This window comes from Roseateles oligotrophus, assembly GCF_014204525.1.
Taxonomy (GTDB): domain Bacteria; phylum Pseudomonadota; class Gammaproteobacteria; order Burkholderiales; family Burkholderiaceae_C; genus Paucibacter_A; species Paucibacter_A oligotrophus_A.
The window spans coordinates 111,107-166,539 of sequence record NZ_JACHLP010000010.1; the positions used below are offsets into that span (position 1 = coordinate 111,107).

The window sequence follows — 55,433 nt, forward strand, 5'->3', positions numbered from 1 at the left end:
CGGTAGCCTTCCATCGCGGCCTGCAGGGCGCAGATGGGGTCGATCTCGGTCACCCAGACCTGCGCCGACAGCGCGCGCATGGCCTGGGCCGAGCCCTTGCCCACATCGCCATAGCCGGCGATGACGGCGATCTTGCCGGCAATCATCACGTCGGTGGCGCGCTTGATGCCGTCCACCAGGGACTCGCGGCAGCCGTAGAGGTTGTCGAACTTGCTCTTGGTGACCGAGTCGTTGACGTTGATGGCGCGGAACAGCAGCGTGCCCTTGGCCGACATTTCCTTCAGGCGGTGCACGCCGGTGGTGGTCTCTTCGGTGACGCCGATGATCTCGCGGCTCTTGCGCGTGTACCAGGTCGGGTCTTGCGCAACCTTGGCCTTGATGGCGGCGAACAGCACGCGCTCTTCCTCGCTGCCGGGATTGGCCAGCACGCCCAGATCCTTCTCGGCCTTCTGGCCCAGATGCATCAGCAGCGTGGCGTCGCCGCCGTCGTCCAGAATCATGTTCGGGCCTTCGCCCGCCGTGCCCTTGGCGCCGAAGTCGAAGATGCGGTGGGTGTAGTCCCAGTAGTCTTCCAGCGTCTCGCCCTTGTAGGCGAACACCGGCGTGCCGGCGGCCACCAGGGCGGCGGCGGCCTGGTCTTGCGTGGAGAAGATATTGCACGAGGCCCAGCGCACTTCGGCGCCCAGGGCTTGCAGGGTCTCGACCAGCACGCCGGTCTGGATGGTCATGTGCAGGGAGCCGGCGATGCGCGCGCCCTTCAGGGGCTGGCTGGCGGCGTACTCCTTGCGGATGGCCATCAGCGCGGGCATTTCGCACTCGGCGATATTGAGCTCTTTGCGGCCCCAGGCAGCAAGCGCCAGGTCGGCAATATGGAATTGGTCTTTGGACAGGGTGGTGGCAGTCATGGCGGGCGGGCTCCTTCAAGAGATGTTGAAGCCGCTGCAGCATGAGTGCGGGAGCCGTGCGGGCCGAGGTCTTGCTAAAGCCAAGCCTCACCGGGACGCGCGATCACCCACAAAAATACTGCAGCGGGTGAGCGCGGTTGCATGGAATGCGGCAGGGTAGAGCCGGATTCGATTCCGAGCCTGGCCTCATCCTTGTGCGGGATGGGGTTGCAACGCTCCTCGGAGTGCGTCGATTCTAGACGCAATGCGGCAGGCGATCCAGGGAACAGGGCAGGATTTGAGGACAATCCCAGGCATCATGCAAGCATTCTCACTCTGCCCCGCCGCCGATCTGGGCCGCATCCACGGCCTTCTGACCGATATCGACGACACCTTGACGCTTGACGGCGCCATCGCCCCGGCCGCGCTGCAAGCCCTGCGGGATCTGCAGGCCGCCGGCCTGCCCGTCATCGCCATCACCGGCCGGCCCGCGGGCTGGAGCGAGGCCTTTGCCCTCACATGGCCGGTGCGTGCCATCGTGGCGGAGAACGGCGCGGTGATGCTGCGGGCCGATGCCAGCAATGGCCAGCTGCGCCGCGAGTTCTGCCAGGACGCCGGCACCCGTGCCGTCAATTTTGAGCGTTTGCGCCACTGCGCGGCCGACATCCTGAAGCGCGTGCCCGGCAGCGTGCTGGCCACCGACAGCGCGGGCCGCCTGACCGATATCGCCATCGATCACAGCGAGCACGCCCATCTGGACGAGGCCCAGATCGCCGCCGTCTGCGCCTTGATGCGCGAACATGGCTTGCAGGCCACGGTCAGCTCCATCCACATCAATGGCTGGATCGGCGAGCACAGCAAATGGACGGCCGCCGCCTGGGCCGTGCCGGCCTTGCTGAACCGGCCCTTCGATGCGCGCGACTGGCTGTATGTGGGCGACTCCAGCAATGACCAGCAGATGTTCGCCAAGATCCCCCTGAGCGTGGGCGTGGCCAATATCGCCCGCTTTGTGCCTCAGCTGCAAAGCCTGCCCGCCTACGTGACCCAGGCCGAGCGCGGCGACGGTTTTGCCGAGGTGGCGCGGGCCGTGCTGGCGGCGCGGCGCTGACGACCCGTCTGCGCTACAGATTCGGCGGCAGGCGCCGATAGCCTCTGTGATCAAGTGGCTCTTTCGGGCCTGAGGAAGTGGCGCATGACGGAAACCACCCAACTGGAGGCCAAGGTATTGCTGCTGGAGCATGACCCGGCCCAGTACCAGGTCCTGAGCGATTTCTGCCTGGACAAAGGCCTGCTGGCCTTGCCGCGCTCATCGCATAACGCCCTGGTCACGCTGTCCCAGCACAAGGATCTGGGCGGCGTGCTGCTGGCCGAGGACCTGCCCTGCGAGGACGGCGACAGCCTGCACCTGGCCCGCGCCATCCACAAGCTGCGCCCCGAGTTGCCCATCTTTCTGCGCCGCACCAGCGGCCGTCTGCTGAGCGTCGAGGAGCAGGAAACCATACGCCATGCTTGGCAGACCGGCGAGATGGCTTCGCTGCACACGGCGGTGGAGCACAATATTTTCAGCCTGCGCTACCCGACCCGCCTGGTCATGGGCATCGTCGAGCTGACCTGCCAGGCCTTGCGCGCCATGTTCCCGAACGCCCAGGTGCTGTCGGAGTCGCCCTATGTGGTGCATGACCGCATCATTCACGGCGAGGTCTCCACCCTGATCGCCATCGAGAGCACCTGGTGTCGCGGCTACATGATGTTGCAGACCGAGGAGCGGGCCCTGCGCCAGGGCTTGATCCAGGGCTTCAGCTACGAGGGCATAGGCGGCGACCTGAACTTCCGCGAGCTCAACAATATGCTGGGCGAGACCACCAATCTGATCTGGGGCGCCTTCAAGAACCGCTACATCCCGCCGCAGGCCTTCACCAATCAGCAGACCCAGGTGCCCATCGTGATCAATCACGAGCACAAATACATTTCCTTCGGCTCGCAAGACCCGCAGCTCTGCATACGCTACCAGCTCTCGGACCCGGCGCGGCCGGGCCTGCCGCCCTTGATCGTGGTGCAGCGCTTCATCTTCAATCTGCACTGGTCGCCGGATGAGTTTGCGGAATTCGATGACAACCCGCCCGAGGTCAGCCCTACCGGCGAGCTTGAGCTGTTCTGATCCTGATATTCAGTTTTCGCGCTGGCGCGAGGAGTTTTTGATATGGCAAATGTTCTTGTGGTCGACGATTCGAGCACCATGCGCGAAATCGTCGCCAGTTTCCTGAGCAAGAACGGCTTCGAGGTCGCGGTGGCCAATGATGGCCGCGACGGGCTTTTTCAGCTGAGCAATGATCCGGGCATCCGCCTGGTGATCAGCGACGTCAATATGCCCAATATGGACGGCCTGGCCATGGCCAAGAAGATCCGCGAGGAGTTCAGCGACCGGGTGGTGCACATCATCATGCTGACCACCGAGGACAACCCCGCCATGCGCACCCGTGGCAAAGACATCGGCGTGACCGGCTGGATCGTCAAACCCTTCCGCGGCGAGGCGGTGTTAGGCCCGCTGCGCAAGCTGTGCGAGATCTCAGGCGCCGCCGGTTAGGCCTAAGAAGTAGGCCAGCCGCTCGCTCTCATTCTGCAGCGCGCTCTTGAACGCTGCCTCGCGCGGCGCCTGGCCGGCCTGGTAGCCGCATTGCAGCAGCAGTTGCTGGCCGCCCTCGTCGACCGAGGCATTGGCCCAGCCCTGCACCTCGCCGCGCCACAGCATGGGCAGGGCGTAATAGCCCAGGCGGCGTTTACTGGGCGGCGTGTAGGCCTCGAAGCGATAGGCCCAGCCCCAAAAAAGCTCGAAGCGCAGGCGGTCCCAGACGATGGGGTCGAAGGGCGCCAGCAGACGCAGCTCTTCGTCCAGCTGCCAGCGCTTGGCGCGCGGGTCTTCCCCCTCGGGCCAGTACCAGCGCAGGCCATTCACCTCGGCGCTGGGAAAGAGTTGCTGTGCATGGGCCAGCTACTTTTTGACCTCGGCCTGCAGCTGCGGGGCGCCGTAGCGCGTCATGCTGCATAACTGGCTGAGGCTGCGGGCCGGCAGCGGCGCGTACTTGGCCAGAATCAGGCGCAGCAGGTCCAGCGCCTTTTGCTGCGGGCTGCTGTGTTCGTCCTCGGTGTGCTGCACCGCCTCGTAGATGCGCTGCCCCTGTTCGCGGCGCTTGACGCGCAGCAGGCCGCGGTAGTGCATGGCGTCCAGCAGATGGGTGGTGGCATTGCTGCTGCCGCCCCAGGCATTGCGGGTCTGGCCGAGCTGGAACTGCGCTTGCACGGCCTTGGGGTGAACCGAGCCTTGCTCCCGCACAAAGGCCTGGATGGCGGCGGCCTGGGCGGCGGTCTTGGTATCCCAGCCGCGGCTGGCGATGCGGGGGTGTAGCAGGCGCAGATGCTCGCGGGGCACGAAGCCGTAATTGACGAAGCAGTCTTCTTCGATGTTCAGGCGGGCGTAGCGCCGTTCCAGATCGCCGGCGCGGTAGTCCTTGACGCGCTGCCTGAGGGTCAGGTCTTGCGCCCGTGCGGGTGCGCGTATCGGGTCGGCCTGCACAAAGCCCAGGCGTTGGATGGCGGCGGGCAGGGTGGTGGGCTTGAACAGGCTGCGCGCAATCGCGTAGCGGCGCAGCTCGTCCAGCGTTGCGTGGGGCTTGGCGCGCATGCCTGCTGTGCCGCCGCCGTTCAGGCCAGGGAGGCTGGGGGCAGGCGGCCGTTGCCGCGCTGCTCGCGCGTGTCCATCTGCATCTCGAAGCTGAAAAAGCAGTTGCGGCCGCGCGACTTGGCGGCGTACAAGGCCTCGTCCGCGCGCCTCAGCAAGCCCTCGGCTGAGCTCGTCTTGTCGGGCACGCAGGTGGTGATGCCGCCGGACAGGGTGAGGTGCTTGGCGATGCTGGAGCAGGGGTGGGGGATGGCCTTGAGCTCCAGCGTGCGCAGCAGGGCGCGGGCAAAGGTCATGGCGCCGGAGCGTGGCGTGCCCGGCAGGATCAGGGCGAATTCCTCGCCGCCGTAGCGGGCCGGGTAGTCGCGCGGGCGTCGGCACAGGCTGCGCAGCAACTGGCCTAGTTGCTGCAGGCAGGCGTCGCCCTCCACATGGCCCAGCGTGTCGTTATAGCCCTTGAAGAAATCGATATCGCACAGCACCAGGGTCAGCGGTGTCTGATCGCGTTGCGCGGACAGGATTTCCTGCTGCAGGCGCAGATCGAAGCCGCGCCGGTTGGGCAGGCCGGTGAGGGCGTCCTCGTGGCTGATGCGGGTCAGCTGCTCATTGGCCACGCGCAACTCGTCCGAGAGCTCGATCAGCCGGTTCTGCATGCGGCGCAGCCTTTGCATGGCGCGCAGCTTGGCTTGCAGAACCGTGCCGGAGACGGGCTTGACGAGGTAGTCGTCGCCGCCCGATTCGATGGCCTGCCAGAGGTTGTGGTCCTGGTCCAGGCTGGAGAGAAAGATGATGGGCGTCCAGCCCCCGGCCTCGGAGGCGCGCAGTTGGCTGGCCACCCAATAGCCGTCGTGGCCGGGCATTTCCACATCCAGCAGCACCAGGTCCGGCGCGTGCTGGCGGAACAGGGTGAGGGCGCTTTCGGCGGAGTCGGCTTGTTCCACCGCGTGGCCGGCCGCATGGAGCTGGGCCACCAGGACCTGCCGGGTCGCTTCCTGGTCGTCGACCAGCAGGATGCGCAGGGGCGGCAGGGCGATGGGTGTATTGGGCGGGAGCATGGGCACGGGAAATTCGTGGCGCACCGAAAGAAGTGTGCGGCGATTATCGTCCGCGGCGCTTGTTGCAAGCTCAGTAGAAGTGCGGCTAGAACCCCTCAGTTCGAGCCTTGGGCCGAGACATGAAAAAGGCCCGCGCGGGGCGGGCCTGGAGCGATGAATGGGGGGGGCGGCTTACAGCCCGGCCGCGGCGCGCAGTGCTGCAGCCTTGTCAGTCTTTTCCCAAGTGAACTCCGGCTCTTCGCGGCCGAAGTGGCCGTAGGCCGCCGTCTTGGAGTAGATGGGGCGCAGCAGGTCCAGCATCTGGATGATGCCCTTGGGGCGCAGGTCGAAATGCTCTTGCACCAGGGCCGAGAGCTTGTCGTCGCTGATGAGGCCCGTGCCCTCGGTGTAGACCGTCACATTCATCGGGCGGGCCACGCCGATGGCGTAGGCCACCTGGATCTGGCACTGGCGGGCCAGGCCGGCGGCGACGATGTTCTTGGCCACATAGCGGGCGGCGTAGGCGGCCGAGCGGTCCACCTTGCTGGGGTCCTTGCCCGAGAAGGCACCACCGCCGTGCGGGCAGGCGCCGCCATAGGTGTCCACAATGATCTTGCGGCCGGTCAGGCCGCAATCACCCTGCGGGCCGCCGATGACGAAGCGGCCGGTCGGATTGACCAAGTATTTGGTGTCCTGCAGCCATTCCTTGGGCAGCACGGGCTTGATGATCTCTTCGATCACGGCCTCGTAGAACTCGGGCTTCATCTTGTCGCCCAGGCTCATCTCGGGCGCGTGCTGGGTGGACAGCACCACGGTGTCGATGCTGTGCGGCTTGCCGTCCACATAGCGCATGGTGACCTGGCTCTTGGCGTCGGGACGCAGGAAGGGCAGGCGGCCGTCCTTGCGCAGCTGGGCCTGGCGCTCCACCAGACGGTGGGCGTAGTAGATGGGGGCGGGCATCAGCTCGGGCGTCTCGTCGCAGGCGTAGCCAAACATCAGGCCCTGGTCGCCGGCACCGATATTCAGGTGGTCGTCGGAGGCATGGTCCACGCCCTGGGCGATGTCATTGCTCTGCTTGTCGTAGGCGACCAGCACGGCGCAACCCTTGTAGTCGATGCCGTACTCGGTGTTGTCGTAACCGATGCGCTTGATGGTGTCGCGCGCCACCTGGATGTAGTCCACATGGGCGTTGGTGGTGATCTCACCGGCCAGCACGACCAGGCCTGTGTTGCACAAGGTCTCGGCCGCCACGCGGGAGCGTGGGTCTTGGGTGAAGATTGCGTCGAGAATGGCATCCGAGATCTGGTCGGCGACCTTGTCGGGATGGCCTTCGGAGACGGATTCAGACGTAAAGAGAAAATCGTTCGCCACTTTTTTACACTCCATATATGTACAACAGTTCATCGGCGTTGCCGTGCTGTCGGGAGAAGACGCGGCGAACGCTTTAGCAGCATTTGTTGAGCATCGCTGCCCGGCGCACTTCTGATCCAGGGATAAGGCCTAGAAAACAAGTCCGCATCGCCCCGCAAGTAGTTCATTAACTCGGCGATGTGACAATTATAGAAATATGTTGCTGCTGTTTCGTCTTCTATCCAAATTCCCCCTGCGTCTTTTGCATGCTTTTGGTGCGCTGGCCGGATGGCTGACCTATGCCGCCTCCAAAACCTACCGGCGGCGCTACCAGGCCAATGTGCGCATTGCGGGCATGGCCTGGCCCGAAGCCCGCGGTGGCATCGCGCATGCGGGGCGCATGATTCTGGAAACGCCCTGGCTGTGGATGCGCCCGCCCACCCAGCCCTTGGGCACAGCCCTGCGCTGGGACGGCGCGGAGCTGATCGAGGCCGCGCTGCAAAACGGCAAAGGCCTGGTGCTGCTGACCCCGCATCTGGGCTGCTTCGAGATCTGCGCCCAGGCCTATGCCGAGACTTTTGCCGAGACCCGGGTGCAGGGGCGGGCCCGCCTGTCGCCCATCACCGTCTTGTTCCGCCCGGCCCGCCAGGCCTGGCTGCGTGCGGTGGTCGATGCCTCGCGCGGCCGGCCCGGCCTGGCCACGGCGCCGGCCAATCTGGCCGGTGTGCGGCAGATGATCCGTGCCCTGCGCCAGGGTCACACCATAGGCTTGCTGCCCGACCAGGTGCCGCCCCAGGGTCTGGGCGTGTGGGCGCCCTTCTTCGGCCTGCCGGCCTATACCATGACCATGGCGGGCAAGCTCTTGCAGCAGACCGGGGCCGCGGCCCTGCTGATCTGGGGCGAGCGCCTGCCCAAGGGCCAGGGTTTTGTGGTGCATGTGCGACCGGCACCGCAGATTGCGCCCGAGCAGGCCCCAGAATCCGCTGCCGAAACGATTAACAAGGCCATGGAAGAAATGATCCGCCTCGCACCCGATCAATATCTTTGGGGCTATCACCGCTACAAGCAGCCGCGCGGGCTGGACATTGCGGCCGCCCCCGCCGAACACCAGGAAAAGGTTTGAGTCAGATGTTGTCGAAACTGGGTGCCTATTTGCTGATAGGCCTGCTGTGGCTGCTGCATTTTCTGCCGCTGGCGCTGTTGGCGGCCCTGGGCCGTGGTCTGGGCCGCCTGCTGTGGTTGCTGGCCGGGCGGCGCCGGCGCATCGCCCTGCGCAATCTGGAGTTGTGCTTTCCTGAAAAAGATGCCGCTGAGCGTGAGGGTTTGGCGCGCGAGCATTTCGGCTGGATGGGCCGCAGCCTGCTGGAGCGCGGCCTGATCTGGTTTGCCTCGCCCGCGCGTTTGCGCCGCATCCTGCATGTCAAGGGCGATATCACCCTGTCCGAGCGCGGCTCGGTGATGTGGTATCTGCCGCATTTCGCCGGCCTGGAATGGGTGGGGCCGGCCCTCATGCTGAATCAAAGCGCGCCGGGTGTGGACATCTACCAGAGCCAGAGCAATCCGGTGTTCGACAAATACCTGCTGATCGGCCGCCAGCGCTTTGGCAAGACCGCGTTTGTGGACCGCAGCGAGGGCTTCCGCCCGGTGATGCGCCTGATCAAGCAGGGCTATTCCTTCCTGAATGCGCCGGACCAGGACTTCGGCATCAAGGACTCGGCCTTTGTGCCCTTTTTCGGCATGCAGGCCTGCACCTTGCTGGCGCCCTCCAAGATCGCGCGCAGCCTGAGGCTGCCGGTCCAGCCCCTGGTGGTGACCATGTTGCCGGGCGGCCAGGGCTATGAGGTGGAGGCCTGCGAGCCGCCGGCGGGCTACCCCAGCGACGATGTGCTGGCCGACGCCCACACCATGAATGCCTGGCTGGAAGAGCGCATACGCCGCAACCCGGCCCAGTATCTGTGGGTGCACCGCCGCTTCAAGACCCGGCCCGAGGGCGAGGCCTCGGTGTATTGAGCCCGATAATCCAGCGATGCAACTCTCATTCACCAAAATGCAGGGCGCCGGCAATGACTTCGTCGTCATCGACGCCACGCGCCAGGCCCTGACTCTCAGCCCCGCCCAGCTCCGCGTGCTGGGCGACCGGCGCTTCGGCGTGGGCTGCGACCAGATCCTGGTGATAGCGCGCAGCAGCACGCCGGGCGTGGACTTCCGCTACCGCATCTTCAACGGCAGCACGGGCGCCGAGGTCGAGCATTGCGGCAATGGCTCGCGCTGCTTCGTCCGCTACGTGGTCGACAAGGGGCTGACGGATAAGCACAGCGTGCGGGTGGAGACGGTCAACGCGGTGCTGGAGTTGCATCTGCGCGAGGACGGCCGCGTCACTGTGGACATGGGCGCGCCGGTGTTCGAACTGGCCCGTGTGCCCTTCGACGCGCAAGGCCTGAGCCCGCGCGAGCTGAACGGCTTCGCGCTGTGGCCGCTGGCCGGCGCGGACTGCGAGGTGGCCGTGCTGTCCATGGGCAATCCGCATGCGGTGCAGATCGTGGACGGCGATGTGGACCTGGCGCCGGTGCTGCAGCGCGGCCCGCTGGTGGAGGCGCATGCGCGCTTCCCGCGCAAGGTGAATGCCGGTTTCATGCAGATTCTGTCGCGCGGCGAGGTCCGCCTGCGTGTGTTTGAACGCGATGCGGGCGAGACCCTGGCTTGCGGCACCGGCGCCTGTGCCGCCGTGGTGGCGGGCATACGCCTGGGCCTGCTGGACGAGAGCGTCGAGGTCCATGCCCGCGGTGGAGATTTGAAAATCGAGTGGGCCGGGCTCAGCCAGGGCCTGCAGGCCGCCGTGCTGATGACGGGCCCGGCGCAAACCGTGTTTGAAGGAGAGATCACGCTGTGACAAGCAAACCATTGACACCCGCTGCTGCGACCCAGGGCGTGACCGAGCAAGAGATCGCCGAATTCCTGCTGCACACCCCCGGCTTCTTCGAGCGCCACGCCGAGCTGCTGGCAAGCGTGCAGCTGAGCCACCCCCTGGGTCAGCGCGCCGTGTCCCTGCAGGAGCGCCAGGCCGAGATGCTGCGCGACAAGATCAAGGGCCTGGAGCAGAAGATCATGGAGATGATCCGCAACAGCCAGGAGAATGTGGCCATTGCCGAGCGCCTGCACCGCTGGACCAAACGCCTGATGCAGACGGTGCAGGCCGCCGAACTGCCCGAAACCCTGGTGCAGGAGCTGCGCCACCAGTTCATGATTCCGCAAGCCGGCCTGCGCCTCTGGGGCGTGGATGCGGCTTTCGCCGAGGCCGAGTTCGCCCAGCCGGTCAGCGCCGATGTGAAGAGCTTTGCCTCCAGCCTGTCCCAGCCTTATTGCGGCGTGAACTCGGGCTTCGAGGCGGCCGCCTGGTTGCGGAGTTCGGAAGGCGGCAGCGGCGGCGCGACCTCGCTGGCCCTGATCCCGCTGACCCTGGCCGAGGACGGCAAGCCCGGCCGCGCCTTTGGCCTGCTGGTGCTGGGCTCGCCCGACCCGACCCGCTACACGGCCGAGATGGGCACCGAGTTCCTGCTGCGCGTGGGCGATATCGCCAGCGCCGCGCTGGCGCGCCTGCTGGCGGCGCCTGGCCAGGCTGCCCATCGGGACGCAGGTGGCGCGGCCTGAGTCCGGCCGCGGGGCAGCAGGCGACGAAGAGGCCGCGCCTCCGCCGCCCCTGCTCCCGCTGCTGCGGGACTATCTGGCCCATGTCCAGGTGCAACGCCGCCTGGCGCCGCGTACCCAGGTGATTTACGAACAGGCGCTGCGGCGCTTGCAGGGCTTTGCCGAGGCCGGTGCCTTGCAGGACTTGTTGCAGCTGCGCCCCCACCATGCCCGCGGCCTCTTGCTGCGCATGCATGGCGAGCAAGACTTGGGGCCGCGCAGCATCGCCTTGCAGCTCTCGGTCTGGCGCGGCCTCTACCGCTGGCTGGGTGGCGAGCGCCTGGTGGAGCTCAACCCCTTTGAGGGCTTGCGGGCACCCAAGGCAGCCAAGCCCCTGCCCAAGGCTTTGGCGGTGGATGACGCGGTGCAGTTGGCGGAGTTCAAGGGCGGGGCGGCCGGGGTCGATCCGGCGCTGGAGGCCCTGGACCGCTGCATCGTCGAGCTGCTCTACGGCTGCGGCCTGCGGGTGGCCGAGCTGGAGGGCCTGGATCTGCGCGCCAGCGGCGCGGCGCTGGGTTGGATCGATGCGCAGGCCGCCGAGGCCCAGGTGCTGGGCAAGGGCAGCAAGCGGCGTTCGGTGCCGGTCGGCCGGGCCGCCTTGGCGGCCTTGCAAGACTGGCTGCCGCAGCGCGAGCGCCTGGCCAAGGCCGGGGAGCGGGCCTTGCTGGTGGGGCCGCGGGGCGGGCGCCTGTCCGCGGCTCAAATCCGCCAGCGATTGAAGTTACGGGCCCTGGCCGCCGGCATGCCCAGCCATGTGCATCCGCATATGCTGCGGCATTCCTTTGCCTCCCATCTGCTGCAGTCCAGTGGCGATCTGCGGGCGGTGCAGGAGCTGCTGGGCCATGCCCATATCGCCACCACCCAGGTCTACACCCAGCTGGACTACCAGCACCTGGCCAAGATTTACGACGCCGCGCATCCGCGCGCCAAGTCAAAGAAGACAGCTTGCAAAGATTGATATGCGTTTGAACAGAATCGGTTTCTCTGCCCTGGCCGCGGCCACCTTGCTGGCCATGGCGGGCACGGCCCAGGCCGCCGGCCCGGTCGATGTGGACAGTCCCGACCCCGCCAAGCCCGTGCGTTTCGCCCCCAGCCGCCCGGCGGCCGTGGAGATGAACTGGACCCCGCTAGGCCTGCCCAATGGCGCCAAGATCGCCATGCTGGGCGGCAGCTATCTGATGGCAGTGGACGAGGACTGGGGCTTCGGCCCCAGCGTCTACGGCTCGGCCAAGGGCGGCTATGGCGGCATCTTCACCGTCGGCCTGACGGCGCAGCGGCGCTGGCGCGTGGGCCAGCACACCCATCTGGCGGCCGGGCTTTATGCCGGCGCGGGCGGGGGGCTGAGCTCGGATCAGATCCGCTTCGGCGGCGGCCTGATGTTGCGGCCCGAGCTGTCCATCCGCACCGAGATGGGCGACTGGTATGCCGGTCTGGGCGTGGCCATGATCCGCTTCCCCAGCGGCAATGTCAGCGACACCAGCTACAGCCTGACCCTGGGCCGGGCCACCAGTTTCGCCAGCTTCTCGCCCAGCGATGCCGGCCGCCGCGGCCGCGCGGGTGCGCGCACCGGCCTGGGTTTTGACGAGATCATGCTTTACGGCGGCGTCGTCAAGCCGAGCAGCTCCACCGTCAACCGCAGCGGCGTGCCCAGCGGCAAGCGCATGGGCGCGGCCGGTGCCGATGTGCGTCAGTACATCGCAGACGGCAGCTGGTGGGGCGTGGAAGCCGCCGGGGCCGCCCAGGGCGGGGCCGATGGCTATATGGAGATCCTGGCCAATGCCGGCCAGGACTGGGGTCTGGGCACGCCCAATCTGCGTCTGGGTGGTCAGTTAGGCCTGGGCCTGGCCGGTGGCGGCAATGTGGACACCGGCAGCGGCTGGTTGTGGCGCGCCGGGCCGACGCTGCGCTGGGTCACGCCCTGGGGGCCGGCCCTGCGCCTGGAGGGCGGCTGGACGCAGGCCGTGCGCGGCCATTTCTCCGGCAGCTTTGTGCGCGTGGGCCTGGCCATGCCTTTGGACATCACCCCCTCCACCTCGGCGGCCTGGAGCGGCTTGGATGTGGACGAGGGTGTGGTGCGCGTCAGCCAGATCTTCGCCAGCCTGCAATACCTGCCGGACGTGAAGTTCAAGGACGGCAGCAGCGAGGCCATCACCCAGTACAACATGGTGATGACGCGTGAACTCGCGCCGCACTGGTATGGCGTGGCCCAGGCGGGCAGCGCGGCTGTCGGCCGGGCGGGGGCCTATTCCATCGGCCTGTTCGGCCTGGGCGCGCAGTCCTCGCCCCTCAAGCTGGGCGGCTCCGGCCAGCTGCGCTTCGGTGCCGAGGCCTTGGTGGGCGCGGCCGGCGGTGGCGGCGTGGTGGTGGGCGGCGGTGCCGTCGGCCAGGGCGAGCTGTGGGGCCAGTGGGAGGGCGAGCGCCTGCGCCTGCGCGCCGGCCTGGGCCAGTGGCGCAGCCTGCGCCACCCCGAGCAGCAGAGCAGCGGCCTGCTCAATCTCTCCATCGGCTATGCCTACGGCACCTTGGCTCGTTAATCATTCAAACAAGCAGTACCTATGAAAAAAATAGTCATACGCGCGGGCAAGGAACGCTCGCTGCAACGCCGCCACCCCTGGGTCTTCGAGGGTTCGGTGCAGCGCGGCGGGGCCGATGCCGGCGAGACCGTGCGGGTGGAATCGGCCGCCGGGGAGTTTCTCTGCTGGGGTGCTTTCAGCCCTAACTCCAATATCCGTGTGCGGGCCTGGAGTTTTGACGAGGCCCAGCGCATCGACGCCGCCTTTTTCGAGCAGCGCCTGCGGCGCGCCATCGCCATGCGCCAGCGCCTGCCGATCGCCTCCGACGCCCTGCGCCTGATTCACGGTGAGGCCGACGGCCTGCCCGGCCTGATCGTCGACCGCTACGGCGACACCTTGGTGGCGCAATTCCTGTCCGCCGGTGTGGAGCGCTGGAAGACCGTGCTGTGCGCCCAGCTGCTGGCCGCCACCGGCCTCGCGCGCTTGTACGAGCGCTCCGACGCCCAGGTGCGCGAGCTGGAGGGCCTGCCTCAGCAGACCGGCTGGTTGCAGGGCGAGGGCGCGACCGAGATCGTGATCAAGGAACATGAATGGCGACTCAGCCTGGACGTGGCCGAGGGCCACAAGACCGGCTACTACCTGGATCAGCGCGACAACCGCAAGAAGTTTGCCGACGCGGTGCGCCAGTACGGCAGCCAGCGCGTGCTGAACTGCTTCAGCTACACGGGTGGTTTCTCGGTGGCGGCCCTGGCCGGCGGCGCCAGCGAGGTGATCAGCGTGGACTCCTCGGCGCCCGCGCTGGCGCGTGCCCAGGCCCATGTGGCCTTGAACGGTTTTGAGGCCGCTCGCCACCGCAGCCTGGATGCCGATGTGAACGCCACGCTGCGCAACTTCCTGAAGGAAGGCCGGCAGTTCGATGCCATCGTGCTGGACCCGCCCAAGTTCGCGCCCACCGTCGCGCACGCCGAGCGGGCGGCGCGCGCCTATAAGGACATCAACCGCCTGGGCCTGCGCCTGCTGGCGCCGGGCGGCCTGCTGTTCACCTTCTCCTGCTCGGGCGGCATCAGCCCCGACCTCTTCCACAAGATCGTCGCGGGTGCGGGCATGGACGCCGAGGTGGACGGTTATGTGCTGGACCGCGTGGGCGCCAGCCCCGATCATCCGCAGACCATCAACTTCCCCGAGGGCGAGTACCTGAAGGGCTTGCTGATCCTCAAGGCCTAGCCGCCTGCCGCCCTCGGCCGGGCTGGCTCACCGATTGAGCTATCGGGCGAGGGGGCGGAATTTTTACATGGATTGGTAACGAGGCGTGTCAACGGATTCCCTTAAGGGAAATTGCTTCCCGGACATGAGGGGTGGCCCGGTCCGGCGGACTGAGACATATTCACGGGCTCGATGAAATTTGCCTCAGGAAACCCTCGCGTCAGACTCGCAAGTCCGATAGACGAGGCCGGGGCGGCGTCGGTGAATCCACTGTGCAAACAAACTGAGGGAGTGTTGGATGATTTCGAAATTCAAGCTGTTGAGCCTGGTGGCCGCGATGTCCGCATTGGCCGCGACCGGTGTTGCGCATGCCAAGGCCGATCTGGATCCGCTGACTGGCAATACCAGCGACGTTTCTAACTGGCGTTTCGCGCCCGGCCAAAGCTTTGGCGGTGTTGCCGGTGCTCTGGATGGCGTGGCCCGTCTGAGCTTCACCACCAGCGCCGGTGCCAATTACGCTTGCTCGGGCTCGCTGCTGGCCGGCGGCCAGTACGTGCTGACGGCCGCGCATTGCGCTGATGACTTCAGCCGCATGACGGTCGATTTCGGCTGGTACAACGGTACGGCGCAAGTCACCCGCAATGTCGCCGTGGGCAATGCCGTCATTCACAGCGGCTGGAACGGCACGCTGGACACCGGCGCCGACATCGCCATCCTGAAGCTGGACACGGCCGTGACCTCGATCAAGGGTTACAAGCTCAGCACCACCGTGGACGTGGGCAAGGAATACCTGATGGCCGGCTACGGCACGACCAGCGTGGGTAGCGCGGACACGCCGACCAACTGGAATGACTGGGCCTACGGCCACTACGCTTACAACGTCTTTGACGTGGACAGCAAGACCTTCAACAAGGCCATTGGTGACGCGATCCCGGGTTGGTACGACGAGGCTAACTACAAGCACGGTCTGACCTATATGTCGGACTTCGACAATCCCAATGGCGCGGCGAACAACAACACCCTGCAACGCCTGGCCGATGAGTCGGGCGCCACGACATGGAGCAGCAATAACGGCCTGGGCAATCGCGAAGGCCTGATCGCCGGCGGCGACTCCGGTGGCGGCGACTTCGTTCTGGTCAATGGCGAGTGGCTGCTGAGCGGCGTGCATTCTTGGGGCTGGCAAGCTTGCGCCACGTTTGGCCTGCCGAACTGCGACGTCAGCACCGAGAACGGCTCCAGCTACGGCGACCTGTCGGGCTCGACCGCGGTCTACTCGCACCTGGGTTTCATCAACTCGGTGACGGCTGTTCCCGAGCCGCAAACCTATGCCTTGATGGCGCTGGGTCTGTTCGCCGTGGGTGCCGTGGCACGCCGCCGCAAGGCCTGAATAGGGTCAGCTGAAAATTGAAAACAGGGCGGCCTTGGCCGCCCTTTTTCTTGGGCAGACGCCTGCGCCCATGGCGCCCCTCCGCCGGTCGGGCTAATGGGTTACACAAAGGGTGTGTGGCGCGAAGCAAGGTATTCCCTTAAGGGGTCTTACCTCCCCAAGGACGAGGGGTATGGGCCTTTAGTTGGCTGTGACATATTCACGCATCGGTGCCGGGGTTTGCCTTGCATTTTGCTGTCCGCACGAGGGGGAGCGATTCATGGGCAAAGCATCGATGCATGCACAGTGCTTTTTAAGCGAGGACGTCTTCTCATGAAATCTAACTTCAAGCTTTTGGGTCTGGTGGTTGCGATCTCGCTGGCAGGCGCGGCGCAGGCGCAAAGCCAGCTCAATCCGACGACGGGCAATACCAGCGCACCTTCCAACTGGCGTTTTGCGCCCGGCCAGGTGTTTGATGGCGTGGTCGGTGCCCTGGATGGCGTGGCTCGCCTGACCTTCACCACATCGGCCGGCACCTATGGCTGCTCCGGCTCCTTGCTGGCCGGCGGCCAGTATGTATTGACGGCCGGTCATTGCGCCGATGCCTTTAGCTCCATGACCGTGGAGTTCGGCGCTTTTGGTGGCGCCGCATTGCAGACCCGCACGGTGGCGACTTCCGATGTGATCTTGCATCCCCTGTGGCGGGGCTTCAGCAATTCGGCCGACGCGGGTTCCGATCTGGCGCTCTTGAAGTTGAGTGCGCCCGTCACGACGATCCAGGGCTATAAGCTCAGCACCACCAACGATGTGGGCAAGCAGTTTCTGATGGCCGGTTACGGGACCAGCGGGACGGCAACCTCGAGCGGCGGCCCGAACTGGAACGACGGCGCCTATGGCCACTATGGCTACAACACCGTCGACGTCGATAGCAAGACCTTCAACCGGGTGGTCAACGACTATGTCGCTGGCTGGGGCTATGACGCGAACTACTACACCGGCACGACCTATATGTCGGACTTCGACAGTGGTGCTGCGGCCAACAACACCTTGGGCCGTATCGCCGGGGCAACCGGCAACCAATGGGCCAGCGGCACCGGCCTGGGCACGAAGGAAGCGCTCATCGCCGGGGGCGATTCGGGCGGCGGCGACTTTGTCTTGGTCGACGGTGAGTACCGGCTCAGCGCCGTCCACTCCTGGGGCTGGCAGGGCAATGCCGCGAATGGCCAGGGTGCTTGCGACTTCTTGGGTTTGACGGGCTGCGACAACAGGATCAATAACAGCTCCAGCTATGGCGATTTGTCTGGCTCGACGGCTGTTTTCGACCAGGTGGCCTGGATCAACCGCGTGACCGCCGTGCCCGAACCCCAGACCTATGCCTTGATGGCACTGGGCCTGTTTGCCGTGGGCGCTGTGGCCCGCCGCCGCAAGGCCTGATGTAAGGCTTGGCGAGGCCTGGCAAAAATGGCGACCCTTGGGTCGCCATTTTTTCGTCCGTGATCAAGCCTTGGTCTTGAGTCCGTCCAGGTTCACGGCCGGTTCGAACTTGGCGCGGTGCACGCTGAAGAAGGCTTTGACATTGCGCACATTGGCGTCCTGGGTGAACAGGCGCTGCACCAAGGCGTGATAGGCCGGCATGTCTGGCACCTGCAGGATCAGCACAAAGTCCGGCCCCGGCGATACCCGGTAGCACTGCTGGACGGCGGCCTCGGCCAGGCATCTGGCCTCGAAGGCGGCCAGATGTTCGGCGCCTTGGCAGTCCAGGGTGATCTCGGCAATGGCGCTCAGGCTGGGGCCTAGCTTCTCGGGCGCCAGCAGGGCGAAGCGGCGCTCGATCACGCCGCTCTCCACCAGGCGCTTGACCCGGCGCAAGCAGGTGGCCGGCGACACATGGGCGGCGGCGGCCAGGTCCTGGTTGGACAGGGAGGCGTCGCGCTGCAACTGCTCAAGAATGCGCAGATCGGCGCTGTCAAAATTCACGGCAATGCTTGAATCATTCATATTTTGATTGTTCGTGAAATTATTCGTCTTGAAAGATGTGTTGCGATGAATTATTTCAAATGACATGAAATTTTGAAAGCATTAGTTCTGCTCTCCTGCCTACCATGCCAGGCATTCCAGTCCTTTACGAGAGAAATCAAGCATGTGTGGAATCGTCGGTGCCGTCAGCCAGCGCAATATCGTTCCTATCCTCATCGAAGGGCTCAAGCGCCTGGAGTACCGTGGTTATGACTCCTGCGGCGTGGCCGTGCATCAGGATGGCGGCCTCAAGCGCGCGCGCAGCACCTCGCGCGTGGCCGAGCTGACGGGCCTGGCGGCCGAGGACGGCATCGCCTCCGGCACCGGCATCGCCCACACCCGCTGGGCCACCCACGGCGCGCCGGCCGTGCACAACGCCCACCCGCATTTCTCGCAAGGCCCTAACGCTGCGGCCGATGGTGTCGGCCGCATTGCTCTGGTCCACAACGGCATCATCGAGAACCACGACGAACTGCGCGCCGAACTCAAGGCCAAGGGCTATCAATTCAGCAGCCAGACCGATACCGAAGTCATCGCCCACTTGGTCGACCACCTCTACAACGGCGACCTGCTGGAGGCCGTGCAGCAAGCCCTGCCGCGCCTCAAGGGCGCCTACGCCGTGGCCGTGTTCTGCCGCGACGAGCCGCACCGCGTGGTGGCCGCCCGCGAGGGCTCGCCCCTGGTGCTGGGTGTGGGCATGGATGCCGCCCAGGGCGAGCATTTCGTGGCCTCCGACGCCATGGCCCTGGCTGGCGTGACCGACCAGATCGTCTACCTGGAAGAGGGCGATGTGGTGGACCTGCAGCTGGGCCGTTACTGGATCAGCCATCTGCAGGCTGGCGCCGGTCGTTATGAAGCGGTGCAGCGCCCCGTGCGCACGGTACATGCCCACAGCGGCGCCGCTGAATTGGGCCCTTACCGCCATTACATGCAGAAGGAAATCTTCGAGCAGCCCGTGGCCATCGCCAACACGCTGGAAGGCGTGGTGGGCATCACGCCCGAGCTGTTTGGTGACGGCGCCTACCGCATCTTCAAGGAAGTGGATTCGGTGCTGATCCTGGCCTGCGGCACCAGTTATTACTCGGGCTCCACCGCCAAGTACTGGCTGGAGTCCATCGCCAAGATCCCCACCAGCGTGGAAATCGCCAGCGAATACCGCTACCGCGACAGCGTTCCCAATCCGCGCACCCTGGTCGTTACCATCAGCCAGAGCGGCGAAACGGCCGACACCCTGGCCGCCCTCAAGCACGCCCGCAGCCTGGGCATGAAGCACACGCTGACCGTCTGCAATGTGGCCACCAGCGCCATGGTGCGCGAATGCGAGCTGGCCTATATCACCCGCGCCGGCGCCGAAATCGGCGTGGCCTCCACCAAGGCCTTCACCACCCAGTTGGTCGGCCTGTTCATGCTCACCCTGGCCCTGGCGCAAACGCGCGGCCAGCTCAGCGAGGCGCAGGAAGCCGAACACCTCAAGGCCTTGCGCCACCTGCCCGTGGCCGTGCAAGCCGTGCTGGCGCTGGAGCCCCAGGTGATTGCCTGGAGCGAGGAGTTTGCCCGCAAGGAGAATGCGTTATTCCTGGGCCGCGGCCTGCACTACCCCATCGCCCTGGAAGGTGCTTTGAAGCTCAAGGAGATCAGCTACATCCACGCCGAGGCCTACCCCGCCGGCGAGCTGAAGCACGGCCCCCTGGCCTTGGTGACGGCCGAGATGCCCGTGGTCACCGTGGCCCCCAACGACACCTTGCTGGAAAAGCTCAAGAGCAATATGCAAGAAGTGCGCGCCCGCGGCGGCCAGCTCTACGTCTTTGCCGACGGCGACACGCAAATCGAAAGCGAACCCGGCCTGCACGTGATCCGCATGCCCGAGCACTACGGCTCCCTGAGCCCCATCCTGCACACCATCCCGCTGCAGCTGCTGGCCTATCACACCGCTTGCGCGCGGGGGACGGATGTGGACAAACCGCGCAATCTGGCGAAGTCGGTCACGGTGGAGTGAGCGACTTGGGCGGGCAGCGCGCCGCCAAAGGCGGCTCAGCTTGCTGGGTTTGGGGCGGAACTCATGCGCGCCAGGCGCGCGTGAGTGGAGACCACAAGCCGCGCAGTCTGGCATGCAGGCAAGGCGCGAACCGCAGCCGGGTTTGACCCCGGCGAGGATTTGCAACGCCGCATGCGCCCTGGCTGGGCACAATCCTTCGGGATGGCTCGCCCCGCAGTGTTAACAGGCCTTAGTCCAGACTCAATCCCGTACGACCTGGCAGGGCGCCGCCTGCCAAACCCTGGCAGGCGGCGCGAGCTTGGGCTCAAGGCGTCGGCGTCTCGGCCGGCTGGGCCAACTCCTGCGGCGGAATGCGTCCGAAGCGGCCGCTGCGGAAGTCGTCGATGGCCTGCTCGATCTGCTCGGCGCTGTTCATCACAAAGGGGCCGTGGCCGACGATGGGTTCGTCGATGGGCGCGCCGCTGAGCAGCAGTACCGTCGCGCTGTTATTGGCCTCCAGCTGCAGCCGCTGGCCGCCGCGGTCGAGCAGGGCCATGCTGGCTTCACGGGCGAGGTGCTGGTCATTGACCATGACCGTGCCGCGCAGCACCACGAGGGCCACATTGCGCCCCTCGGGCAGCTCCAGCTCGATGGCCTTGCCGGCGTCCAGCCGCAGGTCCCACATATCGATGGGCGTGAAGGTCTGCGCCGGGCCCAGATGGCCCAGATAGTCCCCCGCGATCACGCGCAGCGAGCCCGCCTCCTGGCCGGCCGCATCGCGCACCGGGACCACCGGGATCTGCTGGCTCGTCAGCGTCTGGTAGCGCGGTGCCGTCATCTTGTCCTTGGCGGGCAGGTTGACCCACAGCTGCACCATCTCCAGGGTGCCGCCCTGCCGGGCGAAGTCGCGCGAATGGAACTCCTCGTGCAGGATGCCGCTGCCGGCCGTCATCCATTGCACATCGCCCGGGCCGATGCGGCCGCCCGCGCCGGTGGAGTCGCGATGCTCGACCTCGCCCTGGTAGACGACGGTCACGGTCTCGAAGCCGCGGTGCGGATGCTCGCCCACACCCCGCTGATGCGTCGAGTCCGCCGGGAAAACCGTCGGACCGGCATGGTCCAGCAGCAGGAAGGGGCTGGCATGGCTGCCCAGGGTGTTGTACGAGAACAGGCTGCGCACCGGAAAACCATCGCCCACCCAATGCTGCTTGTTGTTGCCATAGATGCCGAGAACCTTCTTCATTGCACGCTCCTTGTTGGGGTGGAACTCATGGCTTCCACCGTGAGATGAATGTAGGTTCTGGTCAGAATGGCCGCTAGTCCCCAAAATCGAGTCACATCGTTCTGCCAGCAGGACAATGACAAGCAGCATGCAAGACCTCAACGATCTGATGTATTTCGCCCATGTGGTCGACCACGCCGGTTTTGCGCCGGCCGCACGCGCGCTGGGCCTGCCCAAATCCAAGCTCAGCCGCCGCATCGCCCTGCTTGAGGAGAGGTTGGGCGTGCGCTTGATCCAGCGTTCGACCCGCCGGTTCTCGGTCACCGAGGTCGGCACCCGCTACTACCGCCATTGCAAGGCCATGCTGGTCGAAGCCCAGGCGGCGCAGGAGGCGGTCGAGCAGGTCGCTGGCGAGATGCGTGGCTTGGTCAGGATGAGCTGCCCCATCGCCTTGCTGCACGCCCGCGTGGCGGCCATGGTGGTGGAGTTCATGGCCTTGAATCCCAAGGTCGAGGTGCAGCTCAGGGGGATCAACCAGCCCGTCGATCTGGTCGCCGAGGGCTATGACATTGCGATCCGTGCCCGCACGCCGCCGCTGGAGGACAGCAGCCTGGTCATGCGGGAGCTGGCGCAGCGCGACTGGATCCTGGTCGCCAGCCCGGACTTCTGCCAACAGCATCCTTTGCCCCTGCTGCCGGCCAATTTGAGCGGCCTGCCCAGCCTGGGGGACAAGCTCAGCGAGCGCGAGCATGTCTGGCATCTGGTCGGCCCGGGCGCGACGACGGCCAGCATCGCTCACACGCCTCGGCTGCTGACCGACGATCTGTATTCGCTGCGCGCTGCCGCCGTTGCGGGGCTGGGCGTGGTGCAGCTGCCCGCCATGATTTTGAGCGAGGAGTTGCGCCGCGGGCAGCTGCTCCAGCTGCTGCCGGACTGGTGTTCCAAAGGCGCCGTCGTCCATGCGGTGTTTCCATCGCGGCGTGGTCTGCTGCCGGCCGTGCGGGGCTTGATCGATTTTCTGGCGCTGAAGTTCCAGGAGCTGGATGAGGCGTAGGCGAGAGCGCCGCCGGGGCATTCACCCGTTTGCGTCGAAGGATGCGACGACTTCGACCAGCTGTTGCCTGACCCAGGCATGGGCCGGGTCGCCGTGGCGGCGTTCATGCCAGATCATGGTCGGTGCCAGGGGCGCGATTGCCAATGGCAGCTCCTGCTGCACCAGCGGCAGCCTTTGCGCCAGCCGGCGCGCCAGACGGCCCGGCAAGGTGAGGACCATGTCGCTGTCCGCCGCCAGCATCGCCGCCGTCAGAAAGTGCGGCACGCGCGCCACCACCTGGCGGCTGAGCCCCTGTGCCGAGAGGGCAAGGTCGACCGCGCTTTCGCCCACGCCGGAAATGGTCACGGCAAGATGGCGCAGACCTGTGTAGCGTTCCAGGCTGAGGAGGCCATCCGCCAGGCAGGGGTGACCGGTTCTCAGCACGCACACCAGCTTGTCGGTGTAGAGGCGGCGCTGGTGCAGGCTGCCGGGCAGTGTCTCGAAAATGCCCAGCGCCAGATCGGCCTCCCCCTGCTCGATGAGCCGCACATTGTCACCGGCCGCTGGCGCGATATGCAGGCTGAGCGCGGGCGCATGGCGCTCGAAGCGGCTGAGCAGGCCCGCAAGAACCAACAGGCTCAGATGATCGTGGGCGGCGATGGTGATCCGGCCGCTGGCCAAGGCGGGATCGAAGGTCGCAGGTGAGAGCAGCTTGCGGGCATCGTCCAGCAGCTTGGCCACCGGCCCTGCCAGCGCTTCGGCGCGTGGCGTCAATTCCAGCCCCAGCTTGCCGCGGACGAGCAGGCGATCATCCAGCATCGTGCGAAGCCGACCCAGTGCGCGGCTGGCGGCCGGTTGGCTCAAACCCAGGCGCAGGCCTGCTTGGGTAACGCTTCGCTCGCGGGCAAGGGCGTCGAACAGCTTCAACAGGTTGAGGTCGATCGATGGCAAATCCACTTGGTGCATTCTTGCTATAACTCCCATGTCATTGATGCATGCGGGGCAATGATGCACGCTTCGGGCTCATTTGAACCGGAGACTTTTATGACTGCATCCGCCTCTCTTCCCTATGTTGTGTTCGGCGTGAGCGGCCGTACCGGCGCTGCCGCCGCCGATGCCTTGTTGCGTGCCGGCTGCCCCGTGCGCGTCGTGGTGCGCGATCCCGCCAAAGGCCGGCCCTGGGCCGAACGCGGCGCCGAGTTGGCCGTGGCCGATCTGACGGACTTTGCCTCGGTGACCAAGGCGCTCCGCCGGGCCCGGGCAGCCTACCTGCTCAGCCCGCCGCACTACCAGCGGGAAGATCTGTTCGAGCGGGCCGGCGTGGTCGCTGATGTCGCGGCGCGGGCCGCGCTCGCGGCGGATGTGCCCCGGCTGGTGGCCCTGTCATCGGTGGGCGCCGACCGTGCCAGCGGAACGGGTTGGATCAGGATGAACCGCCTGTTCGAGCAGCGCCTGGCCGAAACCGGCCTGCCCACCGTCTTCTTGCGTGCGGCCTATTTCATGGAGAACTGGCTGCCTATGGTCGGGCAGGCCGTGCGCAGCGGCGTGCTGCCCACGTTTCTGGCACCGCCGCAGCGTGCGCTGCCGATGGTGGCCGCTGTGGATGTTGGCAGCGCCGCGGCCCTGTTGCTGCAAGAGGACAGGGCGGGGTCTGGCGTCGTCGCGCTCACGGGGCCCAAGGACTATGCGCCGCGCGATGTCGCCGCCCTTGTTGCGGCCGCGCTTCAGCAGCCTGTGGAGTTGGCCGTCCTGCCGGAAGCGGCCTGGCCCGAGGCGCTGGCGGACGCTCAATTCTCACGGGCTGCATTGGCCGGCTTCACCGAGATGACCCGTGGCCTCAATAGCTCGCACATCGACATCAAGAGCGACCCCGCCGCGCTCGAATGGGCGGGCAGGACGCCGCTGGAGCGGGTCATCGCTGAACTGGTGCAGCGTCAGCAAGAAGCCGTGGTCTGAAGCAAGGGCCTCAGCCCCGACCCGCGCGGCCTACCCAGCGGCTAGCGCTGCCTTTCTGCTGGCCCGCCGCCGTCCTCTGGGTGAGCGAGATAAGGCCCGTTGCCACTGTGCTCGGCCTTGGAGGCGGGCACAAAGCTGCCGCTCTTGACGTCGAAGACATGGACCTCGCCGGCCTCGATCACATAGTGCCAGCCGTGCAGCGAGATCTCGCCGCGCTCCACCCGGGCGCGCACCATGGGGTAGTCCATCAAGCGCTCCAGCTGCAGCACGACGGAGCGCTCCTCGGTGCGCCGCAAGGCCTCGCTGCTGAGCTGCACCGGCAGGGCGGCCTCGCGGCCCAGCTCCAGCCAGGCGCGCAGATTGGGCGCCTCCTCGGGCTGCTCATCGTAGAGGGCGCGGATGCCGCCGCAGTGGCTGTGGCCGCAGACGATGATGTGCTCCACCTTGAGCGTCAGCACCGCGTACTCGATGGCGGCCGCCGTGCCGTGCAAGCCGACCCAGTGCGGCTCGCGCTCTTGCCCATGGCCGCCGGCTTCCGGCTTTTTATTGAGCATGCCGTCATAAGGCGGCACAAAAGCGCCGACATTGCGCACCAGAAAAAGATCGCCCGGCCCGGCGCCGGTCAGCAGATAAGGCACCAGGCGGGAGTCCGAGCAGCCGATGAAGAGCGTGCTGGGCCGTTGCCCCTGTTCCACCAGGTCTTTGAAGCGGGCCTGGTACTGCGGGAAGTAGTCGGTGTTGAAGCGGCGCAGCCGGCTCAGGAATTCGTCATCGGGCACGGGCGCACTCCGGTTTATTGCAATAGCGGTGAGTCGGCGCCTTCGAGCTGCAGGCCTTCGATCATGGCCGCGCCGACCAGCAGATTGAGGTATTGGCGCAGGGCCGTTACATAGGCTTGCTGGCCCAAGGTCTGCGCGATGGCGGCGCGCACCGCCTCGAAGGGCTGGGCCTGGCCGGGCTGGCGTTGCTGCACCCGCACGATGTGAAAGCCGAAGCGGGTGCTGATCAGGCGCGGCAGCACGCCGATATGGGCGTTGGCCTCGTCCTGCGCGAACAGGGCGGCGGCAAACTCGGGCGCGCAATCGGCCCGCGTGAGCCAGCCCAGCTGGCCGCCCTGGGCACCGCTGGGGCAGTTGGAGAACTCGGCCGCGGCCTGGGCGAAAGCCGCCTCGTCGCCACAGCGCAGGCTGACCAGCAGGCCCTCGGCGCGCTGGCGCAGGGCGGCGATGTCCAGTCCCTCGGTGACGGCGAACAGGATGTGCTGGGCCTGCACCCGCTCGCCCTGGGCGTAGCGTGCCGCGTGGGCCTGGTAGTGGCGCAGGCAGGCGGCCTTGTCGGCCTGCGGGATCTGGATCTCGCGCTCCAGCAATTGCTCGATGGCCTGGGAGGCCGCCTCGCTGAGCACGCCGTCCAGCGCGGGCAGATCGCCCACGGCCAGCAGGCCGGCGCGCTGCGCCGCCTGGCGCAGCAGCTCGCTGTAGGCGCGCTGGCGCAGGCTCTCGATGCCCAGCACTTCGTCCGGTCCGTGCAGCGGCACGCCGTTGATTTGGGCGCTTATCTTGGCGGGAGCCGCGGCCTGGCTCTGGCAGCCGCAGCCGCCCTGCTTGCCGCCACCGCAGCCGCTTTGTTCTTGCGTCATGTCAAGGCTCCGGTTCAGCGTTGTTGGGGGGCGCGCTCATGGCCGGGCGGCAGGCCCAGGCGGCGGCTGCGCACCAGCTGGTAGGGGCGGACCAGATAGGCCAGGGTGCCGAAGCCGCTCCACACATGGACCAGGCGGGTGAAGGGGAAGACGAGGAACAAGCTCATGCCCAGAAACATATGCAGCTTGAAGACCCAGGAGGCCTCGGCCAGCAGCTCCACCGCGCCGCCGCGGAAGGTGACGATGCGCTGCGCCCATTCGGCCAGCAACATCATCATGCCGCCGTCCAGATGCTGGGCCGACAGCGGGATGGTGGCCAGGCCCAGGGCCAGCTGAATCCACAGCAGCAGCAGCAGGGCGATGTCACTGAACTTGCTGTTACGGCGGATGCGCTCGTCCGTCAGGCGGCGGTGCAGCAGCAGGCTGACGCCGACAAAGCCGGCCAGGCCGGCGATGCCGCCCGAGACCATGGCCATCAGCTGCTTGTTGCCGGCGCTGATGAAGGGCTCGTAGACGAAGTGCGGCGTCAACATGCCCACCGTGTGGCCGAAGAACAGGAAGAGCACACCGACGTGGAAGAGATTGCTGCCCCAGCGCAGCGTGCCGCGGCGCAGCAGCTGGGAGGAGTCGCTCTTCCAGCTGTACTGGTCGCGGTCATAGCGCAAGAGGCTGCCGAGCAGGAAGACCGTGAGGCAGAGATAGGGGTAGATGCCGAACAGGGCGTAGTCCAGTGAGCTCATGGCTGCACTCCTTGTGCGCTGCGTTGTGCGCTGCTGTTTTTGACGATGTGGATGGGTTGGGCCTCGCCGGGCTTGGCCTGGCCGCGCGAGCTGCAGCCCTCGAAGGCGGCGGGCTCCTGCCAGCTTTCATCCAGCGGCGGCTCGGGCGTGATGGGCACGGCGCGCGGCTTCTCGCCCGCCAGCTCCAGCACGGCGCCGATGGCGGCCGCATAGGGGTTGGCCTGCTTGATCAGGCCGCTGTGGATGGCGTTGAGGATGTGAGCCATCTCGGCCAGAAAGGCCCGCGCCGTCGCCGGCGGCTGGGTGGAGGCGAACTCCAGCACCACGGGCAGGTAGTCGGGCAACTCAGCGGCGTCGAAGAACATGCCGCCGGCCTTGTAGGTGGCGGCCAGGTCGATCAGGGCCGGACCGCGCTCGCGCGAGTCGCCATGCACATGCTCGAACAGATGCAGGCTGGTGGCGCGGCCGCGGTCGAAGCTGTCCACATAGAGGGCCTGCACGGCCAGGCCGTCGCCCGCGCCCAGGCGGGCCAGCAAGGCCTCCAGCTCGGCCATGCGGGCGGGGCTGAGGGCCTGCTCCTGGCGCAGGGCAGCCAGCAGCTCGGGCAGGGCGGCGCGCAAGTCCTGGCTGGGGTAGTCCAGCAAATGGCCCAGCACGCGGCAAGACAGGGCGAAGGGTTTTAATGCTTGCTTGCTCATATCGTTGCCTTGATCGGAATGGTGCGCCGCTTGTCGCCGCCGAATAGGCTGACATTCGTCTCGCCCTCGGAGCAACCGTTGCCGAAGCTGAAGCCGCAGCCGCCGCGCAGGTCGTAGGCGTTCTCGGCGTACTCGCGGTGCGTGCTGGGGATGACGAAGCGGTCCTCGTAATTGGCGATGGCCATCACCTGGTACATATCCTCGACGGTGTCTTTCTGCAGGCCGACCTGGGCCAGCACCTGGCTGTTCTCGACCCCGTCCACATGCTTGCTGCGCTGGTAGGCGCGCATGGCCAGCATGCGTTCCAGCGCCCGCTCGACCGGCGGCACATCGCCGGCGGTGAGCAGATTGGCCAGGTATTGCACGGGGATGCGCAGCTGCTTGACGTCGGGGATCTGGCCCATGCTGCTGATCTGGCCGGCATTGGCGGCCGCGCTGATGGGCGAGAGCGGCGGCACATACCAGACCATGGGCAGGGTGCGGTACTCGGGGTGCAGGGGCAGGGCCACTTTCCAGTCCACCGCCATCTTGTAGACGGGGCTTTTGCGGGCGGCTTCCAGCCAGGCCTCGGGGATGCCGTCGGCACGCGCCTGGGCGATCACGGCCGGGTCATGCGGGTCCAGGAAGAGGTCCAGCTGGGCCTGGTACAAGTCCTTGTCATTGGGCGTGGCGGCGGCGGCCTGGATGCGGTCGGCGTCGTACAGCAGCACGCCCAGGTAACGGATACGGCCGACGCAAGTCTCCGAGCAGACGGTGGGTTGGCCGGCCTCGATGCGGGGGTAGCAGAAGATGCACTTCTCGGCCTTGCCGCTCTGCCAGTTGTAATAGATCTTCTTGTAGGGGCAACCCGAGACGCACATGCGCCAGCCGCGGCATTTGTCCTGGTCGATCAGGACGATGCCGTCTTCCTCGCGCTTGTAGATCGAGCCCGAGGGGCAGCTGGCCACGCAGGCCGGGTTCAGGCAGTGCTCGCACAGCCTGGGCAGATACATCATGAAGGTGTTCTCGAACTGGCCGTAGATGTCCTTCTGCACGTTCTCGAAGTTGATGTCCTTGCTGCGCTTGGCGAACTCGCCGCCCAGGATTTCTTCCCAGTTGGGGCCCCACTCGATCTTCTGCATGCGCTGGCCGGTGATCAGGCTGCGCGGGCGCGCGGTCGGCGCGGCCTTGGACTTGGGCGCCGACTGCAGATGGTCGTAGTCGTAGGTGAAGGGCTCGTAGTAGTCGTCGATCTGGGGCAGATTGGGGTTGGCGAAGATGCGCATCAGCAACTTCCACTTGCCACCCTGGCGCGGCTCTATCTTGCCGTTGGACTGGCGCTGCCAGCCGCCGTTCCAGCGTTCCTGGTTCTCCCATTCCTTGGGGTAGCCGATGCCGGGTTTGCTCTCCACATTGTTGAACCAGGCGTATTCCATGCCGGGGCGGCTGGTCCAGACGTTTTTGCAGGTGACCGAACAGGTGTGGCAGCCTATGCACTTGTCCAGGTTCAGCACCATGCCGATTTGGGCGCGGATTTTCATGCGTGTTCTCCTTCGACGGCGGGCTCATCGTCCAGCCAGTCGATCTTGGCCATCTTGCGCACCAGCACGAATTCATCGCGGTTGGTGCCAATCGTTCCGTAGTAGTTGAAGCCGTAGCTCAGCTGCGCGTAGCCGCCGATCATGTGGGTGGGCTTGGTGACGATGCGGGTCACCGAGTTGTGGATGCCGCCGCGCGTGCCGGTGATCTCCGATCCCGGCGTGTTGATGATCTTCTCCTGCGAGTGATACATCATCACCATGCCGTTCTTGACCCGCTGGCTGACCACCGCGCGGGCCGCGATGGCGCCATTGCTGTTGAACAGCTCGACCCAGTCGTTGTCCACAATGCCGGCGCTGCGGGCGTCGTCCTCGCTGATCCAGATCACCGAGCCGCCGCGATTCAGCGTCAGCATCAGCAGGTTGTCGCTGTACGTGCTGTGAATGCCCCATTTCTGGTGCGGGGTGATGAAGTTGAGCGCGATCTCCTTGTGCCCATTGGGCTTGACGCCCTGCACCTCGCCCAGGGTCTTCAGGTCCACCGGCGGGCGGTAGCTGCTGAAGCCCTCGCCGAAGGCCTGCATCCAGGGGTGATCCTGGTAGAACTGCTGGCGGCCCGTCAGCGTGCGCCATGGGATCAGTTCATGCACATTGGTGTAGCCGGCGTTGTAGCTGACTTTCTCGCTCTCCAGGCCCGACCAGGTGGGGCTGGAGATGATTTTGCGCGGCTGGGCCTGGATGTCGCGGAAGCGGATCTTCTCGTCCTCGCGGTGCAGGGCCAGGTGGGCGTGCTCGCGGCCGGTCTGCTTGCTCAAGGCCTCCCAGGCCTTGACGGCCACATGGCCGTTGGTCTCGGGGGCCAGCGAGAGCACGACCTCGGTGGCGTCGATATCGCTCTCGATCTTTGGCATGCCTTGCGTGACGCCGGGCTCGCGCACCAGACCATTCAGCTCACCCAATTGCTCGACCTCGGTCTGGGTGTTCCAGGCGATGCCCTTGCCACCGTTGCCGACCTTGTTCATCAAGGGGCCCAGGGCCGTGAAGCGCTTGTAGAGATTGGGGTAGTCGCGCTCCACCACGGCCAGCTGGGGCGCGGTCTTGCCGGGGATCAGCTCGCACTCGCCCTTCTTCCATTCCGACACGCCAAAGGGCTGGGCCAGCTCGGCCGGGCTGTCGTGCATCAGCGGCGTCAGCACCAGCTCCTTCTCCACGCCCAGATGGCCGACGCAGAGTTCGCTGAAGGCCTTGGCAAAGCCCTTGTAAATCTCCCAGTCGCTCTTGGCCTGCCAGGCCGGGTCCACCGCCGTGGACAGCGGGTGGATGAAGGGGTGCATGTCCGAGGTGTTGAGGTCGTTCTTCTCGTACCAGGTGGCGGTGGGCAGCACGATGTCGGAGTACAGACAGGTCGTGCTCATGCGGAAGTCCAGCGTGACCAGCAGGTCCAGCTTGCCCTCCGGCGCCTTGGCATGCCATTCCACTTCCTGCGGCTTGGCATCGTCCTGACCTAAGTCCTTGCCCTGCACGCCATTGCTGGTGCCCAGCAAATGCTTCAGGAAGTACTCATGGCCCTTGCCCGAGGAACCGAGGATGTTGGAGCGCCAGACAAACATATTGCGCGGCCAGTTGGCCTCGTGGTCGGGGTCCTCGCAGCTCATGCGCAGCGTGCCGTCCTTCAGGCCTTTGACGGCGTAGTCCTTGGCGTCCATGCCGGCGGCCTGGGCGTCCTTGACGATCTGGATGGGGTTGAGCTGCATCTGCGGCGCGCTGGGCAACCAGCCCATGCGTTCGGCGCGCACGTTGTAGTCGATCAGGCTGCCGCCGAACTGGGCCTTGTCGGCCAGGGGCGAGAGCACTTCGCTGACGTCCAGCTTCTCGTAGCGCCACTGGTCGGTGTGGGCGTAGAAGAAGCTGGTGCTGTTCATCTGGCGTGGCGGGCGTATCCAGTCCAGCGCAAAGGCCAGGGCCGTCCAGCCGGTCTGCGGGCGCAGCTTTTCCTGGCCCACGTAATGGGCCCAGCCGCCGCCGCTCTGGCCTATGCAGCCGCACATCATCAGCATATTGATGATGCCGCGGTAATTCATATCGCAGTGGTACCAGTGGTTCATGGCCGCGCCGATGATGACCATGGACTTGCCATGCGTCTTGTCGGCCGTGTCGGCGAACTCGCGCGCCACCTGGGCGATCTGGGCTTGGGGCACGCCGGTGATGCTCTCCGCCCAGGCGGGCGTGTAGGCCTTGTTGTCGGCATAGCTCTTGGCGCAGTCGTCGCCCAGGCCGCGGTCGATGCCGTACTGGGCCACTTGCAGGTCAAACACGGTGGCGACCAGGGCCTCTTCCGCGTCCTCATGCTTGCCCAGCTTGAGGCGCGTCACGGGCACCTTGCGGCTCAGCACGTCTTGCTGCTTGTTGGCGGTGAACTGGGGCGACTCCACGCCGCCGAAGTAGGGGAAGCCGACCTCGGCAAGCTCATGCACTTGCTCACCGTCTTCCAGCACCGAGAGCTTGAGCTTGACCTGGCCGTCGTGCTGGGCCTCCTTGTCCTCCAGATTCCATTTGCCCAGGTCGGGCCGCTCGGCCGCGCCCCAGCGGAAGCCGATGGAGCCATTGGGCAGCACCACCTTGCCGCTGCTGTCGAAGGCCAGGGTCTTCCACTCGGGGTTGTTGTCCTGGCCCAGCTTGCCGCCGAAGTCGCTGGCGCGCAGATAGCGGTCGGGCACCAGCAGCTCGCGGCCATCGGCCGTGGTCTGGCGCTTCATCTTCACCAGCAGGGGCAGGTCGGTGTAGCGGCGGGCGTAATTGTCAAAATAGGCTGACCGCTTGTCGAAGTAGAACTCCTTCAGGATCACATGGCCCATGGCCATGGCGATGGCGGCGTCGGTGCCCTGCTTGGGGTGCAGCCAGATGTCGGCCAGCTTGGAGATCTCGGCATAGTCCGGCGTGATGGCCACCGTCTTGGCGCCCTTGTAGCGCACCTCGGTGAAGAAGTGGGCATCCGGCGTGCGCGTCTGCGGCACGTTGGAGCCCCAGGCGATGATGTAGTTCGAGTTGTACCAGTCGGCGCTCTCGGGCACATCGGTCTGCTCGCCCCAGATCTGCGGGCTGGCCGGGGGCAGGTCGCAGTACCAGTCGTAAAAGCTCATGCAGACGCCACCCATCAGGCTGAGGTAGCGGCTGCCGGCGGCATAACTGATCATGCTCATGGCCGGGATGGGCGAGAAGCCGATCACGCGGTCCGGCCCATGCTTTTTGACCGTGTAGATATTGGCGCTGGCGATGATCTCGTTGACCTCGTCCCAGCTGGAACGCACAAAGCCGCCCAGGCCGCGGTCCTGCTGCCATTCACGCCGCTGCTCCTGGTTGTCGACCAGATTGGCCCAGGCATCGACCGGGCTCTTGGCCACCATGCGCGCGGCCCGCCAGTGCTTCAGCAGGGAGCCGCGCACCATCGGGTATTTGACCCGGTTGGCGCTGTACAGATACCAGGAGTAACTGGCACCCCGAGCGCAGCCACGCGGCTCGTGGTTGGGCAGGTCGGGGCGGGTGCGGGGGTAGTCGGTCTGCTGGGTTTCCCAGGTGACGATGCCGCCCTTGACGTAGATCTTCCACGAGCAGGAGCCCGTGCAGTTGACGCCATGGGTGCTGCGCACGATCTTGTCGTGGGCCCAGCGGTCGCGGTAGGCGTCCTCCCAGGTCCGGTCCTCGGCCGTGGTACGGCCGTGGCCGTCGGCAAAGTCCTGCTTGGGGGCGCTGAAGTAGTTCAGACGATCGAGAAAATGGCTCATGGTGCGTTCCTCAGGGGTTCTTGACGTAGGCCTTGGCGCGCAGGTAGAACCACCAGTTCAAAACCAGGCACAGGGCGTAGAAGACGGCGAAGCCGTAGAAAGCGTATTGCGGGGTGCCGGCCTTGATCTGCTGGCCGATCAGCACGGGGGCGATGAAGGCGCCGTAGGCGGCCACGGCCGAGGTCCAGCCCAGCACGGGGCCGGCCTGGGCACGGTCGAAGATGAAGCCGACGCTGCGGAAGGTCGAGCCGTTGCCGATGCCGCTGGCGGCGAAGAGCAGCACGAACAAGCCCATGAAGGTGCCAAAGTACTGCTCGGGCGTGGCCGACTGGTAGGCCAGCATCATTACGTAGCCGACGGCGGCCGAGGCGAACACCATCACCACCGAGATCAGCTGGGTGACGATGGAGCCGCCCACCTTGTCCGAGATCCAGCCGCCCAGGGGGCGGATGGCGGCGCCCACAAACGGGCCTATCCAGGCATAGGTCAGGGCGGAAGGCGCGTTAGGGTTCTTCAGCGTGTGCTGCATCACGCCGGCGGCGTCGGGGATGTGCTGGAAGCCGAAGATCACCGTGATGGCCAGGGGCAGGGCCATGGAGAAGCCGATGAAGCTGCCGAAGGTGACGACGTAGAGCGCCGTCATGGCCCAGGTGTGCTTGTTGCGGAAGATCTCGAACTGCTTGGCCACGTTCTCCTTCATGGTGCCGAAGGCGGCCAGCTTCATCACCGTCAGCGTGGCGATGATGTCCAGCGGGATGGCCACCCACATATTCAGCAGGCCCAGGCCGGTGGGTGCCGGCAGGTAGAGGTAGAGCATGGCGATCGAGGGGACGAAGGCCAGCGAGTACAGATAGGTGATCTTGGCGAAGGCGACGGCCGGGTTGCCGGTGGCGGGCGAGACCGTCTTCAGATTGTTCATGCCCCACCAGCACAGCAGGGCCAGCGGGATCAGGGACAGCAGCCAGGCGAAGCCGGCGTTCTGGATATAGGTGGGGGTGCCGGCGGCGATCTTGCCGAAGATCCAGCCGCTGTCCTTGACCAGCACCTTGGCCTCGCCGCCCAAGGCGCCGAACAGGCTGACCGTCATCACCAGCGGGATGACGATCTGCATGGTGGTAACGCCGAAATTGCCCAGGCCGGCGTTCAGACCCAGGGCCGTTCCCTGCAGCTTCTTGGGAAAGAAGGTCGAGATATTCGACATGCTCGACGCGAAATTGCCGCCACCCACGCCCGACCACAGGGCCAGCAGCTGGAAGGCCCACAGCGGCCACTCGGGATGCTGCAGCGCGATGCCCGTGCCCAGGGCCGGGGCCAGCAGCATGGCCGTGGTCAGGAAGATGGTGTTGCGGCCACCGGCCAGGCGGATCAGGAAGGAGGCCGGGATGCGCATCGTGGCACCCGAGATGCCGGCGATGGCGGTCAGCGTGAACAGCTCTTCCTTCGTGAAGGGAAAGCCCAGGTTCAGCATCTGCACGGTGATGATGCCCCACATGCCCCAGACGGCGAAGCCGCAGAGCAGGGCCGGGATGGAGATCCAGAGATTGCGGTAAGCGATCTTCTTGCCGGTGGCGGCCCAGAATTTTTCGTCTTCCGGGCGCCAGTCCTCAAGGTCGTGGCTTGGACTTGTTTGATTGCTCATGGGGAGTTCCTTGGCTGGCGTTCAGCGGCGTTCAGCGGGAGAAGGATTGGGAGACCGAGACCTGCCGGCTCATCACATCGGTCTTGCGCACCTCGGTCCAGTACATCCAGATCAGCGAGACCCAGACCACGCCGTAGAGCAGCATGAAGGCGCTGGAGCGCACGCCGGTGAGGTCCATCAGCAGGCCGAACAAGATGGGCAGGATGAAGCCGCCCAGACCGCCGGCCAGGCCGACGATGCCGCTGATGGCGCCGATGTTCTGGCCGTAGTCGTCGCTGATGTATTTGAAGACGCTGGCCTTGCCGAAGGCCCAGGCAATGCCCAGCGCAAACATCAGGGCGGTGAAGGCGTAGACATTGAGGCCGATGTGGAAGGTCTTGTCGCCGTTCACGGTCTGGATGGTGAAGCTGGTCTGCGGGTAGGAGAGCAGGAACAGGCAGATCCAGCTCACCCACATCACCCACCAGGTGACGGCATGCGCCCCGTATTTGTCGCTCATCCAGCCGCCGATGGCGCGCAGCACGCCGCCGGGCAGGGAGAAGCAGGCGGCCAGCAGGGCGGCGACGCGGATGTCCAGGCCGTACTCGCCGACGTAGTACTGCACCATCCACAGGCTCAGCGCCACATAGCCGCCGAACACGATGCTGTAGTACTGGCAGTACTTGAGCACCTTGGGGTCCTTCAGCGCCTTCAGCTGGCTGGTGAAGCTGGCCTTGCTGGCCACGAGGTGGCTGTCATCCGAGTGGCTGAAGAACCAGAACAGGATGGCCGTGCCCAGCAGCACGGCCGCGTAGACATGGGGCACCATGGTCCAGCCGAAGGCGACGACCAGGGCGGGGGCGATGAATTTATTGACCGCCGCGCCCGAGTTGCCGGCGCCGAACACGCCCATGGCAAAGCCCTGGCGGTTCTTGGGGAACCAGCGCGCCACATAGGGCGTGCCGACCGAGAAGCTGCCGCCGGCCAGGCCGACGAACATGCCTATCACCAGGAAGTGCCAGTAGGCGCTGGCATAACTCATCAGCCAGATGGGCAGCACGCAGGCCATCATCAGGGTGAAGAAGACGATGCGGCCGCCGAACTTATCGGTCCAGATGCCCAGCGGCACGCGGATCAGCGAACCGGTCAGCACCGGCATGGCGGTGAGCAGGCCGAACTCGGTGGCGTTGAGGCCAAGCTGCTTCTTGATCGGGATGCCGATGACGCCGAACATCATCCAGACCATGAAGCAGACGGTGAAGGCCAGGGTGCTAACGACCAGAACCGAGATGGCCCGGCCCTGGCCCGAGGGACTTGTTGACATGGGGGTGCTCCTTTGCATGAGCACCACTGTCCGGCTTCTGGCCTGGCTTGCACATCCTTCCAGGCGGCTCTGCCCGGCAGGCATTGGAACTAGGCCGCCACAGCCCCCATCGTCCGGAAGAACTATATTGGGCGGGGCTTGATGCAGCGCAAGTTGCGGGTTTGGGTTTTCGGGTCAGATGGAGGGCAAGATCGCTTGGCGCTGAGCTGAGCTGAGCTGAGGCGCAGAGCGCCGTCAGGGCTTGGCCTTGTTCGACGGCCCAGCCGGGAGTTCGCCCCGGCAGGCGACCTACTTTTTTGCTTCGCCAAAAAAGTAGGCAAAAAAGGCGACCCGAATGCCTGGCCCCTGCGGGGTCCGCTGCGGCGCTTGGCTTTGGCGGGCCGCGCCCAACTCTCTCCGCTACGCTCCGTTCAAACAAGGGGCGCGAGTCAGTTCACGATGGCGCTTTGCGCCGCCCGCCAAAGCCAAGCGCCGCAGCCCAGGCAAAACGGGACATGCGAAAACCACACGGCTCGCTGCGCGTCGCCTCGATAACGCCCCAGCTACGCTGTAGGCGCTTGGGCGAACTCCCGGCTGGGCCTTGGAAAAGGGTGCAGCAGCTTATACAAGAGCTAAGCACCCAGGGCGTTCTCACTCCCCCACACCGCCGCCTGCACCCGCGAGCTGACGCCGAGTTTGCGCAGGATGTGCTGGACGTGGATCTTCACCGTGGTCTCGGCGATGTTCAGCTTGCGGGCGATTTCCTTGTTGCTGGCGCCGCGGGTGAGTTCGCGCAGGATCTCCTGCTCGCGTGGCGACAGCGGCACGGTTTCGGCCCGGCCTTCGTCCGGCCCGCTGCTCGGCGCCGTGCTGCCGGGGCCGCTCTTGCGCAAGGCATTGAGCAGCTTGTGCGTCATCTCGGGGCTGACCACCGACTCACCCTGCATGGTGCGTATCAGGGCAGCAGCCAGGTCCTCGCCGTCCGCCGTTTTGAGCAGATAGCCCTGGGCGCCGTTGCGCAAGGCATCGCTGAGGTCTTGCTCGTCCTCGCTGACGGTGAGCATCAGCACCCGCGTGGCGGGCACGCTTTGGCGCAACTCGGGCAGCAGGTCCACGCCGCGCATGCCGGGCATATGGTTGTCCAGCAGGATCAGGTCGGGCCGCAAGGCCTGGGCGGCGCGCAAGGCCTCGCTGGCATCGGCCGCCTCGCCCACCACGTCCACGCCCGCCTCCTGGCTCAGCAAGGCGATCAGGCCGCGACGGAACAGGGTGTGGTCATCGACGACCAGGACGGTGATGGGTTTCATGTCTGGGTGCTGGGCTGGGGCGCGGGTGGCGCCGGGGCTCGGGTGCTGGTGAAGACGCTTTGCACGGGCAGGCTCAGGCGCACGCGGGTGCCGCCCTCGGGCGGGCTGTCGATGCTGAGCTGGGCGCCGATGCGCTGGGCCCGCTCGCGCATGATCTGCAGGCCCACATGGGTGTGGCTGTCGTCGGGCGGGCGGGGCTGGAAGCCGCGGCCGTTGTCCTGCACCTCGAAGCTCCAGCGCGGCAATTGCTCGACGCGCAGCGAGACATGGTCGGCCTGGGCATGCTTGCGCACATTGGACAAGGCTTCCTGGACGATGTGCAGCACCTGGATCTGGTGATCGGGCGGCAGCGGCAGGCCGTCGCCCTGCAGGCTGAGATGGGTGCTCAGGCCGCTCTGGCGTTCGAACTTGGCCAGGGTGTTGCGCAAGGCGTGTTCGATGTCCTCGTGGCCGGGCCGGGTGCGGAAATGCACCAGCAGCTCGCGCACATTGGCATAACACTCTTTCACACCGGCATCGATTTCGTCCACCACGCGTTCGATCTGCTCGGGCCGGTTCTTGGCCATGGCGCCGCGCAGCAGCTGCACCTGGATCTTCAGAAAGGCCAGCACCTGGGCGATGGAGTCGTGCAGCTCCTGGGCCAGCAGATTGCGCTCCTCCGACACCGCCATCTCGCGGTCGCGCGAGACCAGGCGCAGATTGTCCACCTGCACGCCGAACTGGCCCACCAGGGCGTCGAGCAGCACGCTCTCCGACTCATTCAAGCGGCGCTCGGAGTAGAAGAACAGCTCCACCTCGCCGACCAGGCGCGGGCCCGCCCGCATGGGGATGGAGATGGCGGTCTGGAAGCCCGCCAGCTCGCAATGGCCAAGCTTGGGCGCGGGCAGGGTCTGGATGGCGATCACCCGCGGGTTGCCCGGTGTGGGCGTCAGCGCCGGGGCGCCGCATGCACATTCGCCCTTGCGCAGGCAGCGCTCGGCGTCGATCATGGCTTGCGGCAGGCAGGCCTGGCCCAGCAGCAGCAGGCGTTCGCCGTCCTCGGCGGCCAGGCGCACGGCGCTGGCGTCGGCACGGGCGATGCGGGCCAGCTTGTGCGCAAAGGAGTGCGCCAGCGTCTCCAGGGTCTGATCGGCCTGGCCCGACATCTGGGCTACGTCGTACAAGGCCTCCAGGCGCTCGTTTTGCTGGGCCAGATGGGCCGTCTTCTCCCTGACCTTGCCCTCCAGACCGGCATAAGCCTGTTGCAAGGCCGTGGCCATCTGGTTGAAGCCCATGGCCAGGCTGGTGAACTCTTCCACCGAGGCCTCTTCGTCCACCCGCACCGCCAGATTGCCGCCCGCCATCTGGCCCAGGCCATCGCGCAGGCGCTGCAGGGGTTGGACGATCCAGACAAAAGTGCCCGAGACAAACACCACCGAGGCGGCCACCACCAGCACCACCAGGCCGAAGCAAAGCCCGCCCAGGATGGCGGTGCGGGCGGCGATGGTCTGCTCGATGGCGCCGACCAACTCGTCCACCGTGGCCACAAAGGCGTCGGCCTGGCTGCGCAGCTCCCTGCTGTCGCTGCTGCCCAGCAGGCTGGCGCGGAATTTGGGCCACTGCGCTTCGATCCGGGCCAGGCCTTCGCGGCATTCGGCCGTGTCGGGCACGAACAAAGGCCTTTGCGCGTCGCCCTTGTGCAAGCGCTCCACCATGGCCTCGAAGCTGCCCACGTCCCGCAGCAGCTCCGGCACTCGCCCCTCGGTCTGCGAAAGCGTCATGCGGTAGCTGAGCATGCGCATGCGGCCGGCCTCGTTGATCGCACCGGCGCCGCCCTCTAACTGCCAGGACACCCAGAGGGTGAAGGCGATGGAGGCCAGGGCCACCAGCAGAAAGCTGGTCTGGATCAGGGCCAGTTTGCCGACCAGGCTGCGCACACGATGAAACATGGGCTCACCTTAGTGTCGCTGTGGTGATTCAGCCTTGACCTGGGTCAAGCCCGGGCCAGGCTGGGTTCAGCCGGCGCTCAGGCTCAGCACCTGGCCCGTCAGATCGAAGGGGATCAGGCCCGAGAGCCGACCCTGCTTGATGGACTCCACCATCTGCTGCAGGGCCGCATCGGTCTGCGCGTCCGTGGCGGCCTGGCCGCCCTGGCCCGAGAGGGCGGCGGCGAACATGATTTGCCAGCCCGGGCCCATGGCCTGGGCTTCGGCCGCCAGGGCGGCGAAGCTGTCCAGCTCGTCGGGGCTTTTGTCCACGCACATCTGCGGCGTTAGCGTGCCGCCTTGGCCGGCCTGGAACTGCCGGTCTTGCTCGGGGCTGGCGTCGGCCGGCAGCTCGGCTGCGGTGAAGACCAGCAGCAGGCGCTGTGGCTGGGTCTGTGCGCGGGCGGCCTGCAGCAGGCCGTCGAAGTTGTCGATTCGCATGGGGGATGCTCCTGTTTTGCGAGGCATCTTAGAGCGTGTTTGCTGCTCCTCAGCGTTCGATCTTGCGCTCCACATTCGCGACCACCCCTCCCCTGAGGGTGATGATGGTGAGGGTCTGGGGGTCGCGGTAATGGGGGAAATAGGTCCAGGCCTTTTCCTCCGGCTCGCCCCTGACGCTGCGGATGATGGCCTCGTGGTCGGGCTTGCCGATGCGAAAGACCACCTCGCCCTCGGCCATGCCCTGGCGGATGAAGCCGCGCTCGCGTTGGTCCGCCGCCAGGGCGGCGCTGCAGCACAGCAGGCCGAGCAGAAGGGTGTGTTGGATGCGCATGGCTTCTCCTGCGGGGTGTCAACAAGCTTGGACAGCCAGCATAGCCCAGGCCCGCCGGCGCCGGCCTTGTCTGCCAAATTGAAACAATTTGTAGGGCTAGCAAGACCTGACCCCAGTCCCTGAGCCATTCGGCAGCCGAGATCTGCCGCGCTTGCAGTTTGTTGCAATTCGAGGGCTATCCCTAGGGCTATGATCCGCCGCTTTCAAGAAAAAGATAACGATGAATTCACAGGGAGTTTGGAGGGGCCTGCTGCGCGCTTCGGTGGCGCGCTGCCTGGTGTTCGTGGCCCTGCTGTCCGCCACCTCGGCGGCGACGGCACAGCAGAAGGAAGTGGCGCTGTCCGGCTTCGCCTACTCGGGCGATGCAGGTTCGATTGCGCAGCGCTTCCCCTACACCAAGAAGTACGAGGCCGCGCTCAAGGCCGCCGGCGATTCGCCGGCCAAGCGCATCGCGCAGGCTGTCAAGCAAGCGCCGCCCCAGCATCTGCGGCTGCTGCCGCAGATCGCCGAGTTGAAGGGCAGCGACCAGGCCCTGGCCGTGGCCCTGGTCGTCAATGCCGAGACCGTCTCGGTGGAGCAGTTCGGCGAGCTGCGCAAGCTGCTGGTGCTGGTCAAGGGCCAGGTGCTGTTCTTCGACTTCAAGTCCATGAGTGTGGCGCGGGCCTATCCGATCAGCTTCGCCTCCATCGACACCTTCCCCTACGACCCCAGCGAAGCCGATGTGCTGGCCCGCCTGACCCAGGTCTACGAGGGTGCGGGCGGCAAGCCCGGCCTGTTCGCGCGCTTCGCCAATGCCCTGGCCAAGGCGACGATTCCCGAGACGGCGGCGCAGCAGCTGCAGGTCACCCAGGTCAGCATCAAGCCCGAGGCGTTGGAGTTCATCCCGGCCGCGGTCAAGAGCGCGCCGGGCAGCGTGGAGACCTGGGCCGCCGATATGCTGGCCGAGGCCTTGTCCACCCGCGCCGGCGTGCCCATCATTCCCTATGCCAAGGGCTATGCCATCGGCAATGTGATGTCCATGAGCATTGCCGACGGCGATGTCTTCAACCTCAAGCTGCCCAAGCCGGACCACGAGATCAGCCTGGAGCTGAGCGGCTTCAAGAAGATCAAGTACGGCGAGGCCGCCGCCGGGGTCAGCTATATCTACGGCGCCTACGCCAAGCTCGCCATCGAGGAGCCCTTGATGGGCCGCAAGCCCTTCAACAGCGCGCTGAAGAACGGCGAGGTCAAGCTGGTGCCGGCCACCCAGGTCTATGTGGATGACTTCCCCGCTTTCTATGACTCGCTCAATCTGATGTTCGTCAAGCTGGCGCAGGCGCTGGACGGCCAGGGCAATGCCTGGGTCAAGTCGGCCGCGGCCGCGCCGGACATCGAACGCCAGATCGAACAAACCAAGGAACTGATCAAAAAATGCAAGTGATTCGACAACTCTTCATCGCCCTGATGGCGATCAGCCTCAGCGTTAGCGCCCTGGCCCAGGTGCAGGTCGTGCGCGGCAAGGCCTCGGTGGCCTACAAGGGCAAGGCGGCCCCGGCTGAGGCCAAGGCGCAAGCCCTGTCCAAGGCCCAGCTGAAGGCCGTGGAGATGTATTACGCCGAGGCCGGCGAGTCCGAGGCGGCCAACTTTGATGCGGTGCGCGACAAGATCGTCGCCGACCCTGATCGCTTCATCCTCGACACCACGGTGCTGGGCGAGGAAGACAATGCGGCCAGCCAGCAGTACACGGTGGCGGTCAAGGTGTCGCTGAATCTGGCCAATCTGCGCAATGCCGTCAAGGCCAACTCGGCCGTGGCCAAGGCCGGTCGCAGCGAGCGCTCGCCGATGGCCTTCCTGGTGGTTTCGCGCCAGGTGGATTCGGTCAAGTCCTTTGACGACCGGGTCTACAAAAAGGTCGAGGCCAAGGAAAGCTACGAGAGCTCGGACAGCTTCTCGGAGAGCAGCAAGGAAGGCGAGAAGGTCAAGAAGGGCCAGGTCAGCACCCATGCTTCGGGCGCGTCCGAGCAGAAGTCCAGCGCCACGGCCAGCCGCTCGGTGGAGCGCGGTGGCAGCACGACCAAGAAGGCGGCCGAGTCGAGCTGGCGCCTGATCCCCAGCGCCAATCTGAACCAGATCTTCACCGCCAGCTTCAGCAAGGCGGGCTACAAGGTCAGCGAGGCGGCCATGATCGAGCCCTATACCAACGGCCAGTTCAAGCTGGCCACGGTGGAGGACGACTACCGCTCCGGCAACGACCTCAAGCCGGCCACCCTGGCCTCCCTGGTGCAGGGCATGCGCACGGCGCAGTTCCCCTATGTGACCCTGGGCACGCTGGACGTCAATATGTCCGACGAAGACCCGAACACCGGCCTGCGCCGCGTTGCCGTGACGGTCAATGCCAAGGTGCTGGACATCAGCGCCGCCATTCCCGACACCATCGCCTCGGTCGGCCCGGTGCAGTACGCCGGCGTGGGCGCCTCGGACGACGAGGCCCGCACCAATGCCCTGAAGCTGGCGGCCAATAACGCGGCCCGCGAGCTGGGCAGCCAGCTGACGAATCTGGGCGTTCGTTGATCGCCCTTATCTCTCTCTTTCCATCGCCTCGTTTTAAAGGATAGAACCCCATGAAGAAGACTTTGCTGGCCGCCCTGACCCTGGCCGCCCTGAGCACCCCCGGCCTGAGCAGCGCGCAATTCGGCTCCCTGCCCAGCCTGGGCGGCAACAAGGCCGCGGCCGGCTCCACCAATCTGGTGGGCTCGCAGGAGCAGCTGGTGCGCTCCTACGTCGCCGCCAACAAGGACGTGCTGAACGCCAATGCCCAGATGGCCGAGGCCCTGGGCCTGAAGGATGCCGCCGCCACCGCCCGCGCCACCGCCGGCGCGCTGACCGAAGGTTCGACCCAGGGCAATCTGGCCGATGCCGACAAGGTGGTCAGCGATTCGACCAATGCCGTCGCCGCCGAGCTGGCCAAGTCGCCCAAGCTCGACGCCGATGCGAAGAAGAAGTTCTCCAACGGCCTGGGCGAGCTGGGCAAGGGCCTGATCAAGTATGTGGGCATGCGCAACCCGGTGCAGAACTTCTCCAGCAGCCTGAGCTCGGCCTCGCCCATGGACCTGCCCAAGCTGCAGACCGGCAGCTATCTGGTGAAGAACTTCCCGGCCGGCGTGAAGGCCTTGTCGGGCGCGCTGAGCAGCGCGGTGAGCTTTGCCAAGAGCAATGACATCCCGGTGCCGGCCGATGCCAACTCGGCCACCGCCGCGCTGTAATTTTCTGAGTTGTTTGTTTTGAAAGGCGGCCTCTGATGTGGCGTCATTCCGTTTTGGCGCTTTGCGCCTGTGCCGCCCTGGTGGCCTGTGGCAACAAGGATGAGGCCGCTGCCAAGTCAGCCGCTGCGGCTTCTGCGCCGGCCCAGGCCGGCGCGCCCCTGCTGGACGTGGGCAAGTTGCAGACCGTGCCGGTGACGGCGGCGGGCTTTGGCGCCAGCGCCTCGGAGGCGGTGGCCGAGGCCATGAAGCTGGCCCTGCTGCAGGTCAACGGGGCCGCCATCGATATGAGCACGCTGAGCGTCAAGTACGGCCTGGATGTGACGCTGGGCAAGAACTCGGCCTCGCTGCGCGCGCAGGAATTCACCGACGCCGTGCAGCAGCGCTCCGGTGGAGTGATCCAGGGCTTCAAGCTGCTGGAACTGGTGGAGCCCGGCCTGCTGGACAAGCGCTACAAGGCCAGCATCGAGGCCCGCATCGCCAGCTTCAGCGCGCCCGAGTCCCTGCAGAAGATCAAGCTGGTGGTGGCGCCGCTGAAATTTCCTGCTGCCCTCATCACGGTGGGCGGCAGCTCCGTGGCCTCGGCCGAGGTGGCCGCCAATGTGCGCCAGCGCGTCGTCGACGCCCTGGTGAACAGCGGCCGCTTCGCCGTGCTGGACCGCGAATTCAATGCCGAGCTGGAGCAGGAGCTGGACCTGATCGCCGGCGGCCGCGCCCCGGCGGCGGAGCAGGCCAAGCTGGCCCAGGCCGTCAGCGCCGACCTGGTCTGGACCGGCAAGGTCAGCAGCATGGCCTACCAGCGCCATGCCCAGCAGCTGCGCGCCAGCAACCGGGAGCTGGTCAGTTACTCGGGCGGCTGGGCGCTGAGCCAGAAGCTGGTCAATGTGGCCACCCGCCAGGTGGTGGTGGCCGACTCCCTGCAGGGCAAGGCGCCCTCCACCGAGGCCACGACCATGGACCCGGGCGTGGACGGCCGCAAGGTGCTGGAGAACATGACCAACGACCTGGTCAAGCAGGTGGTGGCCTCCATCATGCGCCGCAGCTTCCCCGTCACCGTGGTGCAGCGCGAGGGCGACAAGGTGGTGCTCAGCCAGGGCGGCGGGACGCTGCGCCAGGGTGCCCGCTATGCCGTCGTGCAGCTGGGCGGCGAGCTGAAGGATCCGCAGACCGGCCAGTCGCTGGGCCGCAGCGAGCAGCCCTGCTGCGAGCTGGTGGTGGAGCGGGTGACGCCGAATCTGAGCTATGGCCGGCTGGAAGGCGCCAGCGCTGCGCTCGAAGCCCTGCCGCTGCAAGCCTTGCAGCTGCGTGAGGAGCTGGCGGCCTCGGCGCTCAAGGCCGGCCCTGCCGCCGACAAGAACGCCGCGGCGGAGCCCGGCCAGGCCAAGCCCGCCAGGTCGCCCAAACCCGCGGCGGCCGAGCCCAAGGAGCAGGCCGCCCCGGCGGCGCCCAAGGCGGACGACAAATGGTGACGAGGCGGCTGTGCTCCGGCCTGCTGGCCGGTCTGCTGGTGCTGCTGCTGGCGGCCTGCGCCGGCAGCGCGCCTAACGAGCCCTTGCGTGTGTCGGTGGCGCAGTTCCAGCCGCTGCAACAGCAGGAGGGGGCGCAGGCGCGCTACCGCCTGGACCTGCGCGTCCACAACCCCAGCCGCTGGGTGCTGGGCCTGGTCGGGGCCGACGTCCAGCTGCTGCTGCGCGGCAAGGCCATAGGCAGCGGCGTGGTGGCGCTCGATCTGAGCGTGCCGGCCTTTGGCGAGGGCGCGCTGAGCATCGAGGTCGGCGTGCACGATATGGTGGCGGTGCGCCAGGCCATCGGGCTCTACGGCGCGGCCGACCGCCCGCTGCCGGTGCTGCTGACGGGTCATCTGACCCGCCCCGGCCTGCTGGCCTTGCCCTGGCGCAGCGAGGGCGAACTGCGCTTCGCTCGCGCAGGCGGGGGCTGATTTCGACCGGCCAGCGCACGCGCGTGATCTTTGGCCCCGCTGCCGGCCGCCTCGCTTGATCTTGCTCAAGTGGCCTGCGCTTGCAGGCGTCTACATTGAGCCGCTTCACCCGAGGCCACGACATGCCGATCGAACTGTTCAACAAGGACGGACATCTTTGCCTGATGTTCACCGACCTCTGCCGCGAGGGTGGCGAGGCGGTGCAATCCAACCAGTTCTTGCTGATCGATAACAAGACCGGCGTCATCATCGACCCCGGCGGCAATCTGGCTTATGGCGAGCTGTACCTGGGCATGACGCAGCATTTCCCGCCACAGCAGCTCTCGGCCATCATCGCCTCGCATGCCGACCCGGACATCATCGCCTCGCTGGACCGCTGGATGACGGCCACCACGGCGGCCAAGCTCTATATCTCGCGCATCTGGGAGCGCTTCGTCCCGCATTTCTGCAAGGCCGGCAAGACCACCGGCCGCATCGTCGGCATTCCCGACCTGGGCATGCGCATCCCGCTGGGGCGCGGCCATCTGCTGGCGCTGCCGGCGCACTTCCTGCATTCCGAAGGCAATTTCCAGTTCTACGACCCGGTCAGCCGCATCTTGTTCTCGGGCGATCTGGGCGCCTCGCTGGGCCATGAGCTGGAAGTGCAGAAACCCGTCACCTCGCTGGCCGGCCATCTACCCTATATGGAAGGCTTCCACCGCCGCTATATGGTGGCCAACAAGGTCTTGCGGCATTGGGCCCAGATGGTGCGCAAGCTGCCCATCGACATGATCGTGCCCCAGCATGGCGCGCCCATGACGGGCCCGGCCGTGCAGGAGTTCATCGAGTGGGTGGAGACGCTGAGCTGCGGCATCGACCTGATGACGGACCGCGACTACACCATCCCTAACTGAGCGGCTGAGCGGTTTAGCGTCAGCGCAGCTTGAACACCGCGACGTTCTCGACCAACTGCTGAGCCTGGTTGCGCAGGCTCTCGGCCGCGGCCGCGCTTTGCTCGACCAGGGCGGCATTTTGCTGGGTGCTCTGGTCCATCTGCGTGACGGCCTCGCCCACCTGGGCCACGCCCGAGCTTTGCTCGACGCTGGCGCTGCTGATCTCGCCCATGATGTCGGTCACGCGGCGGATCGCGCTGACCACCTCCTGCATGGTGGCGCCCGCCTTGTCCACCAGGGCCGTGCCGACCTCCACCCGCTCCACGCTGGTGGAGATCAGACTCTTGATCTCCTTGGCCGCATCGGCCGAGCGCTGGGCCAGGCTGCGCACCTCGCTGGCCACGACGGCGAAGCCGCGGCCCTGTTCACCGGCCCGGGCCGCCTCCACCGCCGCGTTCAAGGCCAGGATATTGGTCTGGAAGGCGATGCCGTCGATCACGCTGATGATGTCGACGATGCGCTTGGAGCTGTCGTTGATGCCCTTCATGGTCTCCACCACCTGGCCCACTACCTCGCCACCCTGGATGGCCACGGTCGAGGCGCCCTGGGCCAGCTGATTGCCCTGGCGGGCGTTCTCGGCGTTCTGGCTGACGGTGGAGCCCAGTTGCTCCATCGAGGCGGCGGTTTGCTCCAGCGCGCTGGCCTGCTGTTCGGTGCGGCCGCTGAGGTCCTGATTGCCCTGGGCGATCTCGGCACTGGCCGTGGCCACGCTGTCGGCATTGCGGCGCACATTGCCGACGATCTCGGACAGCCTGCCCCGCATGCCGTCCAGGGCATTGAGCAGCTGGGCGGTCTCGTCGCGGCCTTCGTTGCGCAGGTCCATCGTCAAATCGCCTTCGGCAAACCGCTGGGCCGCTTGCACCGCGGTGCCCATGGGCTGGGTGATCAGGCGGGTGACCCAGACGGCCAGGGCGGCGGCGATGCTGACCGAGATCAGCAGGCTGACGCTCTCCATGAGCTTGGCGCGGCCATAGGTCTCCTGGGAGCTGAGCACCGCGGCGGCCGAACCCTTGTCATTAATTTCAATCAATTTGACGATGCCCTCATTCATGCGGGCGAAGGCCTTGAAGGAGTCTTCGCGGTAGAACGCCTGAGCCTTGGCCGCCGTCGCTTCGCCGCCACGCGACAAGGGTGCGAGCCTGGAATGGGTTTCGAACAGCGCCGCCACCGAGGGGAGCAGCGCTTCATAGGCCGCGCGTTCGGCGCCCGGCGTCACCATGGGGGCATAGGTCTTGAGCGCCGCCTCGATACGTAGGCGCGCGGCATCCAGCTCCTCGTCGATGGCGTCCATGTCCTTGCCATTGAGCGACATCACATGGTTGGCCTGCAGCAGGCGGAAGTCGCTGGTGGCATCCTGGATCTCGCCCAGCACCTTGATGCTGGGCAGCCAGTTGCCACCGATGTCTTCGACCTTGTCATTGATGCGCCCCAGCTGCGAGAGCGAGAACATGCCCACCAGCAGATTGATGGCGACGATGGTCAAGAAGGCGAAGCCGAGCTTGGCTCCGATCTTGTAGTTGCTGAGCTTCATCAATCTTCCTTTCCAAGAAAACAATGATTGCGCGTTCCCGCCCCAAATCGGCAGCCGCCTGAGTGCAAAGTTAGCGCTCAAGTCTAGGGGCGAACATCGCCCATTCATTGGTGAGAAGCCCTGTGTATCGGGCGCAAATCAGGGGACGGAGCCGGCTTTTGGGCTCGTCCCAAAGCCTTGACCGGGGCCTGCGTGTTGGCGAGCGGGGCGGCGGCGGGCCGGCCCACTATCATGGCGGCGGCCGTCTGCCCCGGCGCGATGCCGCGCCCTTGCAGCCCATCACCCACCCATCTGTTTCGCGAGGCACCCGCCCATGTCTTCAGTTCCGCAAACCCTGGCCCTGAGCCTGCTTCTTCTGACCCTGGCCGCCCCGGCGCGGGCGGAGCTGGTCGAGATTCGCTGGAACGAGGCCGCCAGGTTCGCGCACAGCAGCGAGATCGCCGCGGGCAAGTTTCTGGAGCTGTGCGGCAAGCTGGGCCCGACGGCCGCCGTGCAGTGGAGCTTCAAGGCCGCGCAGGTGCTGAACTTCAATATCCACTACCACGAGGGCGAGAAGGTCGGCTACCCCGCCAAGGCCGAGGGCCTGCTGACGGCCAGCGGCGTCTTGAAGCCCGCTGCCGAGCAGGATTTTTGCTGGATGTGGTCCAACAAGAGCGGCCAGGCCGTGGCCCTCACGGTCGAGTTGGCGCGTTAGGGTCTGTCAGCACGGCGCTGCGAAGCGGTACTCCAGCTCCTCGTCCCCGTATTTGTCCCGCTTGCCCGTCGAACGCCAACCCAGGCTGCGGTAGAAGCCGTGGGAGCGCACCCGCGGATCGCTGGCGCAGCCCAGGAAGAGGCGCTGGTGGCCGTGGGCCTGCAGCTGGGCCATCATGTCCTGCAAAAGGCGCCGGCCCAGGCCCTGGCCTTCGAACTCGGGTAGCAGGGCCAGCACGATGATTTCGCCGGTCTGGCGCTCGGCAAAGCAGTAGCCGACGATCATGCCGCCCCGGCAGCAGACCTCGCCGGGCAGCTCGCCCGAGGCGAGCTGCCCGCTCCAGGAGGCCTCGGTGATGCCCAGCTCGGCCAAGCGGGTGGCGGAGACGGCGTTCTCCCGCGTCTTGCCGCGTATGTCTATGCAGGCGGCGATGTCGGCGGGCCGGGCGGGGCGGAATTCAAAAGGCATGGGGTGCTCGTTTGCTTGCTTGCTTGCTGGCAGTGCGGCATGAATTTATCAGGCCTCCAGCACGCGCACCCGGGGCCAGCGCTCGGCATAGCGTTTCTGGCTCAGGCGCTGGCGATAGGTTTCGACGCTGACGCGGACGGGGTTGCGCCGCACGGTGCAGGAAAAAAGATCGTCCAGGCCATGTGGGGCCAGCACCTGGATGCGATCGGCCTCGTCCAGCCAGACGGCCACGGCGGTGGCGTACTCCGGCCAGGAGGCGACGGCCTCCTCAAGCGAGCCCAGTGGTGCCACCGCATGGCCGAAGCAGCGCTCGAACCAGAGGTGCACCCCGGCCTGGTTGACCACCTCCCAGGGCAGCCCGGGCAGCGTCTGGCTTAGGGCCTGTTAGCGCTACGGCAATGGGTCGCGTTGTGCCCAGCCAGGGGTGCAGGCAAGGCGCAAACCGCAGCCGGGTTGGTCACCCGGCGAGGATTTGCAACGCCGCATGCGCCCCTGGCTGGGCACAACCCTTCGGGAAGGCTCGCCCCGGTGGGCTATGCTGGGTTGCACCGCTTGCCCGCACGCGAGTGCGGGCGGCGCGCTGCGCCTTGCCCACCGGGGCGAGCCTTCGCGGCCCATTGCCGTAGCGCTAACAGGCCCTAGGCGGGCCCGCAGCGCGGCCTCGCGCTGCGGGCTCAGGTCGCTGGCATCGAAGAAGGCCACGTCCACATCGCTCAGGCCCTGGGCGCAGGGGGCGGCCGTGCTCCGGCCGTGCAAGGCGTCCCAGACCAGATTGCGCAAGGCGCCCGCGCCTATGCACCAGGAGGCCAGGCCCAGGCCGCGCACGGCCCGCAGCGCTTCCATCAGCCAGGGGCTTTGCCGTAGCAGGGCGATCAGCCGGGCTGCCTGCTCGGGCTCGATGCTTGGCGGCTCTGCATATGGAGGCATCAGGGGTTCATCAGGGCCGCGAAGCGCCGGGTCATCTCGTCAAAAGACAGGTCTTCCATTTTGCTGGCAATCAACCAGCTGTGGCCAAAAGGGTCGATCAAGCTGCCGCGGCGGTCGCCGTCGAACTGGTCGGTCGGCTCTTGCTGGCTTTGGCCGCCTGCGGCCAGGCCGGCCGCAAAGACTTGGTCTACATCGGCCACCCGCAGATAGAGGGAGACCGGGCTGCCGCCCAGGCTGAGCGGGCTCTTGAAGCCCATCTCGGGGAACTCATCCCCCAGCATGATTTTTTGATCCAGCGGCAAATGCAACTCGGCATGGGCAGTTTTACCGTCCGGCATCAAGAGCCTGACCTTGAGTTCGGCGCCGAACACGTTTTGGTAATAGGCGATGGCGGCCTCGGCATTGCCGACGATCAGATAGGGCGTGCTCATGGCGGGGGCTCCAAAAACAAGGGGGCAAGTTGCCGCGGCGAATCCCGTGGCGCAGCGTCCGACGATCGTGGGCCGCTTGTTGCAATTTTGGCATTCCTGCTCATGCTGGATGCGGCATGAGTTGCAAGGGGAGGCAAAGCTCGCTAGTCTGAGCCGGTCAACGCGCTGCTGCGTTAGTTACAGGGAGTCTGGCTGTGGGTCATTTGCTCTCGCGACTGTCTATCTCCGCCAAATTTGGCCTTTTGGCGCTGCTGAGTCTGTTGATCCTGCTGGTTCCAACCCTCAGCCTGATCAATGGCAAGCTGGATCAGGTGCAGGTGGCCAGGCTTGAGTTTGAGGGTGTCGAGCCGGCCCGGCAGGCGGTGCAGCTGATCAAGCTGCTGCAGGTGCATCGCGGCATGACGGCGGTTTGGCTGGGTGGCAACAAGGCCGTGGAATCCAAGCGCCAGGAGCAGCAGGCCGCGGTCGAGGCCCAGTTCGCACGTCTGAAAGCTGCGTTGGCACAGACGCCGGAGGCCAAGCTGAACAGCCGTTTGCAAGCCTTGGACGAAGGCTGGCGCGCGCTGGCGGGCAAGCTCACCGGCGCGGGCCTGAAGCCGTCGGAGAGCTTTGCCTTGCACAGCGATCTGATCGCCGAGCAGATCGACCTGCTCGACGATGTGGCGATTGCCTACGGCATCGTGCTGGACCCCGAAGCCACCACCTACTATCTGCAGGCCGCTGCCTTTGCCAAGCTGCCCTTGTTGACCGAGACGCTGGGCCAGATGCGGGCCCGTGGTGCGGTGCTGCTGGCCCAGGGGGCGCCGAATGCGCAGGAGAAGGCCTTGATCCTGAGCCTGCTCAGCCAGGCCCGCCAGCAGAGCCGCGACACTTTCAAGCTGTTGGATCTGGCCGGCAACGCCAGTCCGCCGCTGGCCCAAGCTCTGAGCAGTGAAGTCAAAAAGACCCAGGCCGGGTTTGATGAAGCCCAAGAGCTGATCCGCCAGCAAATCCTCGGCCCGGAGACGCCGACCGGTAACGCCACAGCTTTTTTCAGCACCCTGACCCGGGTGATAGACCAGCACTATGCCTTGGAGGCTCCGGCCATCATGCAGTTCTCCGACGCGTTGGAGAACCGGGTGCAGAACAGCCAGCGTGAGCTGATGTGGGTGCTGGCCATCTCCTGCCTGATGCTGGCCGTGTCGGCCTGGATGATGTGGACGGTGGCCCGTCAGATCCGCTCGGCCGTGGCGGTCGCGCTGGAGACCGCACGGGCGGTGGCGCGAGGCGAGCTCAACTATCAGGCCAAGCTGGAGGGGCGCGACGAGATCACCGCCTTGCTGGAGGCCTTGGGCGAGATGAGCGCGGGCTTGTCCACCCTGGTGGCCTCGGTGCGCGGGCGGGCGGAAAACGTCTCCACCGCCTGCAGCGAGATCGCGCAAGGCAATCTGGATCTGTCCGGCCGCACCGAGCAGCAGGCCAGTGCCCTGCAGCAGACGGCGGCCACCATGGAGGAGCTGGGCGGCACCGTCAAACACAATGCCGAGAATGCCCGCATGGCCGATCAGTTAGCCCAGAGCGCCAGCCAGGTGGCGGCGCGCGGCGGCGAGGTGATGGGCGAGGTGGTCAGCACCATGGGCGAGATCAATAGCAGCTCCAAGCGTATCGCGGACATCATCGGCGTCATCGACGGCATCGCCTTCCAGACCAATATCCTGGCGCTGAACGCGGCCGTCGAGGCCGCGCGGGCGGGCGAGCAAGGGCGCGGGTTCGCGGTGGTGGCCACCGAGGTGCGTACCCTGGCCGGCCGCAGCGCCGGGGCCGCGCGCGAGATCAAGGGCTTGATCGCCGCCAGCGTGGAACGGGTGGAACGCGGCACCGTGCTGGTGGCCCAGGCCGGCTCCACCATGGACGAACTGGTGGCCAGCATCCGCAAGGTCACCGACATCGTGGGCGAGATCAGCAGCAGCAGCCGCGATCAGAGCCTGGGCCTGGAGCAGGTCGGCACGACCGTCCGCTCCATGGACCAAGCCACCCAGCAAAACGCCGCCCTGGTGGAAGAAACCGCCTCGGCGGCCGAAAGCCTGAAAAACCAGGCCGAGCAATTGGTGGGTTCGGTGGCGGCGTTCAAGCTGCGCTGAGTTTATTGCCCGGCCCGGCCAAGCTAGTACCGTGCCGCGTAAGTATCGGAACATGAAAGCGTGTCTTCGCCTCCATGGCCGCGTTGCAAATCCTCGCCATAGCTGCGGCTATGGCTGCGGTTTGCGCCTTGCCCTGAAGGCGAATCCATCCCTTTCATTTTGTTCCTCTACTTGCACGGCACGGTACTAGGCGCAAAAGCGGGGGGGGCTGGATCGGTTCCAATGTCGGCGACAAGTATTCTTTGCTCCTTCTTGTTTTTGCCGCCAGCCATGTCGAAACCCGCCGCCCCCTCCTTCATCCCTGTGCCGACCGGCTCCCGGCGTGGTCTGCTGCGGCCCTTGCTGACGGCCGGGGCCTTGTTTTTGCTGGGCCTGGCCTTCGCGCATCTGGGGCAGGAGGTGGGCGGCGGCGGGGCCTATGGCTTCGATCAAGCCCTGCTGCTGAGGGCGCAAGCCCTGCGCGCGGCCCATCCCGGCCTGAGCGAGATGATGCGCGACATCACCGCCCTGGGTAGCACGGCGGTGCTGGTGCTGATCAGCTGCCTGACGGTGGTCTATCTGGTGCTCAGCGGCCACCGCGGCCGGGCCGGCTTGTTGGCGCTCTCGGCCATCGGCGGCACCGGCCTGCTGTACTTCTTCAAGAGCTTGTTTGCGCGCGCCCGGCCGGACGCGGCCTTTGCCGACGCGGTGGTCGGCGGCTGGAGCTTCCCCAGCGGCCACACCAGCATGTCGGCCATCGTCTTCCTGACCCTGGGCAGCTTGCTGGCGGCCATGCGGGTGCGTCCGCGCGAACGCATCTTTATTCTGGCCACCGCCGTCTTGCTGACGCTGCTGGTGGGCATCAGCCGGGTCATGCTGGGTGCGCACTGGGCCAGCGATGCGCTGGGCGGCTGGGCCTTCGGCGCGGCCTGGGCCTTGCTGTGCCTGATGCTGGCCCGCCTGCTGCAGCGCTGGCGGCTGGCTGAATAAGCTCAGACCGCTTCGCCCAGGCCCAGCCTGGCCTCGTCCACGGCGGCGCGGCTCAGCGGCGCGGCAAAGGTGGTGATGAAGGCGTAGATGTAGTCGCGCAGATAGGCGTCGCGGCGCACGGCCAGGCGGGTCATATTGTCGGCAAACAGATGGCGGGCATCGATGGCGCTGAGGTGGCGGTCGCGCTCCTCGTCGTAGGCGATGGCCGCGACGATGCCCACGCCCAGGCCCAGGTCCACATAGGTCTTGATCACATCGGCGTCCATGGCGGCCAGCACCACATTCAAGGCCAGGCCGGCCTTGCGGAAGGCCTCGTCGATATGGGAGCGGCCGGTGTAGCCGCTCTCGTAGGTGATGATGGGATGTTGCGCCAGGCGCGCCAGCGGCAAGACCTGACCCCGGGCGGCCAGCTCGGCGGCCTCGCGCGCCAGCGCATGGCCGGGCGGGGTGATGATGCTGTGGGTCCAGCGGTAGCAGGGCAGGGCGAGCAGCTCGTCGAACTGGGCCAGGGCCTCGGTGGCGATGCCCACATCGGCCTCGCCATCCAGCAAGAGCCTGGCCACTTGCTGGGGCGAGCCCTGCTGCAGATGCAGGCTCACATCGGGATGGGCGGCGCGGAAGTCGCGCACCACCGGGGGCAGGGCGTAACGAGCCTGGCTGTGGGTGGCGGCGATGCGCAGGGTGCCGCGGTCGGCGCTGGCAAAGTCCTCGCCGGCGCGTTTGAGGTTGTCGGCCTCGTGCAGCAGGCGCTCGACGATGGGCATCACATGGCGGCCGGGTTCGGTCAGGCCGGTCAGGCGCTTGCCGGCGCGCACAAAGATGTCGACGCCGAGCTCGTCTTCCAGCTCGCGGATCTGCCGGCTGACGCCGGGCTGCGAGGTGTGCAGGGCCTGGGCCACTTCGGTAAGGTTGAAGCCGCGGCGCTGGGCTTCGCGGACCGATCGCAATTGCTGGAAATTCATGGCAAACCTCTTTGCTTATCTGTTTTCCATTGTTGGCCCGGCCTCTCTTTCTGTCGTCCAAGAAAAATTGCTAACGATATTCATCAACGGCAATGCTTGTTCTGAGAAAAAAGGAAAAGGGCGGGGATGAGGCCGCCCTTGCGCAGTCTTTGGCTTGCCGGCGATGTGCATTGCCGTGTCGCTTTTGCCGGAATCAGTCCAGGCCGTGTCCGAGTGGCAGTCCCCTTGCTTTCCCCACGGAGCCCCCCGTTTAGCAATGCCGCCCGAGCACGGCCTGGCTTCTCCCCCATGCGGCTGAGGGCGGCGTCTTGGGCCGTTTCCCCTCGAAGTGGCATGGGACACTTTTCTTGTTTTTCTGGCTTTCCTGCCGCCTCATTTCCCTGCAGCAATTGCAGGATATTCGGCGGCGCTGGCTCTTCCCAATAAGCAATTCGCTCTTGCTTGCGCGCCGCCTGCATAAGACCGCGTTGGACCGCGCACGAGCGCGGGTGTGGCCCGCTTGTTCAAGACGGCGCGCGAGTTCTTCACTCTGCCGCGCGAGCAAAAGCTGGCCTTGCGCATGGCCCGCTCACCGCATTGCCGCGGCTACACGGCGGCCGGTGAGGCGATCACCCTGGGCGAGCGCGACTGGCGCGAGCAACTCGATATCGGCGCCGAGCGCGCCCCTTTGCCCGGTGCCTTGCTGGGCCAGCCGGAACAGGCCTGCCGCCCTGCCCGGCAGTTTGGTGGTGAATCTGGGCGAGGTGCTGGAGGGCCGCAACTTTCTGAAAGGCCGGCTGCGTTCGCACCTGGATGTGGCCGCGGCCTATTGCTCGGATGTGCGGGTCGCCCAGCATTTGCGGGCCGACTAGCCGAGGAGCACAGCCAGATTGCGCCTTGCCTGCGCCTCCAACTGCGTCTGGAAGTGGGGCGTGCTGTAGATGGCGTCGCGCGCCAAGAAACCGCGCATGACCTGCCTGCGTTTGCCCCGGTAAATCCAGCCGGGCACCCAGCTGTACTCGGCCCGCACCTGGGCGTCGTATTCGGCAAAACGTTGGGGGTCGGCGCCGAGGATGGCCAGGTCGATATCGACCAGGAGCTGGGCATCGGCCGCGCTGGGCACCGCTTGGTGGCAGGTCGCCATGATCAGATCTTGCACACGCTGGATTTGCTCGGCGCTCGCGCCGCTCTGGCGCAAGGCCTGCTTGGCCCACTGCGCGCTTTGCGCTTCGTTGTCCTTGGCCTTGACGGCGTAGACCGCATCGTGAAACCAAAGCGCCAGCTCCAGCTCGCCGGGAAACTGCGCCCGCTGCATCACCTGCTCCCAATGCGTCAGGCATTCCTGCAGATGCTGCAGCGTGTGGTAGTGCCGCTGAGTTTCGCGGTAAGCCTCCAGCAACTGTGCGTGCAGGCCAGATGCTGGCTGCAGGCCTAGCGAGTGCCAGGCGCGTTGCCAGGAGCTTTGCAAGCAGGCCGGTGAGGGCGACTCGGTCATGGCTTGTTCTCACCTCGCATTGCCAGCGCAGCCGGAAGCCCGGAGAAACCGAGCTCGACGAGGGTGGGGCCATGGCCCGAGTGAATGCTGAGGTCTGTCGATGGATTTGCCATGGGAGTCCGCAGCGCATATAGAGAGGTTCGGCAGATTAGCCTATGTCCAGTACCGTGCCGCGCAAGTATCGGACCATGAAAGCGCGTCTTCGCCTCCATGGCCTAGCTATGGCTGCGGTATGCGCCTTGCCCTGAAGGCGAATCCATCCCTTTCATTTTGTTCCTCTACTTGCGCGGCACGGTATTAGGGCCACGAAGCGTGGGTCATGCACAGAACTACGCCTCGCAAGAGCGAGGCGTAGTGAAAGTCGTTTCCGTCAGACGGATGCATTGATTGATTGCTTGCTTGTTGGGGCGCATTCATGGTGATCGGTCGATAGCGGGTCCTCCTGTGCTTGCGTGTGGGGCGGTGCTGATGCCGAAGGCCGCGGCGCTCAGGGCG

General features: G+C 66.1%; 50 protein-coding genes, 5 pseudogenes and 1 riboswitch (2 of these 56 running past the window's edge). Of the genes and pseudogenes, 28 read left to right on the forward strand and 27 right to left on the reverse strand.

Annotated elements, in window-relative coordinates; all coding sequences use genetic code 11:
• On the reverse strand, nt 1-905 hold the 5' portion of the coding sequence (gene ahcY, locus HNP55_RS20690; protein WP_184303767.1) for an adenosylhomocysteinase. Its footprint begins 523 nt before the window's first position; 905 of the gene's 1,428 nt are visible here — the first part of the coding sequence; the start codon lies at nt 903-905; the stop codon falls past the left edge of the window.
• 122 nt (nt 906-1,027) lie between these two features.
• A riboswitch (S-adenosyl-L-homocysteine riboswitch) is annotated at nt 1,028-1,132 on the reverse strand.
• A 71-nt stretch (nt 1,133-1,203) separates the two neighbouring features.
• On the opposite strand from ahcY, the gene HNP55_RS20695 reads away from it, so the two are divergent.
• From HNP55_RS20695 to HNP55_RS20705, 3 genes are all read left to right on the forward strand, one after another.
• Nucleotides 1,204-1,992, forward strand: a complete 789-nt coding sequence (locus HNP55_RS20695) for an HAD family hydrolase (protein ID WP_184303769.1) — start codon at nt 1,204-1,206, stop codon at nt 1,990-1,992.
• A gap of 84 nt (nt 1,993-2,076) precedes the next feature.
• On the forward strand, nt 2,077-3,042 hold the full coding sequence (locus HNP55_RS20700; protein ID WP_184303771.1) for a chemotaxis protein CheX: 966 nt from the start codon (nt 2,077-2,079) through the stop codon (nt 3,040-3,042).
• A 42-nt stretch (nt 3,043-3,084) separates the two neighbouring features.
• Entirely contained in the window at nt 3,085-3,468 is a 384-nt protein-coding gene (locus HNP55_RS20705; RefSeq protein ID WP_184303773.1) for a response regulator, read from the forward strand.
• Here the strand turns inward: HNP55_RS20705 and HNP55_RS20710 are convergent.
• The 3 genes and pseudogenes from HNP55_RS20710 to metK all read right to left on the reverse strand — a co-directional run bounded on the left by HNP55_RS20710 (nt 3,451) and on the right by metK (nt 6,965).
• Nucleotides 3,451-4,563: pseudogene (locus tag HNP55_RS20710) on the reverse strand (DNA glycosylase AlkZ-like family protein). The gene HNP55_RS20705 and the pseudogene HNP55_RS20710 sit on opposite strands and share 18 nt — an antisense overlap.
• A 20-nt stretch (nt 4,564-4,583) precedes the next feature.
• Nucleotides 4,584-5,615 carry a diguanylate cyclase domain-containing protein gene (locus HNP55_RS20715; RefSeq protein ID WP_184303905.1) on the reverse strand — a complete coding sequence of 344 codons (1,032 nt, stop codon included), beginning with the start codon at nt 5,613-5,615 and terminating at the stop codon, nt 4,584-4,586.
• Between the two features lie 171 nt (nt 5,616-5,786).
• Nucleotides 5,787-6,965: a methionine adenosyltransferase gene (gene metK, locus HNP55_RS20720; protein ID WP_184303775.1), complete on the reverse strand. Its 1,179-nt coding sequence runs from the start codon at nt 6,963-6,965 to the stop codon at nt 5,787-5,789.
• A 196-nt stretch (nt 6,966-7,161) separates the two neighbouring features.
• Here metK and HNP55_RS20725 point away from each other — a divergent pair, with 196 nt between their 5' ends.
• The 10 genes and pseudogenes from HNP55_RS20725 to HNP55_RS20765 all read left to right on the forward strand — a co-directional run bounded on the left by HNP55_RS20725 (nt 7,162) and on the right by HNP55_RS20765 (nt 17,144).
• Nucleotides 7,162-8,067, forward strand: a complete 906-nt coding sequence (locus HNP55_RS20725) for a lysophospholipid acyltransferase family protein (RefSeq protein WP_184303777.1) — start codon at nt 7,162-7,164, stop codon at nt 8,065-8,067.
• A 5-nt stretch (nt 8,068-8,072) separates the two neighbouring features.
• The gene (locus HNP55_RS20730) at nt 8,073-8,954 is read left to right on the forward strand and encodes a lysophospholipid acyltransferase family protein (RefSeq protein WP_184303778.1); all 882 of its coding nucleotides are present in this window, start codon (nt 8,073-8,075) and stop codon (nt 8,952-8,954) included.
• Between the two features lie 16 nt (nt 8,955-8,970).
• The gene (dapF, locus tag HNP55_RS20735; protein WP_184303780.1) at nt 8,971-9,834 is read left to right on the forward strand and encodes a diaminopimelate epimerase; all 864 of its coding nucleotides are present in this window, start codon (nt 8,971-8,973) and stop codon (nt 9,832-9,834) included.
• On the forward strand, nt 9,831-10,592 hold the full coding sequence (locus HNP55_RS20740; protein WP_348648737.1) for a DUF484 family protein: 762 nt from the start codon (nt 9,831-9,833) through the stop codon (nt 10,590-10,592). Before dapF ends, HNP55_RS20740 begins: the two co-directional genes overlap by 4 nt.
• Nucleotides 10,579-11,586, forward strand: a complete 1,008-nt coding sequence (locus HNP55_RS20745) for a tyrosine recombinase XerC (protein ID WP_409993762.1) — start codon at nt 10,579-10,581, stop codon at nt 11,584-11,586. Before HNP55_RS20740 ends, HNP55_RS20745 begins: the two co-directional genes overlap by 14 nt.
• Before the next feature lies 1 nt (nt 11,587).
• Nucleotides 11,588-13,162 carry a hypothetical protein gene (locus tag HNP55_RS20750; protein WP_184303782.1) on the forward strand — a complete coding sequence of 525 codons (1,575 nt, stop codon included), beginning with the start codon at nt 11,588-11,590 and terminating at the stop codon, nt 13,160-13,162.
• Between the two features lie 21 nt (nt 13,163-13,183).
• On the forward strand, nt 13,184-14,365 hold the full coding sequence (locus HNP55_RS20755; protein WP_184303784.1) for a class I SAM-dependent rRNA methyltransferase: 1,182 nt from the start codon (nt 13,184-13,186) through the stop codon (nt 14,363-14,365).
• A 316-nt stretch (nt 14,366-14,681) separates the two neighbouring features.
• Nucleotides 14,682-15,158 (forward strand): annotated as a pseudogene (locus HNP55_RS24890) (trypsin-like serine protease); the annotation flags it as partial.
• 477 nt (nt 15,159-15,635) lie between these two features.
• A pseudogene (locus tag HNP55_RS24895) lies at nt 15,636-15,731 on the forward strand (PEP-CTERM sorting domain-containing protein); the annotation flags it as partial.
• A 312-nt stretch (nt 15,732-16,043) separates the two neighbouring features.
• Nucleotides 16,044-17,144: a trypsin-like serine protease gene (locus HNP55_RS20765; protein WP_184303788.1), complete on the forward strand. Its 1,101-nt coding sequence runs from the start codon at nt 16,044-16,046 to the stop codon at nt 17,142-17,144.
• Between the two features lie 63 nt (nt 17,145-17,207).
• Here HNP55_RS20765 and HNP55_RS20770 read toward each other — a convergent pair whose 3' ends face one another.
• Nucleotides 17,208-17,687 (reverse strand): Lrp/AsnC family transcriptional regulator, encoded by a 480-nt coding sequence (locus tag HNP55_RS20770; RefSeq protein WP_409993763.1) that lies wholly within the window; start codon nt 17,685-17,687, stop codon nt 17,208-17,210.
• Between the two features lie 163 nt (nt 17,688-17,850).
• Here HNP55_RS20770 and glmS point away from each other — a divergent pair, with 163 nt between their 5' ends.
• The gene (gene glmS, locus HNP55_RS20775) at nt 17,851-19,722 is read left to right on the forward strand and encodes a glutamine--fructose-6-phosphate transaminase (isomerizing) (RefSeq protein ID WP_184303791.1); all 1,872 of its coding nucleotides are present in this window, start codon (nt 17,851-17,853) and stop codon (nt 19,720-19,722) included.
• A gap of 304 nt (nt 19,723-20,026) precedes the next feature.
• On the opposite strand, the gene HNP55_RS20780 is transcribed toward glmS, so the two are convergent.
• Nucleotides 20,027-20,944 (reverse strand): pirin family protein, encoded by a 918-nt coding sequence (locus HNP55_RS20780; RefSeq protein WP_184303793.1) that lies wholly within the window; start codon nt 20,942-20,944, stop codon nt 20,027-20,029.
• 127 nt (nt 20,945-21,071) lie between these two features.
• Here HNP55_RS20780 and HNP55_RS20785 point away from each other — a divergent pair, with 127 nt between their 5' ends.
• A complete protein-coding gene (locus HNP55_RS20785) occupies nt 21,072-21,977 on the forward strand; it encodes a LysR substrate-binding domain-containing protein (protein WP_184303795.1) in 906 nt (301 codons plus the stop codon).
• A 21-nt stretch (nt 21,978-21,998) separates the two neighbouring features.
• On the opposite strand, the gene HNP55_RS20790 is transcribed toward HNP55_RS20785, so the two are convergent.
• A complete protein-coding gene (locus HNP55_RS20790; protein ID WP_184303797.1) occupies nt 21,999-22,922 on the reverse strand; it encodes a LysR family transcriptional regulator in 924 nt (307 codons plus the stop codon).
• A 78-nt stretch (nt 22,923-23,000) separates the two neighbouring features.
• Here HNP55_RS20790 and HNP55_RS20795 point away from each other — a divergent pair, with 78 nt between their 5' ends.
• Nucleotides 23,001-23,912, forward strand: a complete 912-nt coding sequence (locus HNP55_RS20795; protein WP_184303799.1) for an NmrA family NAD(P)-binding protein — start codon at nt 23,001-23,003, stop codon at nt 23,910-23,912.
• A 41-nt stretch (nt 23,913-23,953) separates the two neighbouring features.
• Here the strand turns inward: HNP55_RS20795 and HNP55_RS20800 are convergent, their stop codons facing one another.
• From HNP55_RS20800 to HNP55_RS20855, 12 genes are all read right to left on the reverse strand, one after another.
• A complete protein-coding gene (locus tag HNP55_RS20800) occupies nt 23,954-24,691 on the reverse strand; it encodes a carbonic anhydrase (RefSeq protein WP_184303801.1) in 738 nt (245 codons plus the stop codon).
• Nucleotides 24,692-24,705: 14 nt separating this feature from the next.
• Nucleotides 24,706-25,551 carry a peptidylprolyl isomerase gene (locus HNP55_RS20805; protein ID WP_184303803.1) on the reverse strand — a complete coding sequence of 282 codons (846 nt, stop codon included), beginning with the start codon at nt 25,549-25,551 and terminating at the stop codon, nt 24,706-24,708.
• Nucleotides 25,552-25,565: 14 nt separating this feature from the next.
• Nucleotides 25,566-26,291, reverse strand: a complete 726-nt coding sequence (gene narI / locus HNP55_RS20810; protein WP_184303805.1) for a respiratory nitrate reductase subunit gamma — start codon at nt 26,289-26,291, stop codon at nt 25,566-25,568.
• Nucleotides 26,288-26,989, reverse strand: a complete 702-nt coding sequence (gene narJ, locus HNP55_RS20815; RefSeq protein ID WP_184303807.1) for a nitrate reductase molybdenum cofactor assembly chaperone — start codon at nt 26,987-26,989, stop codon at nt 26,288-26,290. The genes narI and narJ overlap by 4 nt, the downstream gene beginning before the upstream one ends.
• Nucleotides 26,986-28,509, reverse strand: a complete 1,524-nt coding sequence (gene narH, locus HNP55_RS20820; protein ID WP_184303809.1) for a nitrate reductase subunit beta — start codon at nt 28,507-28,509, stop codon at nt 26,986-26,988. The genes narJ and narH overlap by 4 nt, the downstream gene beginning before the upstream one ends.
• On the reverse strand, nt 28,506-32,288 hold the full coding sequence (locus HNP55_RS20825) for a nitrate reductase subunit alpha (protein ID WP_184303812.1): 3,783 nt from the start codon (nt 32,286-32,288) through the stop codon (nt 28,506-28,508). Before HNP55_RS20825 ends, narH begins: the two co-directional genes overlap by 4 nt.
• Nucleotides 32,289-32,298: 10 nt before the next feature.
• Nucleotides 32,299-33,927, reverse strand: coding sequence for an MFS transporter (locus HNP55_RS24715; protein ID WP_184303814.1), 1,629 nt, complete (start codon nt 33,925-33,927; stop codon nt 32,299-32,301).
• Between the two features lie 31 nt (nt 33,928-33,958).
• On the reverse strand, nt 33,959-35,230 hold the full coding sequence (locus tag HNP55_RS24720) for an MFS transporter (protein WP_184303816.1): 1,272 nt from the start codon (nt 35,228-35,230) through the stop codon (nt 33,959-33,961).
• Nucleotides 35,231-35,841: 611 nt separating this feature from the next.
• Nucleotides 35,842-36,516: a response regulator gene (locus tag HNP55_RS20840; RefSeq protein ID WP_184303818.1), complete on the reverse strand. Its 675-nt coding sequence runs from the start codon at nt 36,514-36,516 to the stop codon at nt 35,842-35,844.
• A complete protein-coding gene (locus HNP55_RS20845) occupies nt 36,513-38,444 on the reverse strand; it encodes a type IV pili methyl-accepting chemotaxis transducer N-terminal domain-containing protein (RefSeq protein WP_184303820.1) in 1,932 nt (643 codons plus the stop codon). The genes HNP55_RS20840 and HNP55_RS20845 overlap by 4 nt, the downstream gene beginning before the upstream one ends.
• A 66-nt stretch (nt 38,445-38,510) precedes the next feature.
• Complete coding sequence (locus tag HNP55_RS20850; RefSeq protein WP_184303822.1) at nt 38,511-38,921, reverse strand: ribonucleotide reductase subunit alpha; 411 nt, start codon at nt 38,919-38,921, stop codon at nt 38,511-38,513.
• Nucleotides 38,922-38,970: 49 nt separating this feature from the next.
• A complete protein-coding gene (locus tag HNP55_RS20855; protein WP_184303824.1) occupies nt 38,971-39,252 on the reverse strand; it encodes a hypothetical protein in 282 nt (93 codons plus the stop codon).
• A gap of 220 nt (nt 39,253-39,472) precedes the next feature.
• On the opposite strand from HNP55_RS20855, the gene HNP55_RS20860 reads away from it, so the two are divergent.
• The 6 genes from HNP55_RS20860 to HNP55_RS20885 all read left to right on the forward strand — a co-directional run bounded on the left by HNP55_RS20860 (nt 39,473) and on the right by HNP55_RS20885 (nt 45,323).
• The gene (locus tag HNP55_RS20860) at nt 39,473-40,672 is read left to right on the forward strand and encodes a hypothetical protein (RefSeq protein WP_246448564.1); all 1,200 of its coding nucleotides are present in this window, start codon (nt 39,473-39,475) and stop codon (nt 40,670-40,672) included.
• A complete protein-coding gene (locus HNP55_RS20865; protein ID WP_184303826.1) occupies nt 40,663-41,802 on the forward strand; it encodes a hypothetical protein in 1,140 nt (379 codons plus the stop codon). Before HNP55_RS20860 ends, HNP55_RS20865 begins: the two co-directional genes overlap by 10 nt.
• A 50-nt stretch (nt 41,803-41,852) precedes the next feature.
• Entirely contained in the window at nt 41,853-42,494 is a 642-nt protein-coding gene (locus tag HNP55_RS20870; protein ID WP_184303828.1) for a hypothetical protein, read from the forward strand.
• A 35-nt stretch (nt 42,495-42,529) separates the two neighbouring features.
• The gene (locus HNP55_RS20875) at nt 42,530-43,960 is read left to right on the forward strand and encodes a CsgG/HfaB family protein (protein WP_184303830.1); all 1,431 of its coding nucleotides are present in this window, start codon (nt 42,530-42,532) and stop codon (nt 43,958-43,960) included.
• Nucleotides 43,957-44,430, forward strand: a complete 474-nt coding sequence (locus tag HNP55_RS20880; protein WP_184303832.1) for an LEA type 2 family protein — start codon at nt 43,957-43,959, stop codon at nt 44,428-44,430. The genes HNP55_RS20875 and HNP55_RS20880 overlap by 4 nt, the downstream gene beginning before the upstream one ends.
• 122 nt (nt 44,431-44,552) lie before the next feature.
• The gene (locus tag HNP55_RS20885; protein ID WP_184303834.1) at nt 44,553-45,323 is read left to right on the forward strand and encodes an MBL fold metallo-hydrolase; all 771 of its coding nucleotides are present in this window, start codon (nt 44,553-44,555) and stop codon (nt 45,321-45,323) included.
• 19 nt (nt 45,324-45,342) lie between these two features.
• Here HNP55_RS20885 and HNP55_RS24725 read toward each other — a convergent pair whose 3' ends face one another.
• Nucleotides 45,343-46,893 carry a methyl-accepting chemotaxis protein gene (locus HNP55_RS24725; protein WP_184303836.1) on the reverse strand — a complete coding sequence of 517 codons (1,551 nt, stop codon included), beginning with the start codon at nt 46,891-46,893 and terminating at the stop codon, nt 45,343-45,345.
• Nucleotides 46,894-47,206: 313 nt separating this feature from the next.
• Between HNP55_RS24725 and HNP55_RS20895 the strand changes: the two genes are divergently transcribed.
• Complete coding sequence (locus tag HNP55_RS20895) at nt 47,207-47,587, forward strand: hypothetical protein (RefSeq protein WP_184303838.1); 381 nt, start codon at nt 47,207-47,209, stop codon at nt 47,585-47,587.
• 6 nt (nt 47,588-47,593) lie between these two features.
• Here HNP55_RS20895 and HNP55_RS20900 read toward each other — a convergent pair whose 3' ends face one another.
• The 4 genes and pseudogenes from HNP55_RS20900 to HNP55_RS20915 all read right to left on the reverse strand — a co-directional run bounded on the left by HNP55_RS20900 (nt 47,594) and on the right by HNP55_RS20915 (nt 49,413).
• Complete coding sequence (locus HNP55_RS20900; RefSeq protein ID WP_184303840.1) at nt 47,594-48,055, reverse strand: GNAT family N-acetyltransferase; 462 nt, start codon at nt 48,053-48,055, stop codon at nt 47,594-47,596.
• A gap of 48 nt (nt 48,056-48,103) precedes the next feature.
• Nucleotides 48,104-48,424: pseudogene (locus tag HNP55_RS20905) on the reverse strand (nucleotidyltransferase family protein); the annotation flags it as partial.
• A gap of 21 nt (nt 48,425-48,445) precedes the next feature.
• Complete coding sequence (locus HNP55_RS20910) at nt 48,446-48,982, reverse strand: nucleotidyltransferase family protein (RefSeq protein WP_246448565.1); 537 nt, start codon at nt 48,980-48,982, stop codon at nt 48,446-48,448.
• Nucleotides 48,982-49,413 carry a VOC family protein gene (locus HNP55_RS20915; protein WP_184303842.1) on the reverse strand — a complete coding sequence of 144 codons (432 nt, stop codon included), beginning with the start codon at nt 49,411-49,413 and terminating at the stop codon, nt 48,982-48,984. The genes HNP55_RS20910 and HNP55_RS20915 overlap by 1 nt, the downstream gene beginning before the upstream one ends.
• Nucleotides 49,414-49,673: 260 nt before the next feature.
• On the opposite strand from HNP55_RS20915, the gene HNP55_RS24730 reads away from it, so the two are divergent.
• A complete protein-coding gene (locus HNP55_RS24730; protein ID WP_184303844.1) occupies nt 49,674-51,533 on the forward strand; it encodes a methyl-accepting chemotaxis protein in 1,860 nt (619 codons plus the stop codon).
• A 270-nt stretch (nt 51,534-51,803) separates the two neighbouring features.
• Entirely contained in the window at nt 51,804-52,502 is a 699-nt protein-coding gene (locus HNP55_RS20925) for a phosphatase PAP2 family protein (RefSeq protein WP_184303846.1), read from the forward strand.
• A 2-nt stretch (nt 52,503-52,504) separates the two neighbouring features.
• Here HNP55_RS20925 and HNP55_RS20930 read toward each other — a convergent pair whose 3' ends face one another.
• Entirely contained in the window at nt 52,505-53,464 is a 960-nt protein-coding gene (locus HNP55_RS20930; RefSeq protein ID WP_184303848.1) for a CysB family HTH-type transcriptional regulator, read from the reverse strand.
• On the opposite strand from HNP55_RS20930, the gene HNP55_RS24735 reads away from it, so the two are divergent.
• The 3 genes and pseudogenes from HNP55_RS24735 (at nt 53,463) to HNP55_RS24740 (ending at nt 54,315) form a co-directional block, all read left to right on the forward strand.
• On the forward strand, nt 53,463-53,594 hold the full coding sequence (locus tag HNP55_RS24735) for a hypothetical protein (RefSeq protein WP_281385274.1): 132 nt from the start codon (nt 53,463-53,465) through the stop codon (nt 53,592-53,594). The two genes, HNP55_RS20930 and HNP55_RS24735, sit on opposite strands and share 2 nt — an antisense overlap.
• 360 nt (nt 53,595-53,954) lie before the next feature.
• Nucleotides 53,955-54,116: pseudogene (locus tag HNP55_RS24900) on the forward strand (2-oxoglutarate and iron-dependent oxygenase domain-containing protein); the annotation flags it as partial.
• A 76-nt stretch (nt 54,117-54,192) separates the two neighbouring features.
• On the forward strand, nt 54,193-54,315 hold the full coding sequence (locus tag HNP55_RS24740; protein WP_281385275.1) for a hypothetical protein: 123 nt from the start codon (nt 54,193-54,195) through the stop codon (nt 54,313-54,315).
• Here the strand turns inward: HNP55_RS24740 and HNP55_RS20940 are convergent.
• A complete protein-coding gene (locus HNP55_RS20940; RefSeq protein ID WP_184303850.1) occupies nt 54,312-54,938 on the reverse strand; it encodes an N-methyl-D-aspartate receptor NMDAR2C subunit in 627 nt (208 codons plus the stop codon). The two genes, HNP55_RS24740 and HNP55_RS20940, sit on opposite strands and share 4 nt — an antisense overlap.
• A 413-nt stretch (nt 54,939-55,351) precedes the next feature.
• A protein-coding gene (locus tag HNP55_RS24745; RefSeq protein WP_281385276.1) for a hypothetical protein crosses the window boundary here: on the reverse strand, nt 55,352-55,433 show its 3' portion. The gene runs 53 nt beyond the window's last position; only the last 82 of its 135 coding nucleotides appear in the window; its start codon lies beyond the right edge, outside the window; the stop codon is at nt 55,352-55,354.

Bases quoted from the DNA above. Each gene is read 5' to 3' on its own strand.
- HNP55_RS20695 (WP_184303769.1), top strand. From the start codon at position 1,204: ATGCAAGCATTCTCACTCTGCCCCGCCGCCGATCTGGGCCGCATCCAC.
- HNP55_RS20700 (WP_184303771.1), top strand. From the start codon at position 2,077: ATGACGGAAACCACCCAACTGGAGGCCAAGGTATTGCTGCTGGAGCAT.
- HNP55_RS20705 (WP_184303773.1), top strand. From the start codon at position 3,085: ATGGCAAATGTTCTTGTGGTCGACGATTCGAGCACCATGCGCGAAATC.
- HNP55_RS20715 (WP_184303905.1), bottom strand. From the start codon at position 5,615: ATGCTCCCGCCCAATACACCCATCGCCCTGCCGCCCCTGCGCATCCTG.
- HNP55_RS20725 (WP_184303777.1), top strand. From the start codon at position 7,162: ATGTTGCTGCTGTTTCGTCTTCTATCCAAATTCCCCCTGCGTCTTTTG.
- HNP55_RS20730 (WP_184303778.1), top strand. From the start codon at position 8,073: ATGTTGTCGAAACTGGGTGCCTATTTGCTGATAGGCCTGCTGTGGCTG.
- dapF (WP_184303780.1), top strand. From the start codon at position 8,971: ATGCAACTCTCATTCACCAAAATGCAGGGCGCCGGCAATGACTTCGTC.
- HNP55_RS20750 (WP_184303782.1), top strand. From the start codon at position 11,588: ATGCGTTTGAACAGAATCGGTTTCTCTGCCCTGGCCGCGGCCACCTTG.
- HNP55_RS20755 (WP_184303784.1), top strand. From the start codon at position 13,184: ATGAAAAAAATAGTCATACGCGCGGGCAAGGAACGCTCGCTGCAACGC.
- HNP55_RS20765 (WP_184303788.1), top strand. From the start codon at position 16,044: ATGAAATCTAACTTCAAGCTTTTGGGTCTGGTGGTTGCGATCTCGCTG.
- glmS (WP_184303791.1), top strand. From the start codon at position 17,851: ATGTGTGGAATCGTCGGTGCCGTCAGCCAGCGCAATATCGTTCCTATC.
- HNP55_RS20780 (WP_184303793.1), bottom strand. From the start codon at position 20,944: ATGAAGAAGGTTCTCGGCATCTATGGCAACAACAAGCAGCATTGGGTG.
- HNP55_RS20785 (WP_184303795.1), top strand. From the start codon at position 21,072: ATGCAAGACCTCAACGATCTGATGTATTTCGCCCATGTGGTCGACCAC.
- HNP55_RS20790 (WP_184303797.1), bottom strand. From the start codon at position 22,922: ATGCACCAAGTGGATTTGCCATCGATCGACCTCAACCTGTTGAAGCTG.
- HNP55_RS20795 (WP_184303799.1), top strand. From the start codon at position 23,001: ATGACTGCATCCGCCTCTCTTCCCTATGTTGTGTTCGGCGTGAGCGGC.
- HNP55_RS20805 (WP_184303803.1), bottom strand. From the start codon at position 25,551: ATGACGCAAGAACAAAGCGGCTGCGGTGGCGGCAAGCAGGGCGGCTGC.
- narI (WP_184303805.1), bottom strand. From the start codon at position 26,291: ATGAGCTCACTGGACTACGCCCTGTTCGGCATCTACCCCTATCTCTGC.
- narJ (WP_184303807.1), bottom strand. From the start codon at position 26,989: ATGAGCAAGCAAGCATTAAAACCCTTCGCCCTGTCTTGCCGCGTGCTG.
- narH (WP_184303809.1), bottom strand. From the start codon at position 28,509: ATGAAAATCCGCGCCCAAATCGGCATGGTGCTGAACCTGGACAAGTGC.
- HNP55_RS20825 (WP_184303812.1), bottom strand. From the start codon at position 32,288: ATGAGCCATTTTCTCGATCGTCTGAACTACTTCAGCGCCCCCAAGCAG.
- HNP55_RS24715 (WP_184303814.1), bottom strand. From the start codon at position 33,927: ATGAGCAATCAAACAAGTCCAAGCCACGACCTTGAGGACTGGCGCCCG.
- HNP55_RS24720 (WP_184303816.1), bottom strand. From the start codon at position 35,230: ATGTCAACAAGTCCCTCGGGCCAGGGCCGGGCCATCTCGGTTCTGGTC.
- HNP55_RS20840 (WP_184303818.1), bottom strand. From the start codon at position 36,516: ATGAAACCCATCACCGTCCTGGTCGTCGATGACCACACCCTGTTCCGT.
- HNP55_RS20845 (WP_184303820.1), bottom strand. From the start codon at position 38,444: ATGTTTCATCGTGTGCGCAGCCTGGTCGGCAAACTGGCCCTGATCCAG.
- HNP55_RS20850 (WP_184303822.1), bottom strand. From the start codon at position 38,921: ATGCGAATCGACAACTTCGACGGCCTGCTGCAGGCCGCCCGCGCACAG.
- HNP55_RS20855 (WP_184303824.1), bottom strand. From the start codon at position 39,252: ATGCGCATCCAACACACCCTTCTGCTCGGCCTGCTGTGCTGCAGCGCC.
- HNP55_RS20860 (WP_246448564.1), top strand. From the start codon at position 39,473: ATGAATTCACAGGGAGTTTGGAGGGGCCTGCTGCGCGCTTCGGTGGCG.
- HNP55_RS20865 (WP_184303826.1), top strand. From the start codon at position 40,663: ATGCAAGTGATTCGACAACTCTTCATCGCCCTGATGGCGATCAGCCTC.
- HNP55_RS20870 (WP_184303828.1), top strand. From the start codon at position 41,853: ATGAAGAAGACTTTGCTGGCCGCCCTGACCCTGGCCGCCCTGAGCACC.
- HNP55_RS20875 (WP_184303830.1), top strand. From the start codon at position 42,530: ATGTGGCGTCATTCCGTTTTGGCGCTTTGCGCCTGTGCCGCCCTGGTG.
- HNP55_RS20885 (WP_184303834.1), top strand. From the start codon at position 44,553: ATGCCGATCGAACTGTTCAACAAGGACGGACATCTTTGCCTGATGTTC.
- HNP55_RS24725 (WP_184303836.1), bottom strand. From the start codon at position 46,893: ATGAAGCTCAGCAACTACAAGATCGGAGCCAAGCTCGGCTTCGCCTTC.
- HNP55_RS20895 (WP_184303838.1), top strand. From the start codon at position 47,207: ATGTCTTCAGTTCCGCAAACCCTGGCCCTGAGCCTGCTTCTTCTGACC.
- HNP55_RS20900 (WP_184303840.1), bottom strand. From the start codon at position 48,055: ATGCCTTTTGAATTCCGCCCCGCCCGGCCCGCCGACATCGCCGCCTGC.
- HNP55_RS20910 (WP_246448565.1), bottom strand. From the start codon at position 48,982: ATGCCTCCATATGCAGAGCCGCCAAGCATCGAGCCCGAGCAGGCAGCC.
- HNP55_RS20915 (WP_184303842.1), bottom strand. From the start codon at position 49,413: ATGAGCACGCCCTATCTGATCGTCGGCAATGCCGAGGCCGCCATCGCC.
- HNP55_RS20925 (WP_184303846.1), top strand. From the start codon at position 51,804: ATGTCGAAACCCGCCGCCCCCTCCTTCATCCCTGTGCCGACCGGCTCC.
- HNP55_RS24735 (WP_281385274.1), top strand. From the start codon at position 53,463: ATGGCAAACCTCTTTGCTTATCTGTTTTCCATTGTTGGCCCGGCCTCT.
- HNP55_RS20930 (WP_184303848.1), bottom strand. From the start codon at position 53,464: ATGAATTTCCAGCAATTGCGATCGGTCCGCGAAGCCCAGCGCCGCGGC.
- HNP55_RS20940 (WP_184303850.1), bottom strand. From the start codon at position 54,938: ATGACCGAGTCGCCCTCACCGGCCTGCTTGCAAAGCTCCTGGCAACGC.